A 46,758-nucleotide genomic window follows, 5' to 3' on the forward strand; every position below is an offset into this window, starting at 1 on the left:
AGCCATGCCAACCTCCTGGATTGCACGAACCTCATTACCCGGTTCTGTGTTGCCCCCTGAATGGGAAGCCTTATAATACAAACACTCAGAGTTATCCCATTATTTACCCCAAACAACTAAACCCGACTCGGATAGCCTCCTATAAGCTGGCTCATCATTGACCTGGCTCAGAACCACTGCAAACTGCGGTCTTCTGGCTTTATAAGCCTCTTCTGCCGAAGCTGCCGGGGTGTCTGCATTGGCGAGGTTACTGGCGACGGTATTCAGCTTCAGGGTCTGGGCAGTCATTACCCGGAAATATCAAAGATGCGGTTTAGTGACACAGAAAAACCTGATAAGTAAATAATTGATGATACGCTGGCAGCAGTGGGTTCCACCACAACATCGGTTGGCGCACGGATGAATACCCTGGAAATGACACAGACGGCCAACGAAGAAACGGTGGCCATGACCACGGCGCTGAAAGGCTCACTGGAAGATTTGGACTTTGCCCGGGCAATCACCCAGCTGCCCCTGGCGCAGACGGCTTTGCAGGCCAGCCAGAAAAGTTATGGCAAGGTGAGTCAGCTGTCGTTGTTTAATTATATTTAATGGCTTCGGGCATGATGACATGGACGGTTGGAAAATAGCGGGTAAAGCGCCCTTTGTCGCGACTGATAAGGGGCCAGCTGCATACTGCGGCCTGGGCACCAATGTAGAAGTCCGGCAATACACCTTTTGTACCACCCCGTTTCTTGTATTGCACAAAAGCTTTGGCGGCCAGAAACAAGGTCTCATGGTTCAGTGATTGTTCGCTGATACTCAGGCTGCTCAATAGCTGCAGAACGACAGCGGGAGATTCCATTCCTGCACAGAGTTCAGAAAAAACAATGGGGTTTATCACTGGGCTATGAGTCTTCGAAAGGCGGCGGAACTGATCTTTAGACCAGTTATGCCAGCGACTTTCCCGATCCAGAATATCCAATATGACACAGGTGTCTATAAGCAGATTGGGAATCAGTGATCATCCCTCAGCAGTTTCATCAGCTCGTCAGCGCCCATGGTCAGACTGAAATCGTCGGCGGCTTTTTCTACCGGGTCGGAATACTCAACGTCAACTTTCTGAACCACGATTTCACCACGGTCATTCTCCAGAAAGCTGACCCGGTCACCGGGCTTAAGACCAAGGCTTTTGCGGATATTGGCGGGTATAGTGACCTGCCCCTGCGTGGTCAGTTTCATCATGGTATTTGATCGCTCTGAAATAACTTAATAAGTATTAAATTAATAGTTAATAATATATCGCTAAGTAAATTTTCACTTTCAGACATCAGCACTGGCACACCATTTCAATGAGCTTGATGTGAACAATCTCCGTTCACCCTGAGCGTCCATCGGCTGCGCTCAGGACAAACGAAATTTGGGTACCATTGATAGAGGGAAACCATCAATTACATTGAAACCGTGTAATTGCAGGGTATTTGAATAATTCTTGCCCATCAGCTTAAATGCCGGAATCACTCTCCGGCATTAAGCAGCCTGACCTGATAACCGGGAAATACCGAATCAGCCGACAACAGCTCCAACCCCTCGATTATTGCCTGGGCAATCAGCTGGCGGGCCTGTTGGCCAAGCCGCACGTTATCATCCAGCCACCAGAGGAAAACATGGGTATCCAGTAACAGATGCCTGATGCTCATTCATCACCTTCAAACAGATCGATAATATCGTCATCCGGTTGGTCAAAATCATCCGCTATCTTGATTTTCCCCTTGAATCGACCGGGTTGACGAGCTTTCTGCTCGCGATAGGGAATCAGCTCCAGATAAGGTTTGCCGGAGCGGGAAATCACCACACGTTCACCGCGCCAGGCCAACTCACCCAGCTGCGACAGTCGGCTCTTGGCCTCATGCATATTGATAATGCGATCAGGGTTATGTTCCTTAGGAAAGGATTCAGGCATGTTGTTGTTCTCCGAGCCGTTTAGCTAAACTTGGCTAACCATTCCGAATCAGGCAAGTTCAGCAGCGGCCTTGTTCCCAGGCTCCTCGGCAGAACAAAGATAATAAAAAAATTTCAAAAAATAATGTAAGTAAATTTTATAAAAAACGACTTCTGTTGTGCAGGCAAGTGTTGATATCCATACCGTTCGCACTGAGCGGAGTCGAGGTGCGGTGCTCCCATCCTTCGACTCCGCTCAGGATGAACGGAGTTTGGGTGCCATTGATAGAGGAAACCCATCAATTGCATTGAAAGCGTGTACTGGTTATCAGTGCAAACAACACTTCTTGAATTTTTTGCCGCTGCCACAGGGGCAGGGATCATTTCTGCCAACACCGGCAGGTGATGAAGTAAACGTCGATGCTCGCTGAGACTGTTCACCCTGCTTTGGAGCCGTCTGATTGATCACCATATTCTCCAGGTTGGTTAACAGCTCGTTACCCTCTCCGGAATAGCAGCTCAACTGCCTTAATGCCGCCACAGCGTCCTCCAGATAGCAGTAGAATTCACCTTCCTGCTTCATCACCGACGTATTAATCACTTCCGGCGCAACACCGCAGCGTAATTTCAGTTCGTACAGGGTGATGTAATAGGTATCCGCCCACTCTTTTTCGTAGAGGTCTTTCAGGGCCGCCATAAAAGACTCGGGCTGAGTGTTATAACAGGCCTGGACCCAGGCATTCCATACCTGATTCTTTTCCTGCTCAAGACCGTACTCATACAGCTGATGCAGATAGGTCGTCAACACCTGAAGCTCCAGGTCTCCCTGTTGATAACGAACCACCAGGGCTCCCAGTGCGGCATCCCGGACGTATTCATCAATGCTGCTGTTTTCAATAATGGACTGCAGGGGGCGAATATCGCCGGGACATACGGTGGCAAAAATCTGGCTCAGACGATCACAAACCACTTCGTCAAAGTCATCCCCAATCGCCACATTCTGTTCAGAACTCATGGAGCTGAACAGATCAACGACAATGGGCCACGCCGCTGGCTCACGAAACTGCGTTAACAGATAAAGGGCATGAAGTGCCAGACGGCTTTTTGCCGATGAGCTGCTGCGCTGGCCACGTATTTTCACCGCTTCCAGCGCCTGCAGGAGCATGGGAGTGATCTCCTGCCGATGTTCTGTGGCTTCTCTCAAGGCTGGAAGAGGCAACTCACTGGAAACCCGGGAGAGGCTTTGTTTCAGTCTGGAGAGATCCTCGGTAGAAAGGGGCATAACCAGTTAATCCAACGTATTAAAGAAATTGACCGCTAGGATAGACCTTCACGACATCAATATACAGCCTTTGAAAGCTTCACCTGGATATTCCTGACGGCTTCTTCCCATAAGCCTTATTTCTGATGGACTCTCCAGGTTTTTTAATGCTCCCAACATCATCCCAGCTGTCCGATAATTTCCACCTGAAGATCATCAGGGATCTCCTGAAATGACAATATTGTTAATGATCGGTATTGCGCGATGCGGCTATACCGGGAAAGCAGAGGCCAGAGCTGGGGTGAGACCAGCAGTACGGGTTCCACCTGTTGTTTATGGGCCTGACTGACCAACTCTGGAATATTATTCTGCAATTGCATCGACAGGCCGGGCTCGATAACGAAAGACTCTTCTGAAAACTGCGGATCTCGTCTGGCCTGCTCTCTGGCCATCAACAACATTTTTTCCAGTTCATGCGACAGGGTAAATACCAAAAGCTGCTCCGGCAGCGACTGATGATTGATCAGTGGGTCGATAATCTGCCGTCGCAAGGTGATACGAACCAGACTCAGTAGCACCAGAATATCCTGCTGTGGCCCTGAAGCAGCCAGTAATGTGGCGGCAATGCGTGGGCTGTCAGCAATCGAAATATTATCAGCCAGCAGTCGCTTGAGAACTTGCATCAATGTGCCCGGAGGCAGTTTATCCGGAACCAGTTCGTCGCATAGCTTCGGTGAGATTTGTCGGAGATGGGTCAGCCACCCCTGAGTCTCTTCGAACCCGAAGAGATCGTCGATATGATTTTCGATCATCCTGCCGACATGGGTGGTAATCACTGTGGCACAATCAACCACGGTATAGCCGGCCTGCAATGATGCCTCCCGTTCAGTCTCTGGAATCCAGTAAGACGTCAACCCATAACAGGGGTCTTTGACCGGAGGTGCAAAAGACAGAGGCCGGGCATTCTCCAGGGCAATGGCCAGTAATTGATCCAGGTGCAGTTTAAAATGGTCAACGGTAACGTTATGCAGCTGAATAGAATAACTGTCCGGGTCCAGATTCAGGTTATCGCGTATATGAATCATTGGTATCAGAAAGCCGTATTTTTCCGACAATTCCCTTCTCAGGTGCCTGATCTGACTCGCCAGCTCACCATTCGTTACGTGACTGGTTACATGGCTGATTCCATGATTCGCAGGGTTCTTACTCAGCAGTGATATCACACGATAGCCAATATTCAGGCCAATGGGGTCAACAACCGATATATCCTGCCATGTGAGTCGCTCCCCGGTTGCTACGCTGCTTTCATCGCCTTTGCCAGCCAGTGCATTCTTTCGTTCAGTCGTTCTTTCCATGGATATACGTCGATAGATAAACGACATCATCAGTAGGCCCGGGATCACAAAAGCCACATGGGGCATGCCCGGTACCAGACCAATCACAACCAGTACCGCAGCAGCGACCATCAACGCCCTGGGTTGTCCGATAATTTCCTGTCGAACCTGCTGGTTCATGTCCACAGCCCCGGATATACGGGTCACCATAATGGCGGCTGCGGTGGATAACAGCAGGGAAGGGATCTGGGCCACCAGCCCGTCACCAATAGTCATCAGCCCATAAAGCTGAACGGCTTCGGTACCACTCATGTCATATTGCCAGACGCCAATGCTCACACCGCCCAGAATATTGATGAGCAAAATCATCAACCCGGCAATGGCATCACCACGAACAAATTTGCTGGCACCGTCCATGGCCCCGTAAAAATCCGCTTCACGGGTAATATCTTCCCGTTTCACCCTGGCCTCATTGTGGTCAATCACGCCGGAGTTCAGATCAGCATCAATGGCCATTTGTTTGCCTGGCATCGAATCGAGCACAAAACGGGCAGTCACTTCCGATATACGACTGCCACCTTTGGTAATAACCACAAAGTTGACGATCACCAGAATCAGGAAAACCAGTAAACCAACAAAATAATTACCGGCAATCACCACGCTGCCAAATGCCTCAATCACCTTACCTGCCGCATAGGGTCCGTTATGACCATTGATCAGCACCACCCTTGTTGAGGCAATATTCAGGGCCAGCCGCAGCAAAGTGGCGACCAGCAACAGTGTCGGGAACAGGGAAAAATCCAGGGGGCGGTTAATGTAAATGGTAAGAATCAGCAGAATCAACGACAGGGTAATATTAAAACTGAACAGGAAGTCCAGTAGAAATGGCGGAATAGGCAACATTAGCATGGCCAGAACCACCAGCAATAGCAGCGGTGTCGCCAATAAGGAAGCCTTTGAAGGGGTCGGCAGGAGCAAGCCGGTACTGCTCATTACGGATTTCCTGTGCCTGATGAATGCTGGTATTTTTCAGGTATCTGTATATTCGGTGAGCTGGGACAGAAGGTACTTTGGTGAGTGCGATAACGATCAAGTTGATAAAGGTAGACCATGATTTTTGCCACCGCCTGATACAAATCCGGGGCAATTTCCTGATCAATGTCAGTATGATAATACAGGGCCCTGGTCAGCATGGGCTGAATCAGTACCGGTTTGCCCGCCGAGCGCCCGATGCTGATAATCAGTTCTGCCATATGGTCAACCCCCCGGGCCACCAGTACCGGAGCCCGATCACTGTCCGGCTGATATTTCAATACCACCGCAAAATGGCCCGGATTGGTCAGCACAAGATCTGCACCGGGGATAGCATCCAGCATTTTCCTGCGCGTCACTGCCGCCAGTTTTTGCCGTGCCTGTCGAATCCTCTGCCGGGTTTGTGGTGAGCCATCTTCGTTCTTCAGATTGTCTTTGACTTGTTGTCGTGTAAGAAGCTGTTGTTTCCGAAGGCGGTGTTTTTGCCACACAACATCACCAGCGGCAATGACCATAAGTACACAGGATAATCCCAGTCCGGTGGACAATAACAGCGTTAATGCCCGGGTTGCTGCCATCGGCACAGGGTAGGTGCGCAGTGCCATGATTTCTGGCAGTCGGTAGCGGATAATCAAAAAAAGCGCCACGGCCAATAACAGGGTTTTTAATGATGCCCGCACCACCTCAGCCAGCCCCTGAACAGAACAGATCCGCTTCAACCCTGCCACCGGATTTATCCGCCGGGCTTTTGCTGCCACGATGGTCAGACTGAAGATAAAGGGGCCGGAAATCAGGGCACCAGCGGTGACACTGAATACAATCACCAGGGACATGGTGATCATGACCGCCGGAAATACGGAAAATGCCGTCTGCAGACTGTCCATAATCGATGCCTGGGAGGCATCATTCAATGGTGCGTCAACCTGTGCCAGCATGGTTATAACGGTGTCAATCTGATCAAAATAACGGGAATTGCCAAGCAGTAAAAAAATGGCCAGAGACTGCATGGCAATCATCAGATCTCTTGACCGGGAGACCTGTCCCTCTTGCAGGGCTTTCTTTTTCTGCCGCTCGCTGGGTTGCTCCGTGGGCTCACTGCCCTGCTCTTGCTGTTCGGAATTCATCACTTAGCCGGACAGGAGCAACCCAAGAATCTTCAATGCATAGTGGCTGTGCTGTTCGACCACATAAGGCACCTGAAGTATATTAAGGCTCAACAATACGATTCCGGCCAGAACAATCATGGGGAAGCCAAGGGTTAACAGATTCATCTGTGGTGCTGATCGCGTGATGAAACCAAAGGTGAGATTGACAATCAGCAGACAGACAATAGCGGGCAGGGCTATAAGCAGCCCGGCCCCGAACATCCAGCCAGTCATGGTGATCAGGGCTGGTACTCTGTCGCTAATCATCAGAAAATGCCCGATGGGTAATGCATGAAAGCTGTTAATAACCACCATAAAGAACAGCAGGTGGCCATTGATCAGAACAAAAAGAAGCTGAGCCATAACCTGATAGATACGGGCAATCACGGTAACACTGATGCCATTGGCAGGGTCGTTCAGTTCTGCAAATCCCAACGCCATCTGCAGGCCGGTTAAATGCCCTGCGAGGGTAAACACGCTGAAATAGATCAGTAATACCGCGCCAAATAACAGTCCGGTAATAAACTCAGAACAGGCCGCAAGGACAAGGCTCAGTGACAGGTCGGTAGTCATTGCAGATGACAGTTGCCACATGACGGCCACAGACAGTGCTAAAGCCAGCAGTAAGCGTGCTGAGAGAGGTAACCACTCCCGGGTCAGCGGACAGGTCATGACAAATCCGGAAATACGACAAAACACCAGTAAGTAAAGCACAATCTGATGTGACAGTTCAGAAAGTGCCATACCGCTCACTGACTATTCACAATGGCAACAAAAAACTCAGTAAAGATGGCACTTAACTCCTGAACCAGCCAATGCATTGACAGTGACAGCGTTAACAATGTGATAAGCAACCGGGGCAGAAAGCTCAGGGTTTGTTCAGTTACCTGAGTTGCCGCCTGGATAATGCTGATCAGCAGGCCCACCACAAGACCGGGAGCAATCAGCACCAGGGCCATCCAGGAAACACTCCGCAACGCATTGGCAAACATGTAGACCGCATCGTCAGGTGACATTTACTGTACCCCACGTCGTAAATAACGTTCTGACACTCCCCGCTACCCGAAATGCCGGAACCGTCCGTGCTATTGTGGGAAGCGAGCGGCAACCTTTTCCCAAACAGCCTCTCAGGTAGAAAAGCTCCTGATGGTGCCTGCCATAATAAGACCCCAGCCATCCACCAGAACGAACAGCAACAGTTTAAAGGGGAGAGAGATCAACATCGGCGAGAGCATAATCATGCCCAGTGCCATAAGAATACTGGCAACCAGCAGGTCAATAACCAGAAATGGCAGCAGGATCATCAGCCCCATCTGCAGGCTGGTTTTAATTTCACTGCTTAAAAAAGCCGGCATCAGTAAGGAAAACGGAATATTCTCGGGCACCACATCCGGTTTATCGCCACCGTCGTCGACAGGAGAAATTTCACCGGATAACACCAAAAATTGTTCCATATCCACCTTTCGGGTTTGCTTCAGCATAAACTGGTGCAGTGGCCGTCCTGCGACTTCTATCGCTTCTCTGAATGGCATTCGCTCTTCCAGGTAAGGTTCGACCGCCTGTTCCCGGATCTCGTTAAATACCGGTTTCATAATGAATACTGTCAGGATCAGTGCCGAGGCAATCAGCACCCGGGTAGGTGGTGTTTGCTGCAACCCAAGTGCCTGGCGAAGTATCGCCAGTACGATCAATACCCGGGTAAAGCTGGTGGTTACCATCAGCAGGCCGGGGAGAAAAGCCAGTACCGTCAATATTATAAAAATCTGCAGGTTAACCGTGTAATCCTGCTGATTATCACCGGAGGTGACGGATAACAACGGCAACTGAGGGGATGCCTCAGCAACTGTGGGTAAAATCAGCAGCAAGGCCGTAACGGGTATCCGCAAACCACGGACATAGACGGCAATACGCGAGACACCTGACAAGACATCAATATCAGAGGATTTCCAGAATGCGCAGGCCATAATAATCCCCTGTCCGAACCACTTCGCCACGGGCAAACAATACCCCATTTATCATGACATCCAGTGGGTCATGTTCCCGACGGTTCAGACAGACGACAGAACCTGTGTGCAGGTTAAGAACATCGGTAATGGCCATACGTTTGCTACCGACATTCAGGGTCATAGTAACTTCTAAAGCTCCGACAAGACCCAGGTTTGACGAAGTAAGCCCGGCCTGGGGCTCTTCATCAGGTTCCTTATACGAATCAGGCTCTGCATCGTCCGTTATCGCTGGTTCCAAACTATCATGTTCTACTGACCCTGACGTATTATGGTCTGCTTCATTATTATCAGGCTCTTCAGGAACGCCTGCTGATTTATCGTCCGTCATCCCATTTACGGGCTGTACATCAGAGCCCTTCAACACGGGTTGATCAGAAGAGTCATGCTGAACGTATTCCTTCGCAATATCCGATGCTTCCGGATTAATTAACGTTGCATGCTCATCATCAGCTGAAGGCTCTTCATCAGCTGAAGGCTCTTCATCAGCTGAAGGCTCTTCATCAGCTGAAGGCTCTTCATCAGCTGAAGGCTCTTCATCAGCTGAAGGCTCTTCATCAGCTGAAGGCTCATCATCAGCTGAAAGCTCATCATCAACTGTAAGCTCATCATCAACTGAAAGCTCATCATCAACTGATGGTCGTGAGTCGTTCACTGACTGTCCTCTCCTCTTAAACACTCATTGATTACCACAGTAAGAAGCCCTCCATGTTGCCCTGTCGTTCCTCGAAACAGGAGAGCATTCTCCACTCTCATATGTGATTTTCCGGGATGGGGTATCGATAGAACGTCACCAACGTTCAGATCACATAATTTGCTCATCGGCAAAGACAGTGGCTCAAGATCAACGGTAACATCGACCTCGATTTTGCCAAGAAACCTCAGGATGCGATCCCGGCATGGCTGCTTTGAACCTGTTTCGTCAACCATTACCTGCTCTACCATGGCACTGGTAAAAGCATTGACCGGGGTATAGAAGCAAACAGGGACTAACCATGGTGAGTCAGCGTATGCCGGGTCATGAAACTCAAGATCAAACTGATTCAGCAGACAGTCATCTGCGAATGAAGCAGGGGTTATCAGTGATCCCCCCATCCATTGGGCCAAAGAAGAGAAGCCAGTGTCTGATACTGGGCAATAGGGCGAACAAACCGCTGTCCTCCAAACCTCTGCCAGAGCACTGGCAACCTGATCCATCAGTTGTTTACCAATCCTTGTGAGCTTTCTTGTAACAGCAGGGGGAGAGCTGTCTGACGAAGAGTCATCTGGTGCTGAATCCTCAGCCCCGGCAACCAGGGAAGCCAGGCTGCCACCGAAACAGAGGACCGTGAGAAAGTCAGGTAGCCGCTGATCTAACAGTAAAAATCCAAAGCTGGGTTCACGGCAGATTTCCGAAGAAAAATGCTGATCGTCAAACGGGAGTTGAAAACGATAAAGAGTTTGTCTTGGCAGCTGCTGTAATTGGCTAATCGTCGTATAAATATCATCATTTAAATGACAACGGGCACCAATCATCGGGCTTTCAATAATCTTCTTCAAAGCCTTCAGCAACTTATCAGAAAATGACAGTGAAAGCGTCTCCAGCTTCTTTGTCATACGCAATACCGATGGGGACATCTGATGCAGATAACCACGCTGTATATGCCCTGAATCACTGCTGCCATCAGTCCTGCTATGTACCAAATTGTGATCCACAACACGACCCGGGGAACTAAACTCTGTAGAAGGCATTCGATACTTCCCATCAATAGCCTCCTGAAAAAGTAGTTCATACTGTTTTTTTTTCCATCCTGCCGGACAGAACCCTGTGCTAAGCCTGTGCTATGAAACAGATGAGTTTTTTACTGTCAGTTAGACTTACTAACCCTTTTATCTTCATGGCATTATTATCAATCCTGTGCCATTCGCCAGTCTCTGCCAGCCTCTATGATGTGGTTATGGATGATATTGACTGGCAACTGCATGAAAACAAACACTTTGAGTGTCGTTTATATCAGAAAGTACCATTATTTGGTGGCGTTTCTATTATCGCTGAAGCAGGACACCAACAGTCTATTGAATTAGAGACCTCGCTCTACCCGGCACGGCCGGAATCAGTACAGGTCTGGATCATGCCCCAACCATGGGGGCACTATTCAAAAGATTCATTCGAAAGCGCCTCAGAAATTTATCGACCGGGCCAGCACGGCCAACAACTGCTGATCACTGATTATTTTTTGTCCGATAATTTTCAGGCGAAAGGTCTTCAGGTGGCACTGAAAATGCCGGTCAGCCAATTGCTTGACCGGCTTGATAGCCGCAGTTATTTGTCTGTTTATATTGTTAAAAAAATGTCACAAAACAGCAGTCCTGCCAGTAACACCATTGAAGTCAGAATTCCCACGGTGGGTATGTTGCCAGCGATGAAAAAAATGTCAGAGTGTATTGCCCGCTTACTGCCAAGAAACTTCCGACAGCTGCATCAATACAACCTTCATTATGCCCTGGGACAGTTTTTGTTAAATAACCATCAACGACAGTGGTTATTAGATACTGTGCGCTATGTAGCGGTGGATAAAAACATCAGCGAAATTACCATTGATGGTAATACTGATAATACGCCCTTCAGTGACAGCTATGAAACCATTGACCGGTTACAAAATCTGGAACTGTCAAAAAAACGGGCTGATGCTGTGCGCAACCAGTTGGAACAATACCTGAAGGAAGCCAAAATTGGCCGACCTGTCAACGTCACTGCCCGTTATCATGGCGAACGTTACCCTGTGGCCAGTAATGAGACCGCTGCCGGACGATATAAAAACAGACGAGTTGAGGTTACATTGTTGCAGGATGCCAACAAGAGCCCAATGGAAGAGTCTGAAGACCCACATTAACTCACTGTCTCATAAATCATGGCAACTACCGGTAAACAATCTATCTTTAAAAGGATTCAAACACTATGTAAACCTTGAGTGTATTGAAGTAATAAGCGACTGCTTAAGTATGCGAGTAAATTACCAATGCCCATTCCAGCAATGATATTGCCTCCAGACAGTACATTCCAGGTGCAGTCACCATCGGAGTTCTTGCCAACCCCCATCAGTGATAACGCTCATCAACCTGAGCCTTTTTCCCGTGTTTTTACCACGCTGTTGAATCATACCAACAATACCCAGCTGCAGGCAGAACAGCACATGGCTGAACTGGAAGCGGGGCAGGATAATTTGATTGAAACGGTGATGTCGATTCAGAAAGCGAGTCAGACCATGAGTATGCTGATACAGGTCAGAAACCACATTGTTGAAGGGTATCATGAAACGTTTAACCAGCAGGTTTAGTTAAATCGTCGTCTGTTAATAGTAAATCAAGTCGTCAGAACTGTTTGATTCCGTTTAATTTCACCTCCTCCCATGAACCGGATAAGTAGCTGGCCATATGGAATCGAATATTTCTGGCTACTTGGGCTGGTACTATGCGAGGCACAACGGAGGGAGCATAGCCGCAGCTATGTGACCGGAGTTGTAACGAAGCAAAGTGCCAGCACAAGGAGTCAGAAATATACGATTTCATATGGTTAGCTACTTAGGTTGTCGTAAAAAACCAGGCCCGGGTCTGAATTGAATCACTGATGGACAAAAGGTGGGCAAAACGGTGGATAAAAGCACCTCCCTGCAATCGTCAGAGGTTATCAGTGCGGCATCTAAAAAATACTGGCACCAGTTGCATGGCTGGTTTGCGGCAATATTGAAAGGAACGCCTGAAGGCTCCGGCACTAACCAGAGACTGCTGATACTGCTGGTGGTCAGTGCCTTGCTGATTGCCGTGCTGATTAATACGGCCCTCTGGTGGCATGACCGTGACTTCCGCTCGTTGTATGGTTATGGCGAAAACTACAATATGGCAGCAATCATCGACATTCTGGATAAACAGGGAATTGGCTACCGAATCAACCCGGACGATGGGCAGCTACTGGTTCACGCTAACCAGCTGTCAGAGGCGCGCATGGCTATGGCCGCCGGAGGAATTATCGCTCCTGGCGCAAAACCATGGATGCCAGAGGCATCAGCTATGGGCAGTAGTCGTTTTGTCGAGCAAATGCAGTTTCTGGGTTCGCTGGAAATGTCGTTATCCGAAACGATCAGTGGTATCAATGCGGTTCGCTATGCCCGCGTGCACTTATCAGTCCCTGAGCAGAGCGTCTTTTTCAGGAGCAGCCCGGCGGCCAAGGCGTCGGTGTATCTGGGACTCTACAGTGGCATGCGGCTTCAACCGGATCAGGTTGAAGGTATTATGCGCCTGGTGAGCGGCAGTATTGCCACACTTAATGAACAGGATGTCACGGTCGTTGATCAATATGGCAATCTGCTCAGCCAGGCGATTGCTACTGCGCTGATCACTGGCAGTGATGGCACAGGTCATGCCTATCTTAAGGCCAGAACCCGTATTGAAAGCCATCTGGAGCTGCAGTTATCGAAAATCCTTGATGCTGTGGTCGGCCCGGGTTACTACCGGGTCGATGTCGCAGCTGATCTGACATACGACAAAATAGAACAAAACTCTGAGCAGTTTGACCCAAACACCATGGTGTTACGCAGTGAATCGATCGAGTCTGGCAGGCCATTTTTGCTGGACAAACCAGCCACCATCGGGCAAGCACCTGCGGTTCCTGCTCCCGGGACACAAGCACCGGGATCCGGACAGGAAGAAGTCGGTAAACAGAAGGTGATTCGTAATTATGAGGTCAGCCGCCAGATCAGCAACGAAACCCGATATCCCGGCCAACTGAAGCGATTAACCATTGCCGTGGTCATTGACGATGGCAGGTTAAAACCCGAAACAACGGTTCCTGACAGTGAAGCAAGGCTAACGACACTGATCAAGCAAGCTTCAGGATTTGATGCATCCAGGGGAGATACCATGAGCCTCGCCATTCTCCCTTTTGCCAACGTCCCGCCGCCTCTGCCCACTACCGACCAGAAGAGCTTCCATCGCTGGCTTGACCTCGGTAACAAAGTTCTGCAATTGATATTATTGATCGCTCTCCTGCTGTTTATAGTCTTGGGCTGTCGAAGGCTCTTACGTGCTCACCGGTTGTCATCGCCCGGGTCGACAGACAGTGTCAGGGCCACCGTCTCCGGTATGGCGGATCAGCCCGGGTCATCAGTGGCCAATAACGAAATACCCACTGACCGCCCTCCGGTCACTCTGGAGGAGCAGGTTGCCCGATACCGGGAGCTGGCTCAGGATGAGCCGGAAAAAGTTGCTGCCGTATTAAAAGAGTGGATCAAGAGGAATCACGTTAATGGCTGAGTCAAAAACAGAGCAGCCTGAGCGCTCACAGAACCTGACCGGTAGTTATGGCTCTGGGGAAGAGGCCGCCGTCTTTCTGTTATTACTGGGTGAACAGGCTGCTGCTAACGTGATAAAACATTTCACTCCAGGTGAAATAAGAGTTATCAGCCAGTATTCTGAAAAAATGCGGGTAAAGAATCGTGACCAGCTGATTACGATGTTGAATCAGTTTGAGCAGTCTTATGCCAATGTCAGCCTATTGTTAGGTGATTATCAGATCCAGATGCGGCAGGTCCTGCAAAAGGCATTGGGTAAAGAACAGGCTATCTGTCTGGTAAATCCTCCTGACAGCCACCGGGAGCCGCTGACCGGGCTGCAGTTAATGAAGCCGGAGCTTCTGGCTGCCATGATCAAAGATGAGCCGGAGCAGTTTCAGGCAGCCGTGCTGGCCTGCCTGCAGTCGGATCAGGCCTCGGATGTCATTAACCTGCTTCCCCGGGAACGAGTGCAGGGTATTCTGGAAAGGATTGCCCATATTAGCAGCTTGTCCCAGGCGTCTGTGCAGGCCATTGTCACCTTTCTGCAATCCTTTCTTAATGAACAGGCGATTGATCGCTTACTGTCCGTTAACGGTGAGCAGCAGGTCGCTAATATTCTGAATCTTTTTGACACTGAGTCAAGGGAACAGGTGCTTTTCAACCTGAAGCAATCTGACAGCGCCATGGCGTTGCGAATAGAAGAACAAATGCTGGTATTTGCCCAGGTCACTGATCTTTCAATGGAGAACATTGCCAGGCTGATTGCCAGGGTTGATCCAGCGGATTTAGCCATGGCGCTTAAAGGGGAAACGGAGGAGGTTCGTCATCATATTTATCAGTCCATGAGTAAAAGAGCGGCTAACTACCTGCGGGAAGAAGTAGCGGTATTGGGTGCCGTTCCACAGAGTAAAGTCATAGAGGCGAGGCGTAGAGTGGTACAGGTGATGGATGATCTGTTGAAAAGCGGAGAGATTGAAATGCTCCGTGGCAATGAAGTAATGCTGGAGTAACCCGATGATAAAGACCACAGCATGCAGACAAAGCACTGAAATACAGAGTGCTGGCTGGAATAAAACCCGTGATGATGTGCCCACTCCATCGGGCTCCGGGTGGACAGGAAAGGAACTCTCAGAACCTGAACAGCATTGCGTCCAACGCTATCAGTTCCCACCGTCAGGTTATCAACAGGACCAATGCACCGGGCAACAGACGCCTGCGCAACCACCGACCGGTATTAACTTTCAAATGCTGCGGGAGATTGTTCGAAGGGCCCGGCAACGGAACATTGACCATCGTCGTAAAGCAGAAGACATCGGGTATGCTGAAGGTCAGCAACGTGGCTTACAGGACGGCTATCAGGAAGGCTATCAGAATGGTTTTGAGGCCGGACACCAGGCTGGAATGCATGAATCACAGATGGAGCAGAAAGCCAGCGCGGAACAATGGCTGACTCTGATGAATAGCCTCTGGAATGAGTTGTACAACCTGCATCAATCAACCCTGCTGCATTTAGGCCAACCGCTGATCGGACTGATCAGCAAAGTGGTCAGGCAGGTAGTAAACCATGAACTGGCGACCTCGCGAGCGTCAATTCATCAACTGATTACCGACTCTATGTCCATGCTTCCGGACATTAAAGGAGGGCAACTGGTGATCAATCCTGTGGATCGCCCTCTGATAGACCCGATTATCAAACAGTTACCCGAGGGCTGGTCTATTCAGGAGGATGACGGTCTAACAGCAGGTGGCTGTCGTCTGGTTACCGATCTTGGCGATGTTGATGCCACGGTGGAAAGTCGTGTTATGGCTTGTATTGATACTGTGCATGAACAGTTATTAGTGGAAAGTTGATGCGATCGTGTCCCTGTTATCACTTCCCTCCCCTCCGGTTGACATAACCGACCATACCAGAACCAGACTCTGGGACCGGTTAATCCGACAATTGATGTCTGCCGGAGAACAGGTCACCATGCTGACGCCTCAGCGCTCGTCCGGTCAGCTGATCAAGGTATCCGGGCTGATTATGGAGGTAGCGGGCTGCAGAATGCAGACCGGTCAGCGGTGTCTGGTTCAGGGAAGTGGTGGTCTTACTGTAGAAGCAGAGGTTGTTGGCTTTGACAGAAATACGCTGCTGCTGATGCCGATTGAGTACCATGACGGGTTATCCCCCGGCGCGAGAGTAACCTCGATGGGGGATAACTCATCCATTCTGGTGGGTGATGCCTTGCTGGGACGGGTTATTGACGGTGCCGGCCGACCACTGGACAGCAAGCCAAAGCCTGCAGGTAGCGCTAATATCCGCCTTCACAGTCATCCTATTAATCCACTGCAACGATGCCCGGTTGCCACCCCATTAGACGTCGGTGTACGTTCTGTTAATGGATTACTGACCATTGGCAGAGGGCAACGTATTGGTCTGTTTGCCGGCAGCGGTTCAGGCAAAAGTACGCTGTTGGGTATGATTGCCAGAAATACCAGCGCTGATATTGTGGTACTGGCCATGATTGGTGAAAGGGGGCGGGAAGTTGGCGATTTTATCCGACAGAATATCAATAACCATTGTCTTCAGCGCTCAATTGTTGTTGCCGCCCCTGCCGATCATTCACCGGTCATGCGGCTGCGAGCTGCGCTGGTGGCACACCGTATTGCGGAGTACTATCGGGATACCGGACATCACACCCTGTTATTAATGGACTCCCTGACCCGCTATGCCCAGGCTCGCCGGGAAGTTGGTCTGGCTACCGGTGAACCACCCGCAGCCAGAGGATACCCGCCATCAGCATTTAATATGATTGCCCGGTTAGTTGAGAGGGCGGGTAATGGCTATGAATCCAGTGGTTCATTAACGGCCTTTTACACCGTTCTGACTGAAGGGGAACAGGATACGGACCCCATCAGTGAATCCGCCAGGGCAATTCTGGACGGCCATCTGGTACTCAGCCATGCATTGGCAATCTCCGGGCACTATCCAGCCATTGACGTGGTGACCTCCATTAGCCGGACAATGCCGCAATCCGTATCCGATGAACACCTCAAGATGTCGTTAACCTTCCGACGACTATTAGAAAAAGCCCGTGAAGGGAGTGAATTAAAATTACTGGGGGTCTATCAACCGGGTAATGACACTGATATGGATATGGCCATGGCTGCTGAGCCGGGTATGCTGGGGTATTTGCAGCAAGGTATCGAACAGCGAGAGACGTTGGAAGACAGTGTTCAGCAGTTAAAAGCGTTAATTTCCGGACTTCGTCATGGCCATCAGCAAAAAACTGATTAACCGCCTGCTCCGTCTTGAAGAGCTGCAACATCAACAGCGACTGAGTGATCTCCGTCGCCAGCTCGAAGTACTGGAAAAGCAAAATCGATTGATCGAAACGCTGGATACGGCAGGCAGTGAGACTGTGGCCGAAAATATTCAAACCGGGTCACACTTTACGGGCATACAAGTCATCAATCGGGCAATGTTTCACTGGCAACTGCTGAATAGCTGGCAGCTTTGCATTGAGGCACGTTCACAAAAGATCGACTTAATCAGGACTCAATCGAAAGAGATCACTGTGAAAATGCAGCGACTTGAACGATTGCGCCAGCGTTGCAAGTAATGATGCTCTCTTAGCTGACAGGCAGCTCCCGAAGCAGGCTTGAGTTGTTACTTTTTACCAAACTTCCTGTAATGCCTCACCCAGCCGGGCGGGAAGTGTCAGAGTTTGCACAAAGCGTTACCACGGGACAGGTAGGTGACAGTCCCATTCTTACCGTAGGATAAGGGCGGTTCACGAAGCAACGCTATAAACGCATCGCAATAACTGGCGAGTCTTACCAGTGCCTGGCTATTGTTCTGTTGCAGCGCCTGGCAAGACTGGATCAACCGATCTATTGCAACCGCCTGAATATGATTATCACTGGTTATTTCATCCTGACGAGATGCCATCAGGATTGGTTTCAACTGCTGGCAAATCTCAGCACATTCGCCTGATAATTGCACCACTGACTCAATATTTTTTCTGGCTATTTCCTGCGCCTGAAGGCTCAATAACCTCTCCAGATTCTGCAATAACCGGTGCAGTTGCGAACTCTCTTTTTGTGCCTCGACACGCTCATCATCGGACATCATGACCGTCTCTCCCCTTCAACCGGGTGTACCTCGCCTTCATTGATCACCCGGCATTTGACCAGTCTGCCATTTTCTTTCTGAACCAGAATAACATCGCCGACATGTCCACTTTCCATTGCGACACCGGTGGTACTTAATTCGATATTTTTTGATTGAACAACGATGGTTAAATGCTGCCCCCGACGGATAGCATTGGCCCTTTTTACCATATCGGTGGTAATCACAGTGCCGGCGCTAATCTTTCGGGTAGCGATGTATCCGGAAGGATTATCCTGAAATACATTCGGTTTCAGGGAACTCAAACGGACTTTTGATGTTTTCAGCCCCGGCTGTCCTGCCCCCGACAACACCCCGCCCCGGTTTATATCCCTGTCGGCAAGCAATACCGATACGTCAAAATCCACTCTGACCGCCAGCCGTTGTTTCCAGCGGTGATCCGGGAAGGTGCCGAGATGATCAGGACAGCTGATCAATAATGGCAGTTTACCGTTCTGAGCCATGGCAGAGAAGCGGATATGCGGTGTTACCGGACAGTCTGGCAATTGTTGCCAGCGTTCTTTATGCAGCAAAACCACCTGGGGATTACGGCCGTTAAAACGTTTAGCCAATAAGCGCGAATGCTCACAGAGTTGACTGATGACCTCCCCCTGAACCCTTTGATCAGTGCTCTTATCTGATTGATCTGACTGCGGGCTGGTATCCGTACATGACACTGTATGGGCGTTTACAATATCGGGAATATTGAGTAAGCACAGACACAGGGAAAACACAAAACGACGACTGATTGATAGTTTCCTGTCGAGAATAAAATATGTGACAAATAAATACATTTTTTACGACAACGTACTACTCTTTACACACGACTTAATATAGACGAATAGATAGCCTGTATGTTGATTTCATTTGAGTCGGCCATGGGTATACACCCAAGAGTTGCACAGCTCAGAAGCTCTCAGATTGCCATCCAGTCAGGCAATATTTTTAATATTGAAACACCACAATACCGGGCACTTGAGGCTAACCTGAACTTTTACCATTCGGCTTATGGTTTATCTCAGGATTTGTCGGTCTCAGACAAGCGGCATATCACCCCAAATCAACTGGCGGAAGTTGAGTTATCCATTGCCTTTAAAAATTCAGGCGGTATTGCCTCGGAAAACGGTAACGATGTATCTCTGGCACTGGAGCAGGCAAAACTTGCACAGTCGATGGCCGGGTACAATATCAGCATATCGTTAATCCGGGAGCGTCTGAGCATGCTTGATAAGGTGATCAGCGGCCGCTAGGAGGCTGACTGAGAATAGACTGCCCTACTGCGGTGGCAGCAAATTGGTCTAAAAAGTCGGAAATTTTTAGCAAATAGAACCACTATTCACTAAAAATTTCCGACTTTTTATCCTCCATTTTCATTGGGGTTTCGGATGGAACCACGAAGGACACGAAGAGCACAAAGAAGAGCTATTCTTTTCCTTCGTGCTCTTCGTGTCCTTCGTGGTTCCATCTTTAACTTGCAGAGGAGTAGGCGCTTAATGTCTACCCTAAGAGGCTGCCCGGAAATAGACGTCATAAATTGTTAATTCGATGAAGTGAGTACCCCATGAGTCTGCAATTAGTTCAGGCCATGTCTGGCTACGCCATGGTCGCCCAGGCAACCCGTTTGACACTGGTGGCCGAGGCGCTCTCTTACAATGAGGTTGCAGCAGCTTCTGCTGCTGAGGTGCTGCGGCCGGGGCGGGCGTTACTTCAGGCCAGAACCGTAGATGCTGGCTCCGCTGCCAGAGAGAATATTCCGGCGTTTACCGTTGAAGTAGCGAGTATTATCAAAGATAACACACCTCCCCAGGTGCGCTATCAGCCGGGCCATCCTCTGGCTAATGCCAACGGTGAAGTGTTTTACCCGAATATCAGCACGATTGAAGAAATGGCGACCATGATTTCGGCAGCCCGGTCTTTTGATGCGGCTGTCTCGGTGTTCACCAGCGCCCGTCAAATGCAGGGCCAGGCACTGGAGCTGATCGGTGCCAGGTAAATCGATATGACAGGTGGGTATCACTATGATTTCATCCATTCAACACGAAGTGCCCTTCATCGGTGGTAGCGCTTCGTCGTTGGCTTCCCCCGACAGTTCCAGTGCCTTGAGTAAAAACTTTATGACGTTGTTGATTACTCAACTTAAGCACCAGAACCCCCTGGAACCGATGGAAAGCGGTGATCTGCTGAATCAGCTGGCGGCCATGACTTCCGTATCAGAGTTAAGAGATATCCACGCCGGTATCAGCCGGTTGAGCGATCAGTTTGCAACGGCCCAACTGTCCAGCGCTACAGCACTGCTGGGTCAGGAGGTCGCCATTGATGCCCGCCAGTTTTCATTCAATGGCGATGGGAATAAATTAACCCTGGCCTTTCCTTCGCCCGGTACAGGGCACTTGTTGCATTTTTTGCTAACCGATCAAAATGGCACCCTGGTAAAAGAAGCCCATTATCAGGGGCGTCATAATGAGTCACCGGGTACCTCCATAAAGAAAAGCCTGGACCAACTGTTTGGCTCGCTGCCTCATGGTCAGTACTGGCTGAAAAGCACCCTGGATGGTGATAGTGAAGTGGTTCCTGTGCAGCTGGTCAGTAAAGCAAACAGTATTGTTTTCAACAGCTCTGATCAGGCACCACAGATCAGGCTTGAGGCCATGGAGCCAGTGGCACTGTCCAGCATTCGCTCCGTGACCCGACCATAAGTTGACTGTTGTTGTCTAATCGGTGAGGTAAGCGTCTATGTCAATCAGTACCTCGGGCATGAATGCCGCCCAAAGTCAGCTGGAAATAGCCAGCCAGAACCTGACCAATGCGGAAACGAATGGTTATAAGTCGTTTCGGGCGATTCTTGGTGATGTCTATGCCCAGGCGGGAACCTCATCGGTGGATATGTCCGGGGTCACTCTGCTGGGAACCCAGCAGGCGTTTTCCCAGGGACAGCTGACGCAATCGGGTAATGCCTTTGATCTGGGTATTGATGGCAAGGGCTTTTTTGTTCTTGGTAATAATGGTGAGCAGCTCTTCAGCCGGGCAGGCCTGTTTAATCAGGATAAGGAGTATTATCTGGTGAACCCCAGTGGTTATCGCCTCCGGGGCTTTGGTGTCAATAATCAGGGTGCGGTTGATACCTCAAAACTGGTTGACTTGCAGGTCAGTCAGGCTGACCGGCCGGGCAAAGCAACCACCAAAGCATCAGCTACCATTAACCTCAATGCCAGTGAACCGGTGGTTGATCGTACAACAGTTGCCCTTAACCCGTCAGACCCGAGGACATTCAGCTGGTACGGAGCGCTGAATATTTTCGATAGCCTTGGCGAACAACATACGCTGGGTAGCTATTTCACCAAAACCGGGACCAGTCAGTGGCTGCTTGAATTTCAGGTGGATGGGCAGTCCCTCAACCAGAAAGAAAACCTGACATTCAACAGCTCAGGCCTGTTGACGACACCCGCCGATGCGCAGTTTTCACTGACACCACCGGTGCTGCCCTCTGGTGCCGTTCTCCAGCCCCTGGCCATGGACTTTTCCGGCATCACCCAGTTTGCAATCGATTCGTCATTTCGTCCCCTGGTGGTTGATGGGCAAATGGCGGGCAGCCTGAACCAGGTCAGTTTTGGCAAAAACGGTTTGCTGCAGGGTAGCTACAGCAATGGTGAGCAATACCTGCTTGGGCAGGTGGCACTGGCTACGTTTCCCAATGATAACGGGTTAGTGGTTAGTGGGAATAATAACTGGATGTCGTCTATGGTATCCGGCACGCCGCTGTTCAGTCCATCTGGCCTTAATGGTGCGGGCCTTATTAAGGCGGGGTTTGTTGAACAGTCCAATGTGGATCTGGCCAGCGGGTTGTCGGATGTCATTCTCGCCCAGCGCAACTTTCAGGTAAGCGCCAAGGCTTTCCAGGCAGAAGATGTCCTGTCACAAACACTGATCAATCTAACCTGACGGGCACCTGGCCATGTTTTCCGGAATGCAGATGACCACCGCCAGTGCCGAACGGATCTGGCAAAGCCTGTCGGTATTTGCGGGTAATTTGTCCGGTCAGTCGGTGCCCGGTTACCGGGGTGACTCGGTATTCACCCGGCAACTGGCCCGGACATACACGACTATAGACGAACAACAGGTTCCCGCATTTTCCCTTCAGGCAGCCACTGATTTTACCAGCGGCCTGGTGAAACCCACTGGACGCCAGTTGGATATAGCCATCGACGGTGCCGGATGGATAGTGGTGCAAGATGCCAGCGGACAGCCAGGGCTGACCCGAAACGGTTTGCTCAGTCTGACCGCAACGGGTGAGGTGTTGACCGCCAATGGTGCCCGGGTCATGGGACAGGCGGGCCCGTTGACGATTCCTGCGTTCACTCAGCTGACCATTGGCCACGAGGGATCTGTCAGTATCATTCCGGCCGGTGCCTGGGAAGTTGAAGAGGTGGGGCTTATCCGCTTTGCCAACCCCCCGGTGACCAGCCTGATTCGCAGCCCTGACGGCCTGTTCAGGCTGGCAGATGGCAGTGTACCAGTTTCTGATCCGCAGGTTCGGATCATCAGCGGGGCGCTTGAAGAGAGTAATGTTGACCTGATGGCGGAGTACCTGAATGTGGTGGAAGCCGGAAAAACCATGGATCTCCATGTCCGTATGTTATCGGCCTTTGATCAGATGGCCGGACGAGGCAATGAATTGCTGAACCTGACCCGTCGCTAATGAGAGAATCCCTATGAACAGTCTGTGGATCAACCAGGGAGGCCTGACCCTGCAGGATGCGAGAATGATGGCCGCTTCCCAGAACCTCAGTAATATCAGCACCTATGGCTATAAAAAAGAACGGGTGGTGGCCGCGGATCAGTTTTATACCACCCTGAAACAGGCCGGAGCGATGGCCAACGGTGCGGATGAGCTGCCCAGTGGCCTGCAGGTCGGTACAGGTGCCAGAATCACCGCCACCCAGAAGATATTTACCAATGGCAATATCCAGAATACCGGTAATGCGCTGGATCTGGCCATTGTCGGTGATGGTTTTCTGCCAGTGCAATTACCTTCCGGAGAGATGGCCTATACCCGTAACGGGCAGCTGCAGCTCAATGCAGAAGGTGACATCGTGATGGCCACCGGTCAGCCTATAGAACCGGTGATCTCCATCCCGGTGGAAGCCCGGAACATCACGATTGGCCAGGATGGTACGGTATCCGTCGCCATGCCCGGCAGCCCGGAAGCCCAGATCCTGGGGCAGATTTCCCTGGTGAACTTCATGAATCCCATGGGGCTGCAGGCCATCGGCGATAACCTATATCTGGAAACCGCTGCCAGCGGTGCGCCTGTGGAGAGCGTTCCCGGCACTAATGGTCTGGGGGAAATCCGGCAGTTTTCCCTTGAAGCCTCCAACGTGGATGTGGTGGAAGAACTGGTCAACCTGATCATGATTCAGCGGGCTTATGAAATGCAGGCCAGGGCCATCGACGTTGCCAGTAATTCCCAGGAATATCTGGTGAAAAGCAGTTAACCGGAATTGCCCATGGGTAAAGCAGTCACATCAACGTTTTATTGGCCGGTCGCAGTGCTGGTCATCGGACTGCAGGGCTGTCAGGTGATATTGCCGCAGAACCAGCCCCTGAATGATGCCGCCGATGAAGACACTGAACCCGTGCTTAACCGTGCCCCGGAGGCTCCCCCGGCACCGGCACCGGGCAGTCTTTACACTTATGCCACCAGTATGCGCCTTTTTGATGATCTGAAAGCCTATCGTCCGGGCGATATTCTGACCGTCATCCTGAAGGAGATGACCATCTCCAGTAAAAAGGCCAATACCAGTCTGGGCAAAGAGGCCACTGCCAGCATAGCGCCCCCCACGGTGTTCGGGAAAAATTACCCGAAACTGGACATGCAACTCAACGGCAACCGTAATTTTGGCGGCAAAGCATCCACCTCCCAGCAAAACCATTTAACCGGCTCGGTGACCGTAGTCGTGCAAAAAGTGCTGCCCAGTGGTGCCCTTCTGGTCAAGGGCAGCAAAATGGTCCGGATTAATCAGGGTGATGAAATCATCTTTGTCAGTGGCGTGGTCCGTCCTGAAGACGTTTCCCAGGATAACCAGGTCTCCTCGCTGCGTCTGGCCCAGGCAAAAATCAGTTATACCGGCCGGGGCGACCTGACACAGGCCAACACCCAGGGTTGGTTCTCCCGTCTTCTGAACAGCAGCTGGTTTCCATTTTGAACAGGTTGGTCTGGCTGTTATTGATGACGCTTGTTTTTTCGCCGATCAGTCAGGCAGTGCGTCTGGTGGACCTGGTTGATATAGAAGGTGTGCGCAAAAACCAGCTGATCGGCTATGGCCTGGTGGTTGGTTTGCAGGGTACCGGCGACCAGACACGTCAAACCATTTTCACCAGCCAGTCCATGGTCAACATGCTGCGCCAGTTTGGTATTCAGTTACCCCCGGGAAGTGATCCGCGGATGAAAAATGTCGCCGCCGTCAGTATCAGTGCCAACCTGCCCACTTTTGCCCGCCCGGGCACCACACTCGATGTGGTGGTTTCCTCGATTGGTGACGCCAAAAGTCTCCGTGGCGGTGTGCTTCTGGCGTCACCATTACGGGGTATTGATGGCCAGGTCTATGCCCTGGCCCAGGGTTCAGTGATTGTTGGCGGAGTGTCTGCCCAGGGCGCTACCGGCACCCAGGTCAGTATCAATACAACGACGGTCGGACGCATTCCGGGAGGTGCCACCATTGAACAGTCGATCATTCCTCCGGAGGTAACGTCAGATGTCGTACGATTAAATCTCAGGGAGCAGAATTACAGCCAGAGTCGTTTACTGGTCAAGGCTATCAATGATCACTTTGGCAGTCATATTGCCCGGGGAGTGGACGGCAGCCAGATTGAAGTCACGGTACCTGCGGGACAGAATCATCGGGTGACGTTTCTGTCCATGCTGGAAACTCTGGATATCCCACAGGGCGTTATGCCGGCTCGCGTCGTGATTAATGCCCGTACCGGCACTATCGTTATTGGTGCCGATGTTCGCATTCGCCCGGTTGCCGTGAGCAATGGTTCCACCACCGTAAAAGTCATGGAGCGTCCCAGCGTCATCCAGCCAAACCCGTTTACCCTTGGGACCCCGCAGGTTGAGGAACAAAGCACTGTCGACATTATACAAAAGACCGGTGGCATGTTTATTGTCCCGGCCTCCACCAGCCTGTCTGACATTGTTAATGTGGTGAACAGTGCCGGACTGACGCCCAGTGAACTGATCTCGATTCTCCAGGCTATCCATGAAGCCGGAGCCATGGAGGGAGAACTGGTGATCATGTAATCGGAGATTTGCCATGCTTATCACGCCGCTGTCCCATCCCACCCTGCCTCTTGATTCGGGGGCTGGCAGGTCGCTCGCCACCAGCACCGGGGATGTTGAAGCATCATCCAGCGACTTTATGGGGGTGTTGCTGGGGGAAGTGACCCGTCATCTGCAGAAAACCTCAGGAGTGTTCTCCGGCAAAGAGCACAACGGTACGGCATCGCTGTTTCAGAACGAACTTGCCGGAGCATTGCTGGCACAGTGTCTGGCGGACCGGCTGACGGAAAAACTGTCCGGTGACCAGCCATGACTGTCAACCATATCGGGCTTAGTGGGGTGAATGCGGCCGATATTCTGTTAAATAATACCGCCCATAACATTGCCAATGCAGAAACCCCCTGGTTTAGCCGACGGCTGCCCGTATTGATTGCCCAGCAGAGCCACTGGAGCGGTTTGCTGAACCAACTGGGTGGCGTCAGAGTGCTTTATCTGATGCAGGTATCGAACGACTATCTTAACGACCAGGTGTTTCGCGCCAGTGCCAGCCAGTCCATGGCAGACAGCTTTGCCATTCCCATGGTTCAGCTTGATCAATTACTCGGAGGGGAAGATACCGGGTTAACCAATGTGCTCAATGGCTTTATTGGCAACCTGCAGCGGCTGGAAACACGCCCGGAATCTATCCCCCTCAGGCAACAATGGCTGGGCAGTGCCAGACAGCTGGTGGACCGGTTTAATACTCTGGGTCAGCAGTTGCAGGTCATCTCGCAACAACAAATCAGCCAGATCAGCCATGTGATTACCGAAGCCAATCGGCTGGGTGCCGCCATTGCTGAGCTTAATAAACAGATTATCGAAATGTCCGGCCTGCACGGCAATAACGTCAATAATTCAAGCAGCGGTGGCAACTGTTCGGACCTTCTGGATCAGCGGGACAACCTGATTAATCAGCTATCGGCCCGGGTATCGGTGGAGGTTTATCGCAACAGCAATAACATCGTTAACCTGGTGATTCCATCCAGCCAGGGGGCTATTCCTCTGATCATTGGCCAACAGTATTTTGACCTCAGTATCAATCCGAAGGCTACTGACCCGATAGTACCTGATGTGATGGCCAACATCCCCGGAGTTGCTGTGCCGATAACACCGCAACAGGGCCAGTTGGCGGGGCTGCAAAAGCTCCAGCGGGATGTGCTGATGCCGGTCATCAATCAGCTGGGGCTGATGGCGGTGGTGCTGGCCTCGGAAGTGAACTCACAGCTGGAGCTGGGTGTTGATCTGGCCGGTGATAAAGGGACGCCGCTGTTTCAGGATGTCAATTCGACATCGGCAATGCAGCAGCGGGTCCTGGCGGAAACGGTTTCAGGAACGGAAGCATTGACCGTTGAAATCAGCAATCTGTCACAACTGACCCCATCGGAATACCAGCTGGTATTTACGGCCTATGACCAATGTCGTGTAATCAGACTGTCAGACGGGCAATCATTCAGTGGTAACCTGACGGCAGAGACTCCGTTTACCATTGACGGCCTTACTATTCATCTGACAGGCACACCCGCTATCAATGACCAGTTCCTGCTGACCCCCTGGCGCAATGAAGCCACAAAACTGAGCATTGCCCTTGATGCCCCTGAACAGCTGGCACTTTCGGCACAGGACTCAGGCCCCGGCGACAACCGGAATCTGCTGGCACTGCTTGACTGCTTAAAGGGTGGCTGTTTAAAGGGTGGATCTGCAAATTGCCCCGACGTGCTGCAATCGAATATTTTGCTTCAGTCGTCTGTTGCCAACCAGACAGCTTCTGCTACACGACAGCAGAAAACCTGTCAGAGTTTATATGAGGCTGCTGTTGCAGAAAGAGAGAATCTCAGTGGTGTAAATCTGGATGAAGAAGCGGCTAATCTGCTGCGCTTCCAGCAGTTCTACCAGGCCAATGCCCGGCTGTTACGGGCCAGTCAGATGATTATCGATGAATTGCTGGCAGCTTATCGGTGAGTCCAATGCGTGTAAGTACAGCACAACAGCAAGCCATGATTTTGCAGGATGTGCAGAACATCAGCCAGAACCAGCTGGAAGGCTGGAATCAGGTGGCCGCGGGCAAACAGATTACGCAACCAGCAGAGGCGCCGGGCAACTGGACGCAACTGCAAGGTGTTAACAGAGAGATCAGCCAGACTGACCAATACCTGAATTCCATTGCTGCCCTGACGTCCCAGTTTCAAATGGAAGATACCCTGTTACAGAGGTACACAGGCTACCTGCAGGATATCCGTGCACTGGTGCTGCAGGCCAACAACCCCGGGCTGGCAGTGGTGGATCTGGCCACTCTCGGGCAGGAGGTGATGCAGTGGCGAAACGCCATCATCGGGCTGCTGAACAGTCGTGATGCCGAAGGTTACTACCTGTTTGCCGGTTCCCGGACCAGCACACCGCCGGTGACGGTTTCAACGGCCAGTGACGGCAATGAATCGTTTGTCTTTAATAACAATAACGACATACGGCAAATAACAGTCGCCTCCGATATAACAATGTCGTCTACGGACAGTGCTGAGTCTTTGTGCTTTACTGTGGACGACGGCGGATCAGGTTTTAATGTCATCCTGATGCTCAGTCAGATAGGGCAGACACTCCAGTCTCCGCCCGCCACTCTGTCAACGCTGCTCGCCGGTTACCTGACACAGCTTGACCAGGCACAAAGCCAGGCTGGCAGCGTCCATGCCGCCCTGGGCACCCGGATGAAAGCGCTGGAGGGTATCCGCAGTGATCACCAGGAGGCCAGGCTGTTCCTGCAGGAACAGGCGAGCCAGCTGGGTGACCTGGATTATGTCAGTGCAATCAGTCATCTGAATCGGCAGAAACTACAGTATGAGGCTGCTCTCAAAGGTCTCTCTAAAGTAGAAAATCTGTCGTTATTTCGTTATCTCTAGGAGGCTGTTATGGCCATCAGTATCAACACCAACATTCCTGCACAGCAAGCGCAGTTAAGCCTGGAGCGGGCCCAGAACGGTCTTGATACGTCGATGCAAAGGCTCTCAACCGGTTATCGTATCAACAGTGCTGCTGACGATGCCGCCGGTTTGCAGATCAGTAACCGGATGAGTTCACAGATTAATGGTTTGGGCGTGGCGGTGCGTAACGCCAATGATGGCATCTCCATCGCCCAGACGGCGGAAGGGGCCATGAGTGAAACCACGGCCCTGCTGCAGCGGATGCGGGACCTGGCAGTCCAGTCAGCCAGTGACAGCAACAATAGCGAGGACCGGGTTGCCCTGAACGAAGAGCTGGTGCAGCTGGTGGCGGAACTGAACCGGATCGCCGAGTCCACCACCTTCGCCGGGCAGAAGTTGCTGGATGGCTCGTTTATCAACAAGAACATTCAGGTGGGTGCCTACGCCAATGAGACTATTACCGTCTCCGTCAATAGTGTCAGCGGCAAAGACCTTGGTATCAAAGGGACGGAGCTGACCTTTACGGGCCTGGCCCTGCCCGGTGCAGCCGCCATTGACGAACAGAAACTGACGGTCGGGGTTAATGACAATGACATCATTATTCCCATAGTCAGCTCGGATTCAGCCAGCTCCATTGTCAGTAAGGTCGCGGGTGCGGTATCGGATTTGAACGGGGTGGCCAAGACATCAGCACAATTGACTATAGGAGGCACCGCCCCGGTGGTAAACGACACTATTACCCTGACTGTGAATGGCAAAACAGTCAGTCATAAATGTTCAACAGTTACACCGAGTGACGCCGCCACAGCCCTGGCAGCGGCGCTGAATTCGCCAACGCTCAAGGCAACAGCAAACGCTGCTGTAATAACACTGGAAGATACCAGTGGCCAGAATATGATCTTGTCTGGGACTTCTACAACAAGTGGCCTAAATGTCAACGTTCTGCCAGTGAATTATGCTGGTACCGCGGGCAGCGGAACTGCAAAGGACGTCGTGGGAAAAACCGAGACTATCGTAGGTGATATCAAGTGGATTGGCATGGATGAAAGCGCCACCTATACCCTGAACAGCGACGGCAATTTACTGGACAAGCCCGACAAAGCCATCACAGGTACAGCGGGAAATTCGATTAATATACCGGTAAACTCCATCAACATCACCACTTATGATGGTGCCCAGCAAGCCATCGGTATTATTGACCAGGCAATAGCCGGAGTGGATGCCGACCGGGGAATGCTGGGTGCCATCCAGAATCGCTTTCAGCACACCATATACAACCTGCAGAACGTTCGGGAAAATATGATGGGCTCCCGCAGCCGGATTAAAGATACTGACTATGCTAACGAAATGTCCCAACTGACCCGGGACCAGGTGCTGAAACAGGCCAGTATCTCCAGCCTGAACCGGGCCAACGTCATGCAGCAGGATGTCCTGGCTCTGTTGAACAGCTGATAGGGCATTGATTGCATGAACCCCCTATCGCCGCTGCCGGGCAGTGTGGATATGGCCACGGTGGTGGATGCCGTGGTCAACGCCGAAATGGCCCCCTCGGAAAATGCCCTGAAACGGCGGGAAGAGCAGCTGTCCCGGGAGCAGGATTTGATGGTATCGGTCTATCAGGCGGTTCACGGCCTGCAGCACGCTGCCCGGGCACTGGTGCAGGAGGCCAGCATCAACACCAGCCACAGTAATGGCAACGGTAATGGCAATGGCCACGGCCTGGGCCGCTGGGTCGCGATTTCCAGCGAGCCCGACCGGGTCGGCGTCAGCGTCCGGGGGCGGCCCGATCCCGGCAGTTATCAGCTGTCGGTGCATCAGCTGGCCTCCCCGCAAATTATGGTCAGTCCGCCGTTTGCCAAAGAGACCGTCTTTAACGATGCCGGTACCCTGAACCTTGCCCTGAATGGCGGGCAATGGAAGGTCAATATTGCCGCCAACAGTACCCTGACGACCATTGCCCGATCCATTCAACTGGCCACCCGGGGGAAAGTCCGGGCAACGGCCATCAACGGCAAGGAGGGGCAACAACTGCTGCTCACCGGCGCAGAAAAAGGCGCGGACCTGCGGATGACCCTCAGTGGCACCGGGGCCGGGGCCTGGCTGGCGGGGATCATGACGGAACAGGTGGCCCCGGCAGATGCTCTGGTCAGTATCAACGGCGTCACCCTTTATCTGCCCGGCAACGTCAACCAGCCGGTCATTAACGGGCTGAACCTGACCCTGAAACAGGCCGATCCTGACCGGCAGTTATACATTGAGGTCAGTCAGGATGTCGAGGCACTGGTCAGCGCCATGTCGGATTTTGTCAATCACTGCAACAGCCTGCTGAAAACCAGTGACCCCAGGGACAGCCGGGGCCAGCAGATCGATGCGGGGGCTCCCGCCTCCCTGAGGAGTATCAGCAGTCAGTTGCGTAAACTGGTCAACGCCACACCTGCCGAGACCGAGTTAAATAGTTCAGAGCAGATCACCAGCTTACTGGATCTTGGAGTCAGCACTGAGCGCAGCGGTTTATGGTCTCTGGATGAATCCTGGTTCCGTCACCAGCTCAATGCCATGCCCTACCAGGTCCTGCAGTTTCTGTCTGACCGGGAAAAGCCGGTGCTGGCCCTGGCCCGGAAAATGGACACGCTGCTATCGGGCAATGGCCCTTTACTATCGAGGATCAGTTATTTGTCCCACGATTTGCAACGGCTGGCGTCAGATCAGTATGCAATGGATACAAGACGGCAGTTACTTCATCAGCGCACCAATCAGCAGTTCCTGAATATGGAACAGACGGTACAGCGTATGAACCGGAACCGGGATTATGTTGACAATATGTAACCTGCGTTCACCACCGGCAACAAGGGGCGTTTATGAAGTCTCCAGCCACTGAGTACACCCGGCATCAGTACGGGCATCTGGCCCGGAAAGAGAGTATTTTCCAGCAGACCGCCCTGCTGTACCAATTATTCCTGGATGACCTGGACCTCTGCCACGGCCATATCAACAGTGGTGACAGTGCCGCACGGGGAGAGCGGATTCATCACGCCCTCTCGATTTTGATGGTATTAAGAAATCAGGCCCTTGCCATGGTCGACAATCAGCAGGATCAAACCCCGTCGGCCAATGCGCTTCCGGCCCGGCTACTTGAATTATATGACCACTGCCTTGCATGTCTGACAGCAGTGATCGCTGACAATGATATTGCTCCACTGAATACTGCCTGGTCTATGATCGACACCGTCAAAGGTGCCTGGGATGAGCTGGCTATACAGCAGGAGCAGACAGATGGCAGTGAAGGGTAATCATTACCCGAACAGCCATAAGACAATTCAGTGCCCGAAACCATGAATATTGCATGAAAGAGCCCGCATTTTCATCGTAAACAGTGAGCTACCTCTTATGAATATCGAGACAGTTGGCACAGAGACTGGCAGTGATCCAGTCTCGTCTATCCGGAAAGATATAACCGGGCGGCCATCGATACAGAACGAGACGGTACAAAACGGAGTTCCCTGGGAAGGTGGGTTTCAGGCAATCCTGCAGCAGATAATCGCACCGATAAATTCTGTCAGCACTTCGGGTCCGCCTTTAGATGCTGGTTTATCATCGTCCATCAATACAACGACTTTCGTTGATTTTGCGGAACATCAGGGCATATATGCAATGGAGTGGGCCATGTCCACAGATGCAGGAGTCCCGGTGGTTCACCCGCACCCCGGATTAAATGTCAGTTTGCCAATCGCTCCACCTGATCAGGAGGTTGTCCAGAACCCTCCACACAGTCGTGTTGCCGTGACCACCCCGCCTGAACCTTTCCTTCTGCTGCAGGCGACGGCTGATCAACTGACGTCAGTCCCGGCGGAGATGCAACCGGTTAAGCCTGACCATCTTGGGGAAGAGGTTCCCCCTCCCGGTCAGGCTATGTTATCAGACCTTGAGCAAACCATTGAGACCGGGTCACTTCGGCAGTCCGCACCGTTTTCAATGCACTCCATGCCAAAGCGGATATTGTCGAATCAGGAGACTTTAGCCCCGGAGCCGCCCGTCAATCAGGAAAGTCAGATAATGGCACAACCAGCAACAGACGACGTATCGGGTACACCACTCAAAGGATTGGAATCTGTCACCGTTCACAAATCATCGTCCGGAACTCAACCCAATGAGTTGACGGTAACAGCACCAATGAAAAGCTGTCTGATACTTGGTGGGGACCGTCATGCCCGGGCCGTTGCCGAGTTGCCCGGACTGGGTGCGGTACAGGTGGTGATGACCCGAAATAACAGCGAGGTCACAGTCAGTCTGCAAGCCAGCAAACAGTCACTGCCAACCCTTGATGGCTGTTCCTCTACGTTGCGCCAGCTGGTCAGCGACAGCATTCAGCAGATACCCTCGCCCGGTAATCCAGTGAGTAAAGACGAGTCTGGTTCTTCAGTAACGGGTGACGGACTGAAAATAGCACTCTCATTAACCACAACACCTGACCCTTCCGGGTCAGGCAGGGGAAGGCAGCATATGCTGGCAGGAACGTCAGATTTTTCCGGTACAGGCGTAGATAATGTGGTGTTAGCGCCCGAGACCGAATACCGGTCACCCATGGCGCTTTCACGGCACTGCGGTATGGCTCTTATTGATCTGCATATTTAGCCATTGTTTAACCGTTCTTACCTATGAATATGAAAACTGACGACGATAACCGTACCAACATTGCCTGTGCTCAGTGGCCAGAAGTGCAGCGTGGCCAGGTTAATCTCATCGCTCTTGTCCTGACGGGAGTGGTCACGCTTGCTATTGTCGGTGGTGCCGCGTTCTGGTTTTTTTTCAGCGAGGATGACAACTTACCACCGCCAGTACCCACCGCTGATTTGCCGGTATCCGCACAATATCTGTCGTTTAAAGATATGGTTGTCAACCTGGTTAATGATGAGACCTATGATCTCCATTACATGCAGTTGTCCGTTTCTGTCATGACCCGAAAAAGGAAATGCTTTGAACAAATGAAAAATAATCAGCCAGTCATTCTCAATGCCCTGCAAGAACAGCTGTCATCCTGGACATTCCAGGATGTAATGATCCCGGAACAACGCGAGTTATTACGGAAAAAGCTTCTGAACGCGGTTCATCTCAGGACAGGGCTATCGCTTATTAAGGGGGTTGAGGACGTTTTCATCACGAATATGGTGATTCAGTAATCACACAAACCAGCTCTATTGGAGGCTTTTCGAGAATAGACTACCATCCTCGCCCGGACGGGCTCTATTCTCAGGCTGCCTGTTACCGCTTAATGTCAATGTGCCGGGTTTTGCATGCTATTTAGAATCGCTGGCTTTGCCATCTTAATTCTGAGTGTTTTTGGCGGGTTTGTTCTGGCCGGAGGCAAGTTGCTGGCACTGTGGCAACCACCTGAGATCCTTATTATCCTCGGTGCTGCTATCGGGGCTTTTGTGATTGCCAACCCGGTCAATGTTCAGAGAATGACCCTCACTCACCTGAAATACGTGCTGTTCAAAAATAAAGAGTTCGACAAAACCTTCTTTATGGATTTGCTGGCCCTGATGTTCCGCTTGATTGAAACCCGACAGCGAAAGGGCGTGAAGGCCATTGAAGACGATATTGAAACGCCGGAAAGCAGTGAGCTGTTTCAGAGTTATCAGCGCATTATATCCCATCCACGACTGCTCTATTTTATCACCGATAATTTACGGATTACCGGTATGGGCAGTATGCCCGGACACGCCTTTGAAGGTTTGATGGAAAGCGAGATAGAAACCCTTGAAGAGGATCTGAAACGCCCGGCAAAAGCACTGAACACTATTGCTGATGCCTGCCCCGGCTTTGGTATTGTGGCCGCGGTGATGGGCATTGTGGTGACTATGGGGGCAATGGATGGGCCGGTAGAGCTGATCGGGGTCAAGGTAGCAGCGGCACTGGTGGGTACCTTTCTGGGTATATTGCTGTGCTACGGTATTTTTGGTCCCCTGGCGGCAGCGCTGGAAAGTACCGAGCAGAGTGAAATGCTGGCGTTTGAATGTGTCAAAATGACGTTGCTTGCCAGCCACTCAGGGCTGGCACCGATTACCGCCGTGGATTCAGGGCGGCGGCTGCTTTATAAAGAGTTACGCCCTACATTCCCGGAATTGGAGGATATGCTGCAATCCCTGAGGGCTACCCATTAATGGCCAAGGCTCCAGATAGCGATCAGCCGATTGTTGTCCGTCGGGGGCGCGGTTCCAACGGCCATGAGCACCATGGCGGCAGCTGGAAAGTGGCTTTTGCCGATTTTGCCATGGCCATGATGGCCCTGTTCCTGGTGCTCTGGCTGGTAGCCGCCACTACACCCGTGCAAAAGGAAGCCATTGCCACCTATTTTTCCAATCCGGGTCTTCTCAGCCGTGTTAGCAGTAACTCGCCGGTGGAGATGCAGGGAGACCGCTCGATATTACCGGGAATACCAGTGCAGATACGGCCAAAGCCCTCCGGTATGACGGGTATGGAGCTTGCCGGTCATAGCTCTGCCAGTGCCGAGGGCAGCGCTGCCATTGTGCTCGGATTAGCCAAACTGTCGAAAGAACAGGCCAATGGGGCAAAAGACATTCAGCTGCAGACCTGGCCCAGGATGGTTCGTATGACACTGGTTCAGGATAAAGTCGGCCCCATGTTTCCACCGGGAAGCAGGCAGCTGGTGCCATTTTATGAAGATTTTTTTATCGCCCTGGCACAGGTTCTGGCAAAACTGCCCTTCAAAATCATTATTACCGGGCACTCTGATGGTGTGATTGGTTCTGACCTTAAAAATTCGATAGAACCCAACCGGGCAAACTGGGAGCTTGCCGGGCAACGGGCCGAAACGGTCAGGGAAGTGATTGTTTTTAGCGGAGTGCCGGAAGATCAGATACTGTTATTGGCAGCCATGGGGACTAACCAGCCTATTCCGGGGCTGGATCCGGAGTCAGGATTAAACCGCCGGGTCGACTTGATGCTGGTTCCCCGAAAAGACGCCAAAGGGTTGAGTCAGGAGTTCCAACATAAACGGCGTAAAGAAAAAGCATCCTCACCGGTGCCTTCATCTGATATGGAAAAAGCCATCCAGCAGGCCAGGGATAACCGTTATCCGGGACCTTAAAATGAACAACTTTCACCGCTTCCAGCACCTGCAGGAGCATGAGCGTTCAGAGCGCCATCCGCATTATCCCCAGATGACTTAACAGGACTTTATCCTGATAATCGGCCCATGAATGATACTTTTATTGTCCCCTGCTGCAACGAGCCATTGTCGGAGCTTTACCGCGATGAGTGCATTGTTGTGGTGAATAAACCGGCAGGCCTGCTCAGTGTTCCCGGCAAGCCACCCAATCATAACGACAGTGCACTGTCACGGCTGCAGACCATCAACCCTCAAACCCGTGTCGTCCATCGGCTGGATATGTCCACCTCCGGCCTGATGGTCTTCGGACTGGATGCCGACAGCCATCGTGCCTTAAGCCGTCAGTTTCAGGACCGTACCGTTGCCAAGGAATATATTGCCGAAGTGTGGGGAAAACTTGCCCAGCCGGAAGGAAAAATAGAACTGCCTCTGCGCTGTGACTGGCCAAACCGGCCAAGACAGATGGTTGACCATGAACTGGGCAAACCATCACTGACCCACTTTCAAGTGATTGACAATCAGAGACCGGCATTTGACCGGGTACTGCTCAAGCCAGTGACCGGTCGCTCCCATCAGTTAAGAGTTCACCTGGCGGAACTTGGACACCCCATTCTGGGCTGTGAATTCTATGCCCACCCGGATGCACAACAGGCCAGCCAACGCCTGAACCTGCATGCAACAAGGCTGGGCTTTACTCACCCGGTAACAGGGGAGCCAATGGTGTTTGAGTCGGAAGCGCCTTTCTCGGTTTAAGCCAGCTGTTCAGGGTTTTTTCCATTGAGGGTGTTTCTTTACTCGCTGGCCCATGACGTATCGGCCATACGCGGGTCGTCGATCCGCTGGCCGAAGCAGTTGTAACGTTGCTCCTGTACCTGACGGAACATGAATGGCTCGAACAACATGCGGTATATTTTGCTGGCGGTGCCACCATTGATGGTTTTTCTCGGGCGACTTTCGATCAGTTTTTCCGCTTCCAGTTTTTTCAGGCCGAGATTGACTGTGGCAGGATTGATTCCCAATGTTTTAGCCAGCTTCAATTGACTAGGCCAACACTCCCCTTCACTGTTGGCGTAGCTGGCCAGCACGATCAATAAGAGTTTTTGTGTCGTGCTCAGATTTTCCATGCCGTTAAAATTCAGTTCCACCTTAATCAATTTTACCGCTCCAATTGTGTAGGCGAACGAAATCATTGCTATACTGCTCCACGAGCGTCAGCTCATTGTTTGAAGTGAAACCCGGTTAGGAGTGCCACCTCCGTTCGAGCCGGGTTTTTTCTTGCCTGAAAAACATAGTCGAGGGTTTTGGGATAGCAAGAAAAACAGGTATTTTTTTGAGCAACACCCTGTATTGTGTCAGCAGTGTTAGCCCTATTGTCTGAGCCAAGACAAACAAGATCAGTTAACAATATAAATAAACAAGTGTGTCATGCTGCGGGGCGGCCATCCGCTTGCAAGCGTTTTTTTTAAACTACCCTGTGTGCCAGACCCGACATCCCGGAGGCTTGTCATGTTGAACAAAAAAAGCTACGAACTGTTGGTGGATATCGGCGCTGACATAGATCGCAGCAAGCCCCCTCCGACTCCGCTCAGGGTGAGCGGAGAGTGCGCATCAAATGTCGGAATTATTTAATTACTCAATTCCCTGACTGCGCAGGTAATCATCATAAGTGCCGTGGAAGTCGACAATACCGGTATCCTTGATTTCGATAATCCGGGTGGCCAGCGATGAAACGAACTGACGGTCATGGGAGACAAAAATCAGGGTGCCTTTGTAGTTTTCCAGCGCCAGGTTCAGTGACTCGATGGATTCCATATCCATGTGGTTGGTTGGCTCATCCATCAGCAGAATATTGGGGCGTTGCTGGATCAGCTTGCCAAACAGCATACGACCCTGTTCGCCACCGGAAATAACCCGTACGGATTTTTTCAGGTCGCTCTGGGAGAACAGCATCCGGCCCAACACGCCACGAATCACCTGCTCATCGTCGCCTTCATTCATCCACTGGCTCATCCAGTCGAACAGGTTCATATCCAGATCAAAATCAGCGCTGTGATTCTGGGCATAGTAACCAATATTGGCATTTTCTGACCACTGGATAGCACCGGTACGCGGTGCCATCTTGCCTGCCAGGGTGTGTAACAATGTGGTTTTACCGACACCGTTCTGGCCAATGATGGCAATACGCTCACCCACTTCCACCATCAGGTTAACTTTGCTGAACAGATCTTCTTCATAGCCCTGGCTGAGCTTTTCCACCACCAGCGCATTACGGAACAGTTTCTTTTCCTGCTCAAAACGGATAAACGGATTCTGGCGGCTGGAAGGTTTGATTTCTGCCAGCTGAATCTTATCGATCTGTTTGGCCCTGGAAGTCGCCTGTCGTGCTTTGGACGCGTTGGCAGAGAAGCGGCTGACAAAGGACTGTAACTCGGCAATCTGGGCTTTCTTGCGGGCATTATCGGCCTGCAGGCGCTCCCGGGCAGCGGTGGCTGCGGTCATATACTCATCGTAATTACCGGGCATCAGCTGTAGCTTGCCGTAATCCAGGTCCGCCATATGGGTACAGACACTGTTCAGGAAGTGACGGTCGTGAGAGATGATGATCATGGTGCAGTCACGCTGCTTGAGGATCTCTTCCAGCCAGCGGATCGCATTAATATCGAGGTTGTTGGTAGGTTCGTCCAACAGCATGATTTCCGGGTCGGCAAACAGTACCTGGGCCAGCAGCACACGCAGCTTCCAGCCCGGCGCAACGGCACTCATCAGCCCGTAATGCTGTTCAATGGGAATATCCAGCCCCAGCAGCAGTTCGCCCGCGCGGGCTTCGGCGGAATAGCCATCCATCTCACCAAACTGAACTTCAAGGTCAGCAACCCGCATGCCTTCTTCTTCGGTCATTTCAGCTTTGGCGTAAATAGCATCCCGTTCGGCTTTTACTTTCCAGAGTTCGGCATGCCCCATAATCACCGTGTCGATCACCGTGTAGTTTTCATAGGCAAACTGATCCTGACTCAGTTTGGCCATACGTTCATGGGGGTCTTTGCTGACAGTGCCGGACGTTGGCTCCAACTCTCCGCCCAGGATCTTCATGAACGTCGATTTACCACAACCGTTGGCACCAATGAGTCCATAACGGTTACCTTCGCCAAACTTGACGGATATATCCTCAAACAGGGGCTTGTCACCGAACTGCATGGTGATGTTGGCTGTTGAAATCAAATTTATTGTCCTGCTCTATTTAATTAATGATAAAAAGCGTCGCAGACTACAGTGACTATTCCCTTGAGCCAATAGGTAGTTTACAAATTCTGCGGTTGTCATTTTCAGTAATACTCCGGGCCACAAACGAAAATAAATTCAAGCCTCCGGTATTTCCAAAGGGAAATATCGGCCAGACCTTCGCGAATATCAAGCCAGTGATGCCACGGCCCTGTATTTTTGCTGTTCTTGATAACTGCCGTATCAAATAAGCTTGTGTTGAATATCCGCCAGAGACCATTAAACTCTCTGGCTTTTAGCCATACTGCCCATCCCGATGCCCATCTTACTTCGTTGCCCGGTCTGTTATGAAGCGCTCAGGTCAGAGCAAAAAAGCGCTGTGTGTAAAAATAACCATCGGTTTGACCGGGCGCGTCAGGGCTATCTGAACCTGCTGCCCAGCAATAAGAAACGCAGTAAAAACCCCGGCGATGATCAGATGATGGTCGAAGCACGGACACGGTTTCTGAATCACGGTTACTATCAACCCGTCGTTGATGCATTGATTGATAAACTCAAGTCGTTCGGTAATGAAGCCCCGCAACGTATTCTTGATGCCGGTTGCGGTGAGGGCTATTACACATCGGGTATAAAAGAGCAGCTCAAAGACAGCTCAGTCTGTGGATTTGATATCGCCAAACCCGCGATCCTGGCCGCCAGCAAGCGAAACAAAGCGATAGAGTGGCTGGTTGCCAGTGTCAGTGAACTGCCGCTGATGGACGAACAGTTTGATGCCGTGATCAGCATATTCTCCCGCTGTGACTGGCCTGAGTTTTCCAGAGTTCTGAAACCTGGCGGGCATATTCTTCTATTAACCCCCGGCCAGAACCATCTAATGGCTCTTCGCCGTGCCATTTATGATGAGGTACGTCCTTATCCGGAAGATAAACGCCTGCAGGATCTGCCGGAAGATCTTGCCCTGCTGGAAAGCCAGACCATCCATCATTTGATGATGCTGGAAAACACTCAGGCCATTATCGACCTGCTGGCCATGACCCCTCACTACTGGCATGTCAATGCCAGACAAAAACAGCAACTTGAGCAACCGGGTCAGCTGGAATGTGAACTGGAAATGCGCCTGTCGGTGTTACAAAAGCGTTATCCATCAGCATAGGTAAAAATACTGTCTTACATCAATTTTACCAAACCTGACTGGTGGTATAATTGAGCCATGGCCACAGGAGGCTGTCTGGGGGGTTCACCATGTTTCAGTTAGCTCAGATTATCACCGGCAAAAGTGAAAAAGACCTGTTCACTGTTCTGGCCCTCAAAGCCGATATTATCCTGGCGGTAACATTGACCATGGCCGTTTTACAGCTGGCCATAACAGGCATGGAAACCAGCTGGATGCTGTTGCTGGTTGGTTCATTGTTCTCCATTATTGTCCTTACCGGTCTTGATAAAGGAGCACGCAAGGCTTTGGCGGGCATTCCCAGCTATATTCCTTATGCATTTGGTATTTACCTGTTCTTTGTAGAGGGATTTGGTCGTTTAACTCAGCTGGTGGCAAGCTTCAGTATCGTTAATGCGGCGCTGGTTATCCTATTCTTTGTGGCTGGTAATGTTGTCGCGACGGTCGGTTATAATGCCGTCGTCTATGCCCGGCGGCTGGAGCAGTCTCATTGATTCTATCGCCGGTTCCCGTGAACCGGCTCCTGTCAGCCTCTGTTAAAATTCTGCAGCAATTTTCCTGATAAATTCCATCTCTTCTTCCGTTGATGATTTGCCAAAAAATGACACCGATGGTTATAGATATTTAAAAACAAATTTATTTAACAAGACCAGGCAATTAAACCCATTATTGATATGAGTGTGGTATCCTCGGCCATGAAAAACACCATCGTTTGCAGTAACTGAAGAGACCGGAAATACACTATCTCCAGCGGTATCACGCAAGATCAACCTCCCGGATGCAGTAATATGGAAAAAGAAGCCGTGACCACCTGGTTTCTGGAAATGACCTCGCAGGATGAATTGATCCACAAACCCGTCACCCATCCAGATTTTGTCATTCAGGAGTGTCAGGTAAAGCAGTTTCAATTCAACCGATTTCTCTACAGCTACATTGGTCAGCCATGGGAATGGACTGACAAGCTGGTCTGGTCTGATGAACAATGGCATGACTACGCTGAAAACGACAATCTTCGCCTATGGGTCGGCTACTTTAAAGGCAGCCCTGCAGGTTACTTTGAACTGCAAAAAGTGGCCGGTGATGTCCAGATTGCCTACTTTGGCCTGGCGCAGCCCTTCATTGGCAAAGGTCTGGGTGGAGCCCTGTTAAGTACCGCCATTCAGGAAGCCTGGAACTGGGGGGCTCAGCGGGTCTGGGTGCATACCTGTACACTGGATCACCCTTTTGCCCTGAACAACTATCAGGCCAGAGGGCTAAAAGTTTATAAAGAAGAGACTAAATAATTAATTTCACCAGCCAGTGGCTCAACAACGTGATAATCACAATGCCCGCAAGGTTCAACACCATACCACTGCGCACCATATGTCGAATAGGCAACATGCCTGACCCATAGACTATGGCATTGGGCGGTGTTGCCACAGGCAACATAAAGGCACAGCTGGCAGCAATAGCGGCGGGGATGGCAAGAATAGCCGGGTCCATTCCCTGTGACATGGCCAGGGCTCCCAAGGGAGGAAGAAAGGCGGCAGTTGTTGCTGTATTACTGGTGACTTCGGTCAGAAAAATAATAATGGTGACAACCAAAGCGATGGCCATCAAAGGAGGCATATCCCCAAGGATGTTTAATGATCCGGCAATCCACTCTGCCAGCCCTGTTGTTCGAATCATTGATGCCAGGCTCAGGCCACCACCAAACAATAACAACACATCCCAGGGAAGACGGTGCATCTCCTTCCAGCTCATCAGAAACTCAGGCTTGTTCCAGCGGACGGGCAGGATAAACAATAGAACGGTGGCCACCAGGGCAATCATGGTGTCGGAAAGCGCCAGTGACGGCATCATTGCCCCCAGCCAGGGCCGCAGGACCCAGGCAAAAGCCGTTAGAAGAAAGATCGCGGTGACTGCTTTTTCTGCACCGCTCATTGCACCGTTCTTTTTTTGCTGTGCCTTAATGGTTTCTCTTACCCCATGATTTTCTTCCCCGCCCAGACGGTAGCCAAAATAGCCCAGCCAGATGCCGGTAATAGCCAGCAAAATGATCGATGCAGGCAAGCCAATGATCAGCCAGTGAACAAAACCAATCTGTATACCGTACTGCTCCTGAAGAAAAGCAACCAGTAATGCATTAGGCGGCGAACCGATCAGGGTCCCAAAACCACCGATTGAAGCCCCGTAAGCAATAGCCAGCAATATCGCAACAGGAAAGCCGTGACTCATCTTCCCCTGGTGACGAATCATGGAGATAACTGATAAACCGATAGGCATCATCATAATCGTGGTTGCCGTATTGGAAACCCACATACTGATCAGGGCTGTGGCAATGATAAAACCAAGCACCAGTCGCTTCTCCCCGGTGCCTGTAATCAACATGATTCTCAGGGCAATGCGGCTGTGCAGGTTCCAGCGCTCCATGGCAAGGCCAAGAACAAAACCGCCCATAAACAGGAATATTACCGGATGTGCATAGGGAGCAGCCGCCTTATCAATGGTGGCCAAACCAAGCATTGGTGACAACACCAGGGGGAGCAGTGCGGTAATCGCCGTCGGGAGAATTTCGACCGACCAGAACACCGCCATCATCATGGCAAGGCCAGCACAGCGCCAGGCCATCTCATTCATCCCGGACGGAGGGTCAACCAGTAATGTGAATAGCTGCAATGCAATGCCAATCAGAAGTCCTGTGAGCCAGAAGAGCGGCTTCCCTTCCTGAGTACTTTCCTGCTGCGCAGACTCTGGAAGCAATTCCGGAGAACCTGATTTCATGATTCGCTCCATTGCATTTGATAAAATTTATAGTCAAACAGCAAGGTTTCTGATGAGCTGCTGTAATGATTCACCGTCATTAAGGGTAGACTCTGTTATAATCGTTTACCTATTCTGTACCATGGCACACGCCAAGAGCCTGATTTGACTGCACCTATTTTTACCGCATCCACCCGCTTTACCAATTTGTCCCTGCCCGATGCCCTGCTGCAAAACCTCGACACTCTGGGATACCGGGAAATGACCCCCATTCAGCAGAACAGCCTGCCAGAAATTCTGGAAGGCAACGATGTCATTGCCAAAGCCAAAACCGGCAGTGGCAAAACGGCGGCCTTTGCCATTGGCCTGATTGTTAAATTGAAACAGCGGAATTTTGGCTGCCAGGCACTGGTTCTCTGCCCGACCCGGGAACTGGCAACCCAGGTTGCCCAGGAAATCCGGCGACTGGCGCGATATCAGCAAAATATCAAGGTTGTTACCCTTTGTGGTGGCCAGCCTATTGGTCCACAGATCGGTTCACTGGAGCATGGGGCCCATGTGGTTGTCGGAACCCCCGGGAGAATCCAGGATCACTTGCGGAAAAAGACCTTATTGATTGACCGGGTCAATACGCTGGTGCTTGATGAAGCCGATCGCATGCTGGATATGGGCTTTATTGATGCCATTGAAAACATCATTGGCCATTTACCAGAACAGCGACAGACTCTCCTCTTTTCAGCCACTTACCCGAGCGGTATCCGGGCATTAAGCGAACGTTTCCAGCATCAGCCGGTTACCGTTACCGTTGAGAGCACCCATAGCCATGAGCACATTGAGCAGCGCTTCTATCATGCTGAAAATGCCGACAAACCCGCCATGCTGATCAAGCTGTTGAAACACTACCAGCCTGAGTCCAGCGTGATTTTCTGCAACACCCGGCAAATCTGCAAAGAGGTCGGCACTGAACTCTACGAAGCTGGCTACAAACCGGTAGTGCTGCATGGCGATATGGATCAGAAAGAGCGTGACCAGATGCTGGTACGATTCGCCAATCAGAGCGCCAACCTGTTGATTGCTACCGATGTCGCAGCCCGGGGGCTGGATATAGAAAACCTGGCAGCGGTGATCAATTACGATCTGAGCCGGGACCCGGAAGTTCACGTCCACCGGGTTGGCCGCACCGGGCGGGCGGGTAAAAAAGGTCTGGCACTCAGCCTGCATACCCGGCAGGAGCAGTACAAGCTGGATAATATCAGCGATGACCTCAAGGCTCCCCTGGTCTTTGGTGACCCGAAAACACTCACCGGAAACCAACAGCCAGCACCGGCCCCCATGGTTACCCTGGCCATTGATGGTGGCCGAAAGCATAAAGTCCGCCCCGGCGACATCCTCGGAGCGCTGACCGGCGATGCCGGGATTCCCGCAGACCAGGTCGGCAAGATCAATATTTTTGACTTTACCGCCTATGTTGCGGTCAAACGGGAAAATGCCCGATCTGCACTGAAAAAGCTGGAAGCAGGAAAGATTAAGGGCAGAAAATTCAAGGTTCGGCGTTTGTAGTCTTCATTAGCCAATCGTCTCCTGCCCCCCCTCTGAAAGCCTGATCGGAACTAAATCAGGCTTCTCTTGTCCAAAGAGGTATGACACTGACTATTTAATCCAGCACAAGGAGGTAATTGAAATGACTACTCAGATTACACCACCAACCTTACCTGCACAGAGTTTCGGCACTGGTTCGCAGCCAACCCGATTAGATACACCCCATGAGTTTAATGGACGTGGTGCCAAATTAGCACCGCCACCCCAGTCATATTTTGCTCAGCCGAAACGCAAACCTGTACCACCACCTTCGGCTCAACCGCAGGGCTTACCTGATAACGTAAGGAGTGTGAATCCTGATATTTCCGTCAATGGATCCCCTGCCGTAACTCAACCTCCCAAGACTGAAGATCCCGGAAAAATGGCTGAAGCGTTGCAGGCGCTGGACAATGATGAACTGCTCAATCGGGGTAAAAACCAACTGGAACAAGCTGAAAAGGCCTATACCGCCTTTGGCGAAATGAACATTGCCCTAAAGTCTCGGGATGCCCTTGAAATCTTTGCCGAATGCGCCAAGGGCCTCCAGGGTCCTGGTAGTGTAGGCTGGTATAAAAGTTCGAAAGAGATGATTACTGCCTTAAAGAATATTGAGCTGCCCCCCGGCGCACCAAAGGATCTGACCGTTACCATCACCTTCCCACCGCCCAACCATCAAGCCATCTCCCTGATTCCGGTAGGTGCTGGTCTCGAACAAAAAGCGCCCATAGAGATCTACCGTTGTTACGTCCACGCGCTTGGTGCCATGAAAAATCAGGCCCGGGAACTTAATGCAGACCAGGGGCTTGCACAAGCTGAAGCAAGGCTGAATGATCTGCTTGAAACGCTGAAGGCTATCCAGAAAGAAATTAATAAAAGAAAGAAGGAGGGCAACCTTCCTGTCAGAGCTGCCGATGTTCAGTTTGAAGCCCGATATTATTCCCATGTGGATAAGGGGATCACTATCAATCGGCTGGCAAATGGCGAGGAATTCGCGTTTCATGATGCTGCCATCCAGGGCAAAGGCAAGGTTCCCACCCCAGCGCCACAACCTGAAGAAGCTCCGGCTCCAACTTCAACGCCAGCCCCTGAAGAAGACTGAGCACATCATTTCGATAATCTCCGTCGATCCTCGTTCCCCCGCCCTGCCCGGGAACGAGGCATGAAGGCAGCCCCATCAATAACTGCTATTTCATACGCCATCATTTGCTAAACAGCGCCTTATGGTGTTTGCTCAGTGTTTTCATAGTACTGTCATGCTTCCTGCTGTTGCCTGATTCAGCCGATTCACTAGCCTTGTTCAACAGGGTCAGACGAATCGATCTCTCTGAGGCACCGTCTTTCAAACCAAGAAAAGCGAGCGCTTTTTTCTGCTCTGCAGTGGGTTTGGCCAGAAAACGTCCACTATCCTGAGCCTCGGTGGCAATGTATTTTCTGGCCGTCTTGGCAATATCTTGTGAAACTTTCAGATTACCTGCATTTTTTTGCAACTTGTCAAAGGCATTCTCAATAACACTTGCTTCGTTATAGGTACTCGAAACACCCAGCTTTTTCTTGTCCCTGGCCCTCTCCTCTTTTGGTATGGCGTCTGTTGATTTGGCATTCCTGGTGGCGTTTATCTGACCGGCAACGACAGACTTAACACCACTCACATCAACAGGCTTGTTTACTATACCCGATGCTGGCCTCGGGGCAGGTGAAGAGGGAGCAGGTGAAGGTGTTGTACTTGCGGAAGCCGAAGCAGCCCGCAGGCTTTCTTTCCGACGCTTTGCGATCTCTCTGATATTAGCCGTTGATTGACGGACTACGTCAGCCCTCTCCATCGTGGCTGACTCTTTCGCTACATCCGTGGAAAGGTCTGGCTCGGGACTGGACGTCTGTGTTGTAACCTGATCATCTTCATCGTCAGAGAAGTAATCAGAATCGCTTGATACCGAGTCCTGAGGTTCTGGACTCTCAGCGGTAAATTCAGTTTCATCTGGAATACTAGCCTCAGCCACGTCACTATCATCTGATCGCTGCATTACGCTTTCTGACCGTTCAGAGTCATCAATATCAGTGACTTCATCAGGCTCACTGAAACCCTCATCGACCAGTGTTTCCTCAGTCAACTCCGCTTCGGTCTGGGGCGACTCAGTATCAACATCTGTTTGGTCATCGCCAACCGTGGTTGTATCACTGTCGATTGGCGCACTATCTCCAGACCTTTCACTTGCACTGGCATCTATCTGCTGATTGTCTTCTAATTCGGTACTATCATCGCCGGAGACTTCTGGCTCCGGATTTTCGTTTAATACAGTACTATCGCCGGAAACCTCTGGCTGCGGATTTTCGTCTAGTGCGGTACTGTCACCGGGGACCGTTGGCTCAGCAAACAACTCTTCGATGCCATCAAGCTCACTGTAATCCTTCTCGGCTGATGTTTGCTCAGTCAATTTCGCTTCGGTCTGGGGCGACTCAGTATCAACATCTGTTTGGTCATCGCCAACCGTGGTTGTATCACTGTCGATTGGTGCATTTTCTCCAGACCTTTCACTT

Annotated in this window: 52 protein-coding genes (1 of these 52 running past the window's edge); 33 read left to right on the forward strand and 19 right to left on the reverse strand. The window is 51.3% G+C overall.

Annotation, left to right across the window (positions count from 1 at the left end; all coding sequences use genetic code 11):
- Positions 1-76: the end of an ADP-ribosylglycohydrolase family protein gene (locus J7438_RS14305; protein WP_209277075.1), read on the forward strand. The gene continues 869 nt to the left of window position 1, outside the view; the window shows 76 of its 945 coding nt (coding positions 870-945); the start codon falls outside the window, past its left edge; the stop codon is at positions 74-76.
- Between the two features lie 23 nt (positions 77-99).
- On the opposite strand, the gene J7438_RS14310 is transcribed toward J7438_RS14305, so the two are convergent.
- Complete coding sequence (locus J7438_RS14310; RefSeq protein ID WP_286196588.1) at positions 100-288, reverse strand: flagellar basal body protein; 189 nt, start codon at positions 286-288, stop codon at positions 100-102.
- Positions 289-366: 78 nt separating this feature from the next.
- Here J7438_RS14310 and J7438_RS14315 point away from each other — a divergent pair, with 78 nt between their 5' ends.
- A complete protein-coding gene (locus J7438_RS14315; protein ID WP_209200783.1) occupies positions 367-591 on the forward strand; it encodes a flagellin in 225 nt (74 codons plus the stop codon).
- On the opposite strand, the gene J7438_RS14320 is transcribed toward J7438_RS14315, so the two are convergent.
- From J7438_RS14320 to J7438_RS28345, 12 genes are all read right to left on the reverse strand, one after another.
- The gene (locus tag J7438_RS14320; RefSeq protein ID WP_353620140.1) at positions 578-1,000 is read right to left on the reverse strand and encodes a type II toxin-antitoxin system VapC family toxin; all 423 of its coding nucleotides are present in this window, start codon (positions 998-1,000) and stop codon (positions 578-580) included. The genes J7438_RS14315 and J7438_RS14320 overlap by 14 nt on opposite strands.
- Entirely contained in the window at positions 997-1,224 is a 228-nt protein-coding gene (locus J7438_RS14325; RefSeq protein WP_209200781.1) for an AbrB/MazE/SpoVT family DNA-binding domain-containing protein, read from the reverse strand. Before J7438_RS14325 ends, J7438_RS14320 begins: the two co-directional genes overlap by 4 nt.
- A 272-nt stretch (positions 1,225-1,496) precedes the next feature.
- Positions 1,497-1,679 carry a PIN domain-containing protein gene (locus J7438_RS14330; protein ID WP_209200841.1) on the reverse strand — a complete coding sequence of 61 codons (183 nt, stop codon included), beginning with the start codon at positions 1,677-1,679 and terminating at the stop codon, positions 1,497-1,499.
- Positions 1,676-1,942 carry a type II toxin-antitoxin system Phd/YefM family antitoxin gene (locus J7438_RS14335; RefSeq protein ID WP_209277077.1) on the reverse strand — a complete coding sequence of 89 codons (267 nt, stop codon included), beginning with the start codon at positions 1,940-1,942 and terminating at the stop codon, positions 1,676-1,678. The genes J7438_RS14330 and J7438_RS14335 overlap by 4 nt, the downstream gene beginning before the upstream one ends.
- A gap of 306 nt (positions 1,943-2,248) precedes the next feature.
- The gene (locus J7438_RS14340; protein WP_209277078.1) at positions 2,249-3,202 is read right to left on the reverse strand and encodes a DUF1186 domain-containing protein; all 954 of its coding nucleotides are present in this window, start codon (positions 3,200-3,202) and stop codon (positions 2,249-2,251) included.
- 158 nt (positions 3,203-3,360) lie between these two features.
- Positions 3,361-5,508, reverse strand: coding sequence for a flagellar biosynthesis protein FlhA (locus tag J7438_RS14345; protein ID WP_209277079.1), 2,148 nt, complete (start codon positions 5,506-5,508; stop codon positions 3,361-3,363).
- Positions 5,508-6,671, reverse strand: a complete 1,164-nt coding sequence (locus tag J7438_RS14350; protein WP_286196598.1) for an EscU/YscU/HrcU family type III secretion system export apparatus switch protein — start codon at positions 6,669-6,671, stop codon at positions 5,508-5,510. Before J7438_RS14350 ends, J7438_RS14345 begins: the two co-directional genes overlap by 1 nt.
- Positions 6,672-6,674: 3 nt before the next feature.
- Complete coding sequence (gene fliR, locus J7438_RS14355) at positions 6,675-7,436, reverse strand: flagellar biosynthetic protein FliR (RefSeq protein ID WP_209277081.1); 762 nt, start codon at positions 7,434-7,436, stop codon at positions 6,675-6,677.
- Between the two features lie 5 nt (positions 7,437-7,441).
- Entirely contained in the window at positions 7,442-7,708 is a 267-nt protein-coding gene (locus J7438_RS14360; protein ID WP_209200776.1) for a flagellar biosynthetic protein FliQ, read from the reverse strand.
- Positions 7,709-7,819: 111 nt separating this feature from the next.
- Entirely contained in the window at positions 7,820-8,656 is an 837-nt protein-coding gene (gene fliP / locus J7438_RS14365; RefSeq protein WP_209277082.1) for a flagellar type III secretion system pore protein FliP, read from the reverse strand.
- The gene (locus J7438_RS28340) at positions 8,628-9,350 is read right to left on the reverse strand and encodes a FliM/FliN family flagellar motor switch protein (RefSeq protein WP_209277083.1); all 723 of its coding nucleotides are present in this window, start codon (positions 9,348-9,350) and stop codon (positions 8,628-8,630) included. Before J7438_RS28340 ends, fliP begins: the two co-directional genes overlap by 29 nt.
- Entirely contained in the window at positions 9,347-10,390 is a 1,044-nt protein-coding gene (locus J7438_RS28345) for a FliM/FliN family flagellar motor switch protein (protein WP_209200773.1), read from the reverse strand. The genes J7438_RS28340 and J7438_RS28345 overlap by 4 nt, the downstream gene beginning before the upstream one ends.
- A 182-nt stretch (positions 10,391-10,572) precedes the next feature.
- Here J7438_RS28345 and J7438_RS14380 point away from each other — a divergent pair, with 182 nt between their 5' ends.
- From J7438_RS14380 to J7438_RS14410, 7 genes are all read left to right on the forward strand, one after another.
- Entirely contained in the window at positions 10,573-11,568 is a 996-nt protein-coding gene (locus J7438_RS14380) for a MotY family protein (protein WP_209277084.1), read from the forward strand.
- Positions 11,569-11,739: 171 nt separating this feature from the next.
- Entirely contained in the window at positions 11,740-12,012 is a 273-nt protein-coding gene (gene fliE / locus J7438_RS14385; RefSeq protein ID WP_209277085.1) for a flagellar hook-basal body complex protein FliE, read from the forward strand.
- 313 nt (positions 12,013-12,325) lie between these two features.
- Positions 12,326-13,984 (forward strand): flagellar basal-body MS-ring/collar protein FliF, encoded by a 1,659-nt coding sequence (fliF, locus tag J7438_RS14390; protein WP_209277086.1) that lies wholly within the window; start codon positions 12,326-12,328, stop codon positions 13,982-13,984.
- Positions 13,977-15,014: a flagellar motor switch protein FliG gene (locus J7438_RS14395; protein ID WP_209277087.1), complete on the forward strand. Its 1,038-nt coding sequence runs from the start codon at positions 13,977-13,979 to the stop codon at positions 15,012-15,014. Before fliF ends, J7438_RS14395 begins: the two co-directional genes overlap by 8 nt.
- Before the next feature lie 4 nt (positions 15,015-15,018).
- Entirely contained in the window at positions 15,019-15,855 is an 837-nt protein-coding gene (locus tag J7438_RS14400; protein WP_209277088.1) for a FliH/SctL family protein, read from the forward strand.
- Positions 15,856-15,862: 7 nt separating this feature from the next.
- Positions 15,863-17,281: a FliI/YscN family ATPase gene (locus J7438_RS14405; RefSeq protein ID WP_353620139.1), complete on the forward strand. Its 1,419-nt coding sequence runs from the start codon at positions 15,863-15,865 to the stop codon at positions 17,279-17,281.
- On the forward strand, positions 17,256-17,606 hold the full coding sequence (locus tag J7438_RS14410; RefSeq protein ID WP_209277089.1) for a hypothetical protein: 351 nt from the start codon (positions 17,256-17,258) through the stop codon (positions 17,604-17,606). The genes J7438_RS14405 and J7438_RS14410 overlap by 26 nt, the downstream gene beginning before the upstream one ends.
- Before the next feature lie 98 nt (positions 17,607-17,704).
- Here the strand turns inward: J7438_RS14410 and J7438_RS14415 are convergent, their stop codons facing one another.
- Together J7438_RS14415 and flgA are read right to left on the reverse strand one after the other, a co-directional pair.
- Positions 17,705-18,118 (reverse strand): hypothetical protein, encoded by a 414-nt coding sequence (locus tag J7438_RS14415; RefSeq protein ID WP_209200766.1) that lies wholly within the window; start codon positions 18,116-18,118, stop codon positions 17,705-17,707.
- The gene (flgA, locus tag J7438_RS14420) at positions 18,115-18,831 is read right to left on the reverse strand and encodes a flagellar basal body P-ring formation chaperone FlgA (RefSeq protein ID WP_209200765.1); all 717 of its coding nucleotides are present in this window, start codon (positions 18,829-18,831) and stop codon (positions 18,115-18,117) included. The genes J7438_RS14415 and flgA overlap by 4 nt, the downstream gene beginning before the upstream one ends.
- A 177-nt stretch (positions 18,832-19,008) precedes the next feature.
- On the opposite strand from flgA, the gene J7438_RS14425 reads away from it, so the two are divergent.
- The 19 genes from J7438_RS14425 to J7438_RS14515 all read left to right on the forward strand — a co-directional run bounded on the left by J7438_RS14425 (position 19,009) and on the right by J7438_RS14515 (position 36,266).
- On the forward strand, positions 19,009-19,404 hold the full coding sequence (locus J7438_RS14425; RefSeq protein ID WP_209200764.1) for a flagellar basal body rod protein FlgB: 396 nt from the start codon (positions 19,009-19,011) through the stop codon (positions 19,402-19,404).
- A 311-nt stretch (positions 19,405-19,715) separates the two neighbouring features.
- The gene (flgC, locus tag J7438_RS14430; protein WP_209200763.1) at positions 19,716-20,147 is read left to right on the forward strand and encodes a flagellar basal body rod protein FlgC; all 432 of its coding nucleotides are present in this window, start codon (positions 19,716-19,718) and stop codon (positions 20,145-20,147) included.
- Positions 20,148-20,172: 25 nt separating this feature from the next.
- Entirely contained in the window at positions 20,173-20,850 is a 678-nt protein-coding gene (locus J7438_RS14435) for a flagellar hook assembly protein FlgD (RefSeq protein ID WP_209200762.1), read from the forward strand.
- Positions 20,851-20,887: 37 nt separating this feature from the next.
- Positions 20,888-22,093 carry a flagellar hook protein FlgE gene (locus tag J7438_RS14440; RefSeq protein WP_209277090.1) on the forward strand — a complete coding sequence of 402 codons (1,206 nt, stop codon included), beginning with the start codon at positions 20,888-20,890 and terminating at the stop codon, positions 22,091-22,093.
- Between the two features lie 31 nt (positions 22,094-22,124).
- Positions 22,125-22,850 carry a flagellar hook-basal body complex protein gene (locus J7438_RS14445; protein WP_209277091.1) on the forward strand — a complete coding sequence of 242 codons (726 nt, stop codon included), beginning with the start codon at positions 22,125-22,127 and terminating at the stop codon, positions 22,848-22,850.
- A 13-nt stretch (positions 22,851-22,863) separates the two neighbouring features.
- Positions 22,864-23,646 (forward strand): flagellar basal-body rod protein FlgG, encoded by a 783-nt coding sequence (gene flgG / locus J7438_RS14450; protein ID WP_209200759.1) that lies wholly within the window; start codon positions 22,864-22,866, stop codon positions 23,644-23,646.
- Positions 23,647-23,658: 12 nt separating this feature from the next.
- On the forward strand, positions 23,659-24,357 hold the full coding sequence (locus J7438_RS14455; RefSeq protein ID WP_209200758.1) for a flagellar basal body L-ring protein FlgH: 699 nt from the start codon (positions 23,659-23,661) through the stop codon (positions 24,355-24,357).
- A 23-nt stretch (positions 24,358-24,380) separates the two neighbouring features.
- On the forward strand, positions 24,381-25,454 hold the full coding sequence (locus J7438_RS14460) for a flagellar basal body P-ring protein FlgI (RefSeq protein ID WP_209277092.1): 1,074 nt from the start codon (positions 24,381-24,383) through the stop codon (positions 25,452-25,454).
- A 13-nt stretch (positions 25,455-25,467) separates the two neighbouring features.
- Positions 25,468-25,746, forward strand: a complete 279-nt coding sequence (locus J7438_RS14465) for a hypothetical protein (protein WP_209277093.1) — start codon at positions 25,468-25,470, stop codon at positions 25,744-25,746.
- Entirely contained in the window at positions 25,743-27,431 is a 1,689-nt protein-coding gene (gene flgK, locus J7438_RS14470; RefSeq protein WP_209277094.1) for a flagellar hook-associated protein FlgK, read from the forward strand. Before J7438_RS14465 ends, flgK begins: the two co-directional genes overlap by 4 nt.
- Positions 27,432-27,436: 5 nt before the next feature.
- Positions 27,437-28,363, forward strand: a complete 927-nt coding sequence (locus J7438_RS14475; protein WP_209200754.1) for a flagellin N-terminal helical domain-containing protein — start codon at positions 27,437-27,439, stop codon at positions 28,361-28,363.
- Between the two features lie 9 nt (positions 28,364-28,372).
- Positions 28,373-29,836, forward strand: coding sequence for a flagellin N-terminal helical domain-containing protein (locus J7438_RS14480; RefSeq protein ID WP_209277095.1), 1,464 nt, complete (start codon positions 28,373-28,375; stop codon positions 29,834-29,836).
- Positions 29,837-29,851: 15 nt separating this feature from the next.
- The gene (fliD, locus tag J7438_RS14485; RefSeq protein ID WP_209277096.1) at positions 29,852-31,210 is read left to right on the forward strand and encodes a flagellar filament capping protein FliD; all 1,359 of its coding nucleotides are present in this window, start codon (positions 29,852-29,854) and stop codon (positions 31,208-31,210) included.
- A 32-nt stretch (positions 31,211-31,242) separates the two neighbouring features.
- Positions 31,243-31,674: a flagellar export chaperone FliS gene (locus J7438_RS14490; protein ID WP_209277097.1), complete on the forward strand. Its 432-nt coding sequence runs from the start codon at positions 31,243-31,245 to the stop codon at positions 31,672-31,674.
- Positions 31,675-31,771: 97 nt separating this feature from the next.
- Positions 31,772-33,016, forward strand: a complete 1,245-nt coding sequence (locus J7438_RS14495; RefSeq protein WP_209277098.1) for a hypothetical protein — start codon at positions 31,772-31,774, stop codon at positions 33,014-33,016.
- A gap of 23 nt (positions 33,017-33,039) precedes the next feature.
- Positions 33,040-33,561 (forward strand): flagellar basal body-associated FliL family protein, encoded by a 522-nt coding sequence (locus J7438_RS14500; protein ID WP_209277099.1) that lies wholly within the window; start codon positions 33,040-33,042, stop codon positions 33,559-33,561.
- Positions 33,562-33,675: 114 nt separating this feature from the next.
- Positions 33,676-34,545, forward strand: a complete 870-nt coding sequence (gene motA / locus J7438_RS14505) for a flagellar motor stator protein MotA (protein WP_209277100.1) — start codon at positions 33,676-33,678, stop codon at positions 34,543-34,545.
- Positions 34,545-35,492 (forward strand): flagellar motor protein MotB, encoded by a 948-nt coding sequence (locus J7438_RS14510; protein ID WP_209277101.1) that lies wholly within the window; start codon positions 34,545-34,547, stop codon positions 35,490-35,492. Before motA ends, J7438_RS14510 begins: the two co-directional genes overlap by 1 nt.
- 108 nt (positions 35,493-35,600) lie before the next feature.
- Positions 35,601-36,266, forward strand: a complete 666-nt coding sequence (locus J7438_RS14515) for a pseudouridine synthase (RefSeq protein WP_209200746.1) — start codon at positions 35,601-35,603, stop codon at positions 36,264-36,266.
- Positions 36,267-36,304: 38 nt separating this feature from the next.
- On the opposite strand, the gene J7438_RS14520 is transcribed toward J7438_RS14515, so the two are convergent.
- Positions 36,305-36,703, reverse strand: a complete 399-nt coding sequence (locus tag J7438_RS14520; protein WP_209200745.1) for a helix-turn-helix domain-containing protein — start codon at positions 36,701-36,703, stop codon at positions 36,305-36,307.
- Between the two features lie 439 nt (positions 36,704-37,142).
- Positions 37,143-38,732 carry an ABC-F family ATPase gene (locus J7438_RS14525; protein WP_209277102.1) on the reverse strand — a complete coding sequence of 530 codons (1,590 nt, stop codon included), beginning with the start codon at positions 38,730-38,732 and terminating at the stop codon, positions 37,143-37,145.
- Between the two features lie 316 nt (positions 38,733-39,048).
- Between J7438_RS14525 and J7438_RS14530 the strand changes: the two genes are divergently transcribed.
- The 3 genes from J7438_RS14530 (at position 39,049) to J7438_RS14540 (ending at position 41,186) form a co-directional block, all read left to right on the forward strand.
- Positions 39,049-39,885 carry a putative RNA methyltransferase gene (locus J7438_RS14530; RefSeq protein ID WP_209277103.1) on the forward strand — a complete coding sequence of 279 codons (837 nt, stop codon included), beginning with the start codon at positions 39,049-39,051 and terminating at the stop codon, positions 39,883-39,885.
- An 89-nt stretch (positions 39,886-39,974) separates the two neighbouring features.
- Positions 39,975-40,397 (forward strand): hypothetical protein, encoded by a 423-nt coding sequence (locus tag J7438_RS14535; RefSeq protein WP_209277104.1) that lies wholly within the window; start codon positions 39,975-39,977, stop codon positions 40,395-40,397.
- A 294-nt stretch (positions 40,398-40,691) separates the two neighbouring features.
- Positions 40,692-41,186: a GNAT family N-acetyltransferase gene (locus tag J7438_RS14540; protein WP_209277105.1), complete on the forward strand. Its 495-nt coding sequence runs from the start codon at positions 40,692-40,694 to the stop codon at positions 41,184-41,186.
- Here J7438_RS14540 and J7438_RS14545 read toward each other — a convergent pair.
- Positions 41,179-42,666, reverse strand: a complete 1,488-nt coding sequence (locus tag J7438_RS14545) for an SLC13 family permease (RefSeq protein ID WP_209277106.1) — start codon at positions 42,664-42,666, stop codon at positions 41,179-41,181. The two genes, J7438_RS14540 and J7438_RS14545, sit on opposite strands and share 8 nt — an antisense overlap.
- Positions 42,667-42,810: 144 nt before the next feature.
- On the opposite strand from J7438_RS14545, the gene dbpA reads away from it, so the two are divergent.
- Positions 42,811-44,205: an ATP-dependent RNA helicase DbpA gene (dbpA, locus tag J7438_RS14550; RefSeq protein WP_286196590.1), complete on the forward strand. Its 1,395-nt coding sequence runs from the start codon at positions 42,811-42,813 to the stop codon at positions 44,203-44,205.
- Positions 44,206-44,326: 121 nt separating this feature from the next.
- A complete protein-coding gene (locus J7438_RS14555) occupies positions 44,327-45,322 on the forward strand; it encodes a hypothetical protein (protein ID WP_209277107.1) in 996 nt (331 codons plus the stop codon).
- 100 nt (positions 45,323-45,422) lie between these two features.
- Here J7438_RS14555 and J7438_RS14560 read toward each other — a convergent pair.
- Positions 45,423-46,758: hypothetical protein (locus tag J7438_RS14560; RefSeq protein WP_209277108.1), on the reverse strand; the 1,336-nt coding region annotated here is incomplete at its 5' end.

This window comes from Thalassotalea sp. G20_0, from assembly GCF_017744175.1.
In the GTDB taxonomy this organism is placed as follows: Bacteria; Pseudomonadota; Gammaproteobacteria; order Pseudomonadales; family Endozoicomonadaceae; genus Endozoicomonas.

Excerpts from the sequence above, each read along its gene's own strand:
- J7438_RS14310 (WP_286196588.1), bottom strand. The coding sequence starts at position 288 with ATGACTGCCCAGACCCTGAAGCTGAATACCGTCGCCAGTAACCTCGCC.
- J7438_RS14325 (WP_209200781.1), bottom strand. The coding sequence starts at position 1,224 with ATGATGAAACTGACCACGCAGGGGCAGGTCACTATACCCGCCAATATC.
- J7438_RS14330 (WP_209200841.1), bottom strand. The coding sequence starts at position 1,679 with ATGAGCATCAGGCATCTGTTACTGGATACCCATGTTTTCCTCTGGTGG.
- J7438_RS14335 (WP_209277077.1), bottom strand. The coding sequence starts at position 1,942 with ATGCCTGAATCCTTTCCTAAGGAACATAACCCTGATCGCATTATCAAT.
- J7438_RS14340 (WP_209277078.1), bottom strand. The coding sequence starts at position 3,202 with ATGCCCCTTTCTACCGAGGATCTCTCCAGACTGAAACAAAGCCTCTCC.
- J7438_RS14345 (WP_209277079.1), bottom strand. The coding sequence starts at position 5,508 with ATGAGCAGTACCGGCTTGCTCCTGCCGACCCCTTCAAAGGCTTCCTTA.
- J7438_RS14350 (WP_286196598.1), bottom strand. The coding sequence starts at position 6,671 with ATGAATTCCGAACAGCAAGAGCAGGGCAGTGAGCCCACGGAGCAACCC.
- fliR (WP_209277081.1), bottom strand. The coding sequence starts at position 7,436 with ATGGCACTTTCTGAACTGTCACATCAGATTGTGCTTTACTTACTGGTG.
- J7438_RS14360 (WP_209200776.1), bottom strand. The coding sequence starts at position 7,708 with ATGTCACCTGACGATGCGGTCTACATGTTTGCCAATGCGTTGCGGAGT.
- fliP (WP_209277082.1), bottom strand. The coding sequence starts at position 8,656 with ATGGCCTGCGCATTCTGGAAATCCTCTGATATTGATGTCTTGTCAGGT.
- J7438_RS14380 (WP_209277084.1), top strand. The coding sequence starts at position 10,573 with ATGGCATTATTATCAATCCTGTGCCATTCGCCAGTCTCTGCCAGCCTC.
- J7438_RS14395 (WP_209277087.1), top strand. The coding sequence starts at position 13,977 with ATGGCTGAGTCAAAAACAGAGCAGCCTGAGCGCTCACAGAACCTGACC.
- J7438_RS14400 (WP_209277088.1), top strand. The coding sequence starts at position 15,019 with ATGATAAAGACCACAGCATGCAGACAAAGCACTGAAATACAGAGTGCT.
- J7438_RS14410 (WP_209277089.1), top strand. The coding sequence starts at position 17,256 with ATGGCCATCAGCAAAAAACTGATTAACCGCCTGCTCCGTCTTGAAGAG.
- J7438_RS14415 (WP_209200766.1), bottom strand. The coding sequence starts at position 18,118 with ATGATGTCCGATGATGAGCGTGTCGAGGCACAAAAAGAGAGTTCGCAA.
- J7438_RS14425 (WP_209200764.1), top strand. The coding sequence starts at position 19,009 with ATGTTGATTTCATTTGAGTCGGCCATGGGTATACACCCAAGAGTTGCA.
- flgC (WP_209200763.1), top strand. The coding sequence starts at position 19,716 with ATGAGTCTGCAATTAGTTCAGGCCATGTCTGGCTACGCCATGGTCGCC.
- J7438_RS14435 (WP_209200762.1), top strand. The coding sequence starts at position 20,173 with ATGATTTCATCCATTCAACACGAAGTGCCCTTCATCGGTGGTAGCGCT.
- J7438_RS14440 (WP_209277090.1), top strand. The coding sequence starts at position 20,888 with ATGTCAATCAGTACCTCGGGCATGAATGCCGCCCAAAGTCAGCTGGAA.
- J7438_RS14445 (WP_209277091.1), top strand. The coding sequence starts at position 22,125 with ATGACCACCGCCAGTGCCGAACGGATCTGGCAAAGCCTGTCGGTATTT.
- flgG (WP_209200759.1), top strand. The coding sequence starts at position 22,864 with ATGAACAGTCTGTGGATCAACCAGGGAGGCCTGACCCTGCAGGATGCG.
- J7438_RS14455 (WP_209200758.1), top strand. The coding sequence starts at position 23,659 with ATGGGTAAAGCAGTCACATCAACGTTTTATTGGCCGGTCGCAGTGCTG.
- J7438_RS14460 (WP_209277092.1), top strand. The coding sequence starts at position 24,381 with ATGACGCTTGTTTTTTCGCCGATCAGTCAGGCAGTGCGTCTGGTGGAC.
- J7438_RS14465 (WP_209277093.1), top strand. The coding sequence starts at position 25,468 with ATGCTTATCACGCCGCTGTCCCATCCCACCCTGCCTCTTGATTCGGGG.
- flgK (WP_209277094.1), top strand. The coding sequence starts at position 25,743 with ATGACTGTCAACCATATCGGGCTTAGTGGGGTGAATGCGGCCGATATT.
- J7438_RS14475 (WP_209200754.1), top strand. The coding sequence starts at position 27,437 with ATGCGTGTAAGTACAGCACAACAGCAAGCCATGATTTTGCAGGATGTG.
- J7438_RS14480 (WP_209277095.1), top strand. The coding sequence starts at position 28,373 with ATGGCCATCAGTATCAACACCAACATTCCTGCACAGCAAGCGCAGTTA.
- fliD (WP_209277096.1), top strand. The coding sequence starts at position 29,852 with ATGAACCCCCTATCGCCGCTGCCGGGCAGTGTGGATATGGCCACGGTG.
- J7438_RS14490 (WP_209277097.1), top strand. The coding sequence starts at position 31,243 with ATGAAGTCTCCAGCCACTGAGTACACCCGGCATCAGTACGGGCATCTG.
- J7438_RS14495 (WP_209277098.1), top strand. The coding sequence starts at position 31,772 with ATGAATATCGAGACAGTTGGCACAGAGACTGGCAGTGATCCAGTCTCG.
- J7438_RS14500 (WP_209277099.1), top strand. The coding sequence starts at position 33,040 with ATGAATATGAAAACTGACGACGATAACCGTACCAACATTGCCTGTGCT.
- motA (WP_209277100.1), top strand. The coding sequence starts at position 33,676 with ATGCTATTTAGAATCGCTGGCTTTGCCATCTTAATTCTGAGTGTTTTT.
- J7438_RS14510 (WP_209277101.1), top strand. The coding sequence starts at position 34,545 with ATGGCCAAGGCTCCAGATAGCGATCAGCCGATTGTTGTCCGTCGGGGG.
- J7438_RS14515 (WP_209200746.1), top strand. The coding sequence starts at position 35,601 with ATGAATGATACTTTTATTGTCCCCTGCTGCAACGAGCCATTGTCGGAG.
- J7438_RS14520 (WP_209200745.1), bottom strand. The coding sequence starts at position 36,703 with ATGATTTCGTTCGCCTACACAATTGGAGCGGTAAAATTGATTAAGGTG.
- J7438_RS14530 (WP_209277103.1), top strand. The coding sequence starts at position 39,049 with ATGCCCATCTTACTTCGTTGCCCGGTCTGTTATGAAGCGCTCAGGTCA.
- J7438_RS14535 (WP_209277104.1), top strand. The coding sequence starts at position 39,975 with ATGTTTCAGTTAGCTCAGATTATCACCGGCAAAAGTGAAAAAGACCTG.
- J7438_RS14540 (WP_209277105.1), top strand. The coding sequence starts at position 40,692 with ATGGAAAAAGAAGCCGTGACCACCTGGTTTCTGGAAATGACCTCGCAG.
- J7438_RS14545 (WP_209277106.1), bottom strand. The coding sequence starts at position 42,666 with ATGAAATCAGGTTCTCCGGAATTGCTTCCAGAGTCTGCGCAGCAGGAA.
- J7438_RS14555 (WP_209277107.1), top strand. The coding sequence starts at position 44,327 with ATGACTACTCAGATTACACCACCAACCTTACCTGCACAGAGTTTCGGC.